Source organism: uncultured Neptuniibacter sp., assembly GCF_947498015.1.
Classification (GTDB): domain Bacteria; phylum Pseudomonadota; class Gammaproteobacteria; order Pseudomonadales; family Balneatricaceae; genus Neptuniibacter.
Genome location: NZ_CANMIR010000001.1, coordinates 1 through 56,409, shown reverse-complemented (window position 1 = coordinate 56,409; position 56,409 = coordinate 1). Strand labels below are relative to the sequence as shown.

The following is a 56,409-nucleotide window of genomic DNA, read 5'->3' as shown; positions in this document are numbered from 1 at the left end:
TGGCGTCAGCCAGGAGGAGTGAAGGCGTATTGAAAATAAGGGCATGGATTAATTTATCTAAACATAAGCAATATAAGATTGATGTTTATTCATTTATATCTAATATGCCGGCTTCATCTTATATGAGAGTGGACACCCCCATATGTTTCAACGTCAGTTTAACCCCTGGTGGATTGTCGCCGCAGCATTCATCATATTGGGCTGCAATATGGGAGTGCGTCTGACGACAGGACTGCTGTTACCTGATATCAGTCAGGATCTCTCGATCCCAACCTCAGAACTTGCTTTTGGTTTTGGTGTGCAGAACCTCTTGTGGGGAGCTGTATCCCCACTGGCCGGTATGATGGCTGAGCGTTATGGAACCGCTAAGATTTTGTTAATGGGGGCGGGCCTTTTTATTGGTGGAATGATCTGGGCTGCTCTGACTGAGAGTGCAATGGGTTTTTTCATCGCCAATGCGGTTCTGATCGGTGTGGGTATCGGGGCGACGACCTTTCCCATTGTGCTGGGCGCGGTTGGAAAACGCTTTCCGGCGAAAAGTCGTACGCTTGCGCTTGGAGTTACCAGTGCAGGTGGATCTTTAGGCCAGTTTATCTATGCTTTTGCTTTGGGACAGAGCCGCTCCTCCCTGAACTGGTCAGAGATCTTCATCCTATTTGGTGTCTCTCTCTTCGCCATTGTGATTGCGTGTTGGTTTATGCGAGATCATCGGCAGGAGACAACGCATCCGTTACCAGAAAAACTATTTAACTGGAACGCGGTGGTAACAGCGTTTAAAAACCGTGATTATCAACTTCTGAATATCGGATTTTTTGTCTGTGGATTTCATATCTCCATGATGACCGTCCATATGGCGGGTGTTGTTAGCTATTGCGGCCTTCCACCTGAGATGGCTGCAAACTCGCTGGCAGTGATCGGTCTGGCTAATGTTGTTGGAGTTATTCTGGTTGGCTGGGCGGGGGATCGCTGGCATAAACCCTGGCTATTATTGTTGATCTACTGGCTCCGAGCCTGTTTGTTGATGATGCTTGTTTTTGTGCCGATCAATTCACAACTTTTTTACCTTTTCTCAGTCATTATGGGCGTTCTCTGGCTCTCAACGGTGCCTTTAACCAGTGGAGCGGTTGCGCAGATTTTTGGAACTCAGAATCTGGCGTCTCTGTTTGGGTTTGTAATGTTCAGCCATCAGATTGGTGCTTTTGTTGGCAGCTGGTGGGGTGGGATTGTGTTTGACCAGTTTGGCAGCTACGAGCTGGCCCTCATCGTGAGTGCCGGACTTGGCGTGGTTGCTGCGGCTGTTCATCTGCCAATCACACCATCCGCCATGCGACGTTACAGTGAGGTGTAAACTGAATTTTCATCTTGTCATCAACCTGAAATAGAGCAGGCGTTAAATACAGACTATCAAAAATAGTATTAATATCCTGCAGGCTCTTACTCTCTGAAAGCCTTTATGGATTAATCATGATGGCTGTCTATGAAAATCTCGCTGCTGACTAAACTAACATCTGTATCTCTCGTACTGATATTAATTGTACTGACAACTTCTATCATCTGGTCTCTGGATCGCCTCAACAGGGCGTATAAAACCAGTCAAACCTATTACACCTATGAAGCGCAAACGCGCAAAACCGTCGAAGAACCGATTAAAGAGTACCTTCTGACAGGGAATGCTTCGCTGCTGACAAAGATTCAGAAGGATGTTGATGCTTTGATTGATGAGACTCAACAGAACCACTTTTTGCCAGATGCCATTAAGCAGGTGGCGATCGATCAGATGGTGGCTGTGCGTGAGAATGCTTTAGTGAGCCTGAGAGAGGCGGGAAAACTGCCTGATCCAGCTGCGTTGCTGATCAATAACGAACGTGAGCTGTTTTCTGATCTTCAATCACTCATCAGTTATGTGGGGGATGCAACAGAAGCTGATGCAACGCTTAAACAGAGTTATCTCATTGGCGTTTCAAGCCTGCAGAGTGATCTTGTATCTCTAAGCTACCTTCGACAGCAGCACGCAGATAGCACACTGCAGCAGCGCGCAAAAGCGTATTTGGACGGGATGCAGACAGCAGCCGATCAGTTAAGCTCATTACAGCCTTTAGGTGTTTATAGTGAGCTGGAAGAGGAGGATGGTCTCGCAGAGCTGATGGGCTGGGATCAGACGAAGCAGAATGCACGTGTAGATAGGGGCGTGGAGCTCCTGGAAAATATCCGGTCATTGGCAAGTCGCTATCCAAAAGAGCTTAAAAATGTTTCAAAGTTCTCTCAGGAAAAAGAGCAGGGAGAGCTGGCTGCGTATGCACAGATCGAACAGCTGGAAGCTTCGCTTTCTCAACTTGAGCAAGTCTTAGAGGATAACTACCAATCGATCTTATCTGATGTCTATCTGCTATTAGCGATCTGTGTTTTCTTGATCATTGTGACCGCTGCAATTATGTCGATGATTAAATATCGTCTTGCACAGATCCTGCAACGGGCAAGTGGTTATTTGAGTCGACTATCTGAAGGCGATTTGAAGCTTCGGATGGAGTTACCCAGTAAGATCAGCGAAGTATCCACGCTGCGTATGGCTATCAATAATCTGAAAGCCTATTTTTCAGACCTGCTGGCAAATATTCAAAGTGAAACACGAGTTCTGCATGAGCTGGAGAACAATATGAATACCAGTGCCACCAATCTAAGCCAGATCATCCAAAAGCAGCAGGAGAGTACGCGTAATACATCCGCTCAGATGGAGCAACTGAAATGTTCCTTTGACGAGGTCGCACAACGAGCAGGCAAAACCAGCGAATATACGGCCCATGCCAGAAGCCTGACAGCGAAGGGAAGCGGCTTGATGAAAGACACTAGTAGGAATGTGAGTTCCCTGTCGGAAGTTGTCGCGGGGGCAAATGATGCGTTGTTGTCTCTGAAACGTGATACAGAATCGATTCAACAGGCACTGTTTGTGATCGAAGAGTTTTCAGAGCAAACTAACTTGTTAGCACTCAATGCCTCTATTGAAGCAGCCCGTGCAGGGGAGATGGGTAGAGGTTTTGCCGTGGTGGCTGATGAGGTTCGAAACCTGGCTGGCAATACTTCTCGTGCCGCAAGTGATATCAAAAAATTGACGAATCAACTCGATCAAACAACCGGGGCGGTGGTTGAGCGAACACAGTTATTAATGGCGCGGACCGTGAAAACAGTAGAGATTACTCAGGATGCCGAAAATGCCATTGTTGAGATTGAGGAAGCGATCAGCAGTGTCAATGATATGAGCACACAGATTGCCACTGCGACAGAGCAACAGTCCTACTTGGCAAATGATATTGTAACCGTGATGGCAAAAAATATGGATCTGGCTAATAACAGTCTCAGTGAAGCGGAAAATAATAAACACTATGCGAGTAATCTGGTTGCGATTAGTGGAAACCTGAACCGCATGATTGTCCAGTTTGAGTGAGGTTAGGCTCACATATCTGGTTGTGAATTGTACGGACAAGGCCCGTCTTGCCATAATCTTTTGTGGTAATAAGATATCCGCTTCCTTTTACATGCTTCTGAACTACACTAAGGCAGGAATGCAGTAGGAATCAGGTCCCTATGAACCCAGTTGGTCGTTTTCTTGCAAATTTAAAAGTACGCCGTAAGTTACTACTCGGCTTTGGTCTACCGGCTTTTCTTAGTCTTATCACCTTCATCATCATCTATGACAATACTAAGGCGATGGATAAGGCTAGCTATTGGGTTGAGCATACCCATCATGCCATCGCATTAGGTTATGAGCTGGAAACGTTAATCCTGGATCTGGAATCGAGTAAACGCGGTTACCTTATTACCGGAAATGAAGAACTGCTCAAACCTGCCAGAGTCAGTATCCGAAATTGGCTTTCAAAACACTCTGCACTCAAGGAACATGTGAGTGATAACCCCGTACAGCTTGCCCGGCTGGACAAAATTGCAAAAATCTATAGTCAGTGGACATTAGAGACTTACACGCCTGCGATTGAATTACGGCGCCGGGTCAATCAGGGGGATGCTCCTGAACAGGCTATCAGGCAGTTTATGCGTGAGGCGGGGAGCGAAGAGCTTATTGGGCAGCTTAAAGCGGATCTCTTAGAGTTTGTCGCACATGAGCAGGCGTTAGTGGTTACAAGAACCGAAAGCTCTCACCATTCTGCAGAAAAGACTACCCAAACAATTATATTGGGCGGTTTTGTCGTGTTGTGTGTTTCGGTTCTCTTAGCCTTTTTAATATCCCGAAATGTCGTTGAGAGGATGACACAGTTACTAAATGCGACAAGAAAAATGTCCAGTGGGCAAATGAATGCCTTAGTATCCGAACCCTACCTGACCAAAGATGAATTAGGTGAGGTAAGCATCTCTTTCAACGAGATGGCTACCAAACTGGAACAGCAACGCCTCCTAGCGGAAGAGCACAGTATTAAGCTGCAAATGGCTATTGAGCAAGCTGAACAGGCCGCCAAAGCTAAAGGTGATTTCCTCTCGACAATGAGTCACGAGATCAGAACACCGATGAATGGTGTTTTGGGTATGACAAATCTACTTTTGGATACCCGTTTAGATGATAAACAGCTTCAGTTCACCAATATCGCAAAAGAGAGTGCTGAATCCCTGCTCGGTATCATCAATGACATCCTCGATTTTTCAAAAATTGAAGCGGGTAAAGTTCAGCTGGAAGAGACCGATTTCAATCTTGGCCTGATGCTGGAGGATGTGGCTTCTTCACTTTCGGTCAGTGCTGAAAATCGGTCCATACAGTTGGTCTGCCCAGCAAGCCCAATAGAAGATATCTGGTTAAACGCGGATTCAAGCCGAATTCGTCAGATCTTCACCAATCTGATCAGCAATGCCATTAAGTTTACAGAAGAGGGTCATGTCGCTGTCTATGTTTCAGTCGCAAAAGAGGGTACAGCGCGAGTTCAGTTGAGATGTGAGGTACAAGACACCGGTATTGGGATTGAAGCAGACAAGTTGGATGAACTTTTTAAAACATTTACTCAGGCGGATAGTTCAACAACCCGGAAGTATGGTGGTACAGGGCTCGGTCTCTCTATCTGTAAAAAGCTGGTTGAGATGATGGGAGGGGAGATAGGGGTTGAGAGTCAGATCGGTGAGGGATCCACCTTCTGGTTTACGCTGGAGCTGGCAAAAGCGGATGGTACAAACATTGCTCCGTTTGACCTCAATGGTTTAAAAAATAAACGCATTTTGGTTGTAGATGACAATCATATCAACCGGGAGCTGTTGGCGCAGATTCTTACTAATTGGGGAATCGATCACCGCCTGGCTGCAGATGGAGTTGAAGCCCTTAAGGAGATGGAGGGTGCCTATAATGGTGCGAGATCGTTTGATATCTGCCTGCTGGATTACCATATGCCTGGATTAGATGGTCTGGAACTGGCTGAACAGATTCAAACAAATAAGAAACATAAAGGGGTGGATATTGTATTGTTGTCGTCAGTCTCGCACGTGTTAGATGTCGATGAGACTAAGGCGTTAGGCATTAAAGCAAACATGACAAAACCGATCCGACAATCTGAGTTATTAAGCAACCTGCTCAGAATCAGCCAGAGTGATTTTGTAGCCCCGCAGGCCCATGATTTGAATCAGGGGGCGATCGTTAAAGATGCCCAATTCCACGCCTCAATTCTGATTGTTGATGATCTGGCAACAAACCAGATTGTTATCAAATCGATGCTGGAGAATTATGGAATCACTGTGGACAGGGCTAATAATGGGCTGGAAGCGTTGCATCAGATGGAGAGTATTGGTGGTTATGATCTGATCTTTATGGATTGCCAGATGCCGGTGTTGGACGGTTATGAAGCGACTAAGCAGATTCGAGCGTCTGATAAATCAGCTGTGAATACACAGATCCCGATTGTTGCTATGACGGCGAATATCAAATCGGGTGAGCGAGAGCACTGTTTACAGGTCGGTATGGATGATTATATATCCAAACCAATACTCCCAGAAGAGCTCTATGAGATGCTTGAAAAGTGGTTGCCACCTGAGGCAAAAGTGGTAAATGAGCCTGGCCAATCATCAGCGTCAGATACTTCGGTGGAATCGGAAGAGTTGGAGGAGCCAAAGCATCAAAGCTTGCACTATCCCCCTAGCAACCCAGAATCGGTAGAGAGTACCCAATATGAGCTGTTTGATTTTGCGGCCTTATCAAAAAGATTATTGCATAACAGCGGCGCTATCTGCGAAACGCTGGAGGCTTTTCAGCGAGAGTTAGACCAGCAACATGCACTTCTTGAGTCGGCAGTAGACGATTCAGATTGCGGTAAAGTCGCGCTACGTGCTCATGCGATTAAAGGTGCTGCAGCCAACATCTGCAGTCTGCCGGTTTCAACCACCGCATTTGAACTGGAGCAGGCAGGAAAAGAGGGTGATGCAGCCCTGATCACACAGCTTTACCCGAAATTGAATCGTGAAATCATCGCCCTTAAACAGTGTGTGAAACAGCAGATGAGTTCGACACCTTCTTGATGAGGGTTACTGAATAAGATAGCGGTGATTGCAGCATCTATCTCTCTGTGGCTATGTGAACTTTATCATGATCTGGTGCTCTCAAAAGAGGTTCTAAACCTGCCATTACCTGCAATTTGGAGCTCATATGTACAGATCGATACTGATAAGCTCTCTTGTCTTTTTATCCTGTAGTTCAATAGCTGCAGAACAGCTTATTGAAGGTCCTGCAGAGGTTGCGCAGTTAAGAGAGATCAGTAATCAACTGAATAACGTATCTGATTTAGTTATGACGTGCATGGATCAGGGCTCATCTCATCGGGAGTGTCTGTGCGAAAACGGGGATGAGATAGAGAGTTTTAATCTGGCAGTTAAGGCTATGAACCGTTCTGGCAGTAGATGGCAGGGTCTTGATCTGGTCCGGTATCGCTCTGATGAGGGAGTGTGGGTGACCCTCAGTCTGGCAGGCCTTCGTCGCCAGGCGGGACAACCACTTAACTGTCCTTAAATTTCAATGGGGGTGTGTCGTGCGTATTATTGATGCACGTAGATCCGATGCGCAGCAACTTGCTGAGTTGATCAATTTGGCAGGAGAGGGTATTCCCCTGTACCTCTGGCAGGGAATGGCACCTCCGGGTCAGTCTGCGCTTTCATTCGGGACCGAACGGGCTGCGCGTGATGAGGGTGGTTTTAGTTATAAAAATGCGCGGGTGTGTCTTGTTGAGGACACTCTGGCGGGGATGATCATTGCATACGGCCAACCCGATCCCTACGACCTTTCAGATCTTGAAAATTATCCAGATATTGTTCAGCCATTAGTTCATTTGGAGGCTAAGGCTCCGGGAAGCTGGTATATCAATGCGGTGGCAACATTCAGTGCGTACCGCAACCAAGGGGTTGCATGCCGGCTCATCGAAGAAGCAGAAAAGCAGGCCATCGAGTCAGGGTATTCTCATGCAAGTCTTATCGTTGCTTCAGAAAACAGAGGAGCACGGAGGCTCTATCTGAAATTAGGCTACGAGGTCGAGGCGTCCTTACCTGTTATTACCTACCCGGGAGCGTTACATGGTGGTGATTGGGAATTAATGATAAAACAGATCAAAAGGGCCGCTAATCGATAGCATTTTATGTTGCTGAAACTTCTACTGCTGTTTTTACCTCTGGGACTGACACTGCCCCTTCTGTATTTAATCGGTGAGGGTGTGTTGGATTTCGGTGCGGGTGAGAAAGACCTGCTCTGGGGATTTCTCTGGGGAATCAGTTCGATCATCTTTCTGTTGATTGGCGTGGTGTTGTGGCGAAGAGAGACGCAATTGAGCCGATGGTTCCTACGCTCCTGGATCTATACCCTGTTGCTTCTGCTGATATTATGGTTAGGGTTGCTTGGTTATTCCGTCATCTCAGCGTAATGGTACCCGCTTCATCAGGCACAAAAGGCGTTTCAATGAGATGGATTTCCTATTTGACCGGACTGGTTCTGTTAGCACTTATATCACTGGGTGTGACACTGTTGCTGGTGCCTCTATGGCGTTGGTTTGAGGGTCTGACAGGGATCGAATCAATCGGGCATTCCGGCCCTTCAACCTGGTGCTATCTGATGAGTTATTCGTTGATACTGATCGCCGTATGGCTTGTGAAGCGGATCCGTCGTTAGCACTGCACCTTTGGGCCTTCAAATGACCTTTGTGGGGCAGTGCCGGTTTCCTTTTAAGCTTGTAATGCTTGCTCGACCCAGAGTAAACGATCCTGACCGAAAAACAGCTCTCCATCCACAATAAAAGTAGGCGCACCAAATACACCTTGTTCGACTGCTTCCTGTGTGGCGTCGATCAGGGCTTTTTTGATCTCGGGTTGAGAGGTTGCATGGAGCAGATCGTCTGGGTCTATATCCGCGAGGGTAAGAATCTCACAGAAGGTGTTCTGATCTGACAGATCTTTTCCCTCTGTCCAGGCAGCAGTAAACATTGCCCGGTTGTAAACCTCAATTTGGTTGGTCGATTTCGCCCAGATAGCGCCGCGCATCGCTTGAATCGTATTAAAGATAAAGTGTGGGTTCAGCTGATAAGGGACCGCATAGTGTTTTGCGAAGCGGGAAAAGTCATCCTGTAACCAGCGCCATTTGGCGGGGTTTGTAATCGGACTGGTGTTGTCTGTTGCCTTAAACACACCTCCCAGTAGCATCGGCTTGTAGTTTATAGTGGCTCCTTCACGTTCACACAAAGGAATAAGTTGTGTCCATGCGAGATAGGATGCCGGGCTGATGAAATCATAATAGAAATCGACCGTTTTACTCATATTCGTCTCCACGTTACTTTAGATAGTTGGATTACCAGGGTTCTGCGTAGGGGCGTATATCCTGTTCAAAGGTCCAGCTTGACCTGGGTTGTTTATGGATCTGCCAATAGACTTCGGCCAGAGCATCAGGATTAATAATGCCGTCCTGGCCTTTGCTCTGGTAAAGATCCGGAAATAGGTTTGCGGTTGATCTATTCTCAATCAGACCATCAACAATGATATGTGCCACGTGAATCCCTTCGGGACCGAGTTCCCGTGCCATACTCTGGGCCAACGCTCTCAGTGCATGTTTGCCACCGGAAAATGCACAAAATCCGGAACCACCTCTCAGACTGGCAGAGGCACCGGTAAAGAGAATGCTTCCCTGATGGCGGGGTAGCATCTTCTTGGCTATCTCACGGCCAAACAGAAAACCAGCAAAGGCGCACATCTCCCAAACTTTCCGATAAACCCTGGATGAGGTCTCAGTCAAACTGAATTGGACATTTCCGCCTACGTTAAAGATGGCGACGCCGATGGGTCCGAACTCAGACTCAGTCTTTTCAATCAGAGAGATAACCTGTTCTTCATCGCGTGCATCGGAGTGGATTCCTGTTGCCGAGTGACCGAGCGCTTCAATCTCATGGATCAGAGACTCCAGATCTCCACGTCTTCTCGATGCCACCACATGATAGCCTTCACGGGCAAAGCGCTTGGCGATTGCGGAGCCCAGATGGTCACCGGCCCCCACAATTAAGGCGACAGGCTTGGATGATGCATAGTCCATAGTGCTCCTCCGTTTGGTATTAGAGATGACCCTGTTCAGCAGATTCAGTCTATGGCAATCTTAAGAATAAATTAAATCGATTATATTAATTAAAATAATAAGCAAAGGTTATGATATGGAGTTGCAACAACTTCGCCTGTTTATCGCTGCGGCTGAATCAGAGAGTTTTACGCGTGGTGCGGAGAGGGCGTTTGTCTCACAACCCGCACTCTCTGCATCGATCTCCAAACTTGAGGCGGAGCTGGGTACTCAGCTCTTCATCAGGAATAAGCGTAATGTTGTGCTCACGCCGGCAGGGAGAAAGCTGATTAAGCGGGCCCGGTTGATCGTTAGCGAGTGTGCTCAGGCGAAAGGGGAGCTGAAACAACACGAAACTCAGCGCTCTCTGCGACTTGGTGTGATCAACACACTCTCTATTACCCGGGTTGCAACCCTGATTGAACAGTATCGACGTGAACAACCGGGTTTAAAGCTCGAAGTAGTTGATGCCACGGCTGCTGATCTGGCATTGCTTGAGCGAGAGGGGCGGATTGATCTGGCTTTGACTCTGATTCCTGAGCGCTCTAAGCAGGGGGAGCCACTGACCAGTATGGAACTGTTCACCGAACCCTATGTGGTGATATTGCCTAAGAATCATCATCTCAGTCACTCACCGGCCATCAGTGTTAAAGAGTTACATGATGAACCCTTTATCGCGCGTTCCCATTGCGAGCACCGAAGAATAGTTCAGGATCTGCTGAAACAACATGATGTGAAACTGGATCTGACCTACATCACAAATCAGGATGATCGCGCATTGGCACTTGTCGAAGCTGAGGTCGGAATCGCAATAGTACCGGAACACTATAGCTCCTCACGTCTGGTTCAGCGCCCGTTGGCTGAGGGTGCGTTCCATAGAACGATCGGTTTTCGGTGGGCAATAAATGGTGCTAATCAGGAGGAGGTTGAGGCATTTACCAAATTTGCCAAGGCTGCACCCTGGTAGATGATGGTAAGCGCCTAGTTGGTCAGAGGAGGATGATCTTCGGCGGTTTTAACACAGTTACGGCCTGCACTTTTGGCCTGATATAGAGCAATGTCAGCGGCATTTAGCAGGTCACCCACAGAGCTCATGTGAGGATTAAACTCAGCAACTCCAAAGCTGGCAGTGATATTAATGGTTTCATTGTCGGTTTCTATATCCAGTGACTGTGTTGCTTTCCTTAGCTTTTCAGCGAACAGCTCTGCTTGTTCCAGCGTGGTTTCCGGCAGAATCAGAGCGAACTCTTCGCCTCCGTAGCGTGCGGCGATATCGGTGTGGCGAATCGTACTTTTCAGGAGTTGACCTAGTTGTTTGATCGCCTGGTCACCGGCATAGTGCCCTAAGCTGTCGTTGATCTTCTTGAAGTAATCGATATCGATTACCAGAGCGCAGATATGATCAGTTGAGCGGTTGTGGAATTCCAGCAATTTTTCACATTTACTGAAGAGTGAACGACGGTTATCAAGGCCAGTCATCATATCGGTATGGGCCAGTTTCTCAGCGCGGACACGCGCCTGCTCCAGTCGTTTGTGTTGCTCGACCTGATGGGTCAGGTCTATAAAGGTCGCTAACATAGCCGGTTCACCGTGGTAACGGATCTGTTTAGCCTGCAGGGCAAGGTGGAAGAGAGCGCCCTCCTTTATAAATTCAAAGCGATGATCCTGGATTGGCTCTCCTTTGGATAGAGAATCCTGTACCCATGCCGTGAGCTTAAACGTTGCAAAAAAATTGCTATTAAATCCGGTATGCTGACGCATCTGAATGTCGAATAGCTGATCAGCGGCAGGATTGAAAAACATATAATCCCCGTCACTGAGATTAATCACCATGATGGGCAGGGGAGATGCGTTGAAGATAAAGCGTAGATTTTCCTCACTGGTTTTATAGCGTTCGCGTAAACGCCGGTCTTCAGTCACATCAATGCCGCTGCAAGCTAATCCTGTAATCTCACCCTGCTGGTTATGCAGGGGCTCTACAGCAAGATCAAAGTATTCACAATTTTCATCATCGATCTTAGTCGGCATTTCGACCCGTTCACCAACACCGGTCCTCAGAACCCGACGTTTGATCACCCCCATCCGGTCAGCGAGATCTTTATCGAGAATATCCCAGTCCGTTTTACCGAGAACATCTTCCTGAACGAAGCCCATATGGCCGTTGTAAAGCCAGGTGTATTTTAGCGCCCTATCGTGATGACACAGTGCCATCGGACTGAGCCGGAGAGCATCCAGAAAGTTCTGCTCTGAACGCTCGGCACGTTCGCAGCGGGATTTTAAAGACTCAATTTCAGCTTTCAGTGACGCAATGATCTCGGAACTATCCATGATTCTCAGTACTGCGTTGTGATGATTAAAGGGGCGTTTGAATAGAATCAAACGACCGTATGATTTAAACGAGGTTCAAGAATATAGCGGGTAAGAGGAACCTAAGTAAAGCTGTTCGTTTTTTTCCAGTCATGTGGGGGGGTAAATGTAAACCTACTCAACGGGTATGGCAGTCTCGTACTTAACCTCACGCAGTATAAAGTTAGACTTCACCTGATTGACACCAGGCAGGGAGAAGATCTTCTCATTAAGAAATTTATCGTAGGCGGCCATGTTTTGGATGATAACCCTGAGCATATAGTCTGCATCCCCGGTGACTGCGTAACATTGCAGGACTTCGGGGTACTCTTTCACGATCGCCTGAAACTCGGTTGCATGATCCTGCTGATGACGGATCAGTGTGACCATAATGATGACACAGAGATCAAACCCCAACGCTTCCGGATTGATTAATGTTGTGTGTTTTTGCAAAACACCACGTTCATCCAGTGATTTCACCCGCCGCCAACATGCCGCTGTGGAGAGTCCTACCAGATCAGCCAGCTGTTGGTTTGAGATGCGACCATCCTGCTGAAGGATGGTTAGGATCTGTCGGTCATAACGATCGAGTGCTTCTGACATGTATTCACTTTTTATCTTTTAAATGAAAGGATATTTCTTAAATTAAAGAAATGAGTAAATAATATTTACTAAATATGCAAATTCAGTGGTCAATTTGCAAGCACCTTTCTCAAAAAAGCTCATAAACTGTTGCTCCATAACTTAGAGCAATTGATCTGGATCAATGCGCGGGTAAGCGACAGCTGATCGACAAACAGGTACTTCGGTGCCGTCACAATTGCCTTCATAACAATAAAAATTAACATCTGAGGTGTATGGCATGGGCCATTATGATAAGCATTTAGAGCAAGTGCCTACGAACAGTTCTATACAGGATAATGCTGCTTTAAATAGCAGCGCCGCTGGCAGTACAACCCACTCTCCCGAAACCACGCTCGATAATTATCTGCTTCAGGACCGCTATACGCGTGAAACCGGTCGTGTATTTCTGACAGGTACTCAGGCATTAGTGCGTCTCCCTATGATGCAGCGCCAGTTGGATCGCAAAAATAACCTGAATACCGCAGGTTTTATCAGTGGCTACCGTGGTTCACCTCTGGGCGGCTATGATCAGGCGTTATGGCAGGCAAAGACACTACTTAAAGAGCATCAGATCGATTTTGTTCCAGCAGTTAACGAGGAGCTGGGTGCAACTCTGGTATTGGGTACGCAGCAGGTTGAGACTGCAGAAGATAAAAACGTCGATGGTGTCTTCGGCATCTGGTACGGCAAAGGCCCCGGTGTAGATCGTGCTGCCGATGCACTGAAACATGGTAATGCGTTTGGTAGCTCGCCAACCGGTGGTGTACTGGTGGTTGCTGGAGATGACCACGGTTGTGTTTCATCAAGTATGCCTCACCAGTCAGATGTCGTGTTTATGTCGTTCTTTATGCCGACGATCAATCCGGCGAATATCTCAGAGTATTTTGAGTTTGGCCTCTGGGGAATTGCGCTGTCTCGTTTCAGTGGAACCTGGGTTGGGTTTAAAGCGATCTCTGAGACCGTGGAAAGTGCAGCTTCCGTTGAGATCGATGAGCTGCCGGAATTTACGATTCCGTCTGATTTTACAGCGCCTGCTGATGGCTTACATTATCGCTGGCCTGATCTGCCAGGGCCGCAGATGGAAACTCGTATCGAGAAAAAGCTGGAAGCTGTAGCAGCTTTCGCCCGTGCCAATCGTTTAGATAAGTGCCTCTATAACCTGAAAGATGCCCGGATGGGTATTGTCACAACTGGTAAAGCGCATCTTGATCTGCTTGCTGCACTTGAGCTGCTTGGCTTGGATGAAGATAAACTCCGGGCTCTGGGGATCGATATCTACAAAGTGGGTCTGGTGTGGCCGCTGGAAAAAACGGGCGCGATGGACTTCATCCGTGGCAAGGAGGAGGTGCTCGTTATCGAAGAGAAGCGCGGCATCATCGAAAGCCAGATTAAAGAACATCTGTCCGCCCCGGATGAAACGATCAAAGTACGTGTTGTCGGCAAACATGATGAACAGGGTGAGCCTCTGGTTCCTTACGTTGGTGAGTTGAGCCCCAATATGTTGGCCAAAGTAGTGGCGGATCGTATCACCCAGCTATTGGGTGCTGAGTTCCGGGAACAGCTGGAGCAGATCGGTGTGCGCGGCAGTTCAGTATGCGACCCGCAGGGTGTGCGCCGTTTACCCTATTTTTGTTCCGGTTGTCCGCACAACACCTCCACTAAAGTGCCTGAAGGCAGTAAAGCGCAAGCCGGTATCGGTTGCCATGTAATGGCATCCTGGATGGACCGTAATACAGAATCACTGACTCAGATGGGTGGTGAGGGCGTTAACTGGGCATCTAAGTCTATCTATCTGAAAAATAAACATATTTTCCAGAATTTGGGTGAGGGTACCTACTTTCACTCAGGTTCATTGGCGATCCGTCAGGCGATCGCAGCTGAGACTAATATTACGTTCAAAATCCTCTTCAATGATGCCGTTGCGATGACCGGTGGTCAGCCGGTAGATGGAGTGATTACGGTTCCTGCAATCGCTAACCAGGTTTACTCTGAAGGTGCTAAGCGGGTTGCAATTCTCAGTGATGAAATTGAGAAATACAGCGATAAAAGTATCTTCCCGGCATCGGTTACTTTCCATGATCGAGATGAGATGGATCGGGTCCAGCGCGAACTTCGTGAGATCGAGGGTGTAACCGTTCTGATCTACGATCAAACCTGTGCGGCTGAGAAACGTCGCCGCCGTAAACGCGGTCAGTTCCCAGATCCTCAGAAACGTGCCTTTATCAACCACAATGTGTGTGAAGGCTGCGGTGATTGCTCAGAGCAATCAAACTGCCTCTCCATTGTTCCGCTGGAAACGGAGCAGGGGCGTAAACGCCGGGTGGATCAATCATCTTGTAATAAGGATTTCTCCTGCGTCAAAGGTTTCTGCCCAAGTTTTGTCACGATTGAAGGTGGCAAACTGCGTAAGGGCGCAGGTGTCGCTATCGGAGAAGCTTTCAATCAGAAGTTGTCAGCACTGCCACAACCGCAGCTGCCGGTCTTGAATAGTCACTACAACCTGCTGGTTGGCGGTGTGGGTGGTACCGGCATTGTGACCGTTGGGGCACTGATAACGATGGCGGCCCATCTGGAATCCAAGGGTGCTTCGGTGCTCGACTTCATGGGGTTTGCTCAGAAGGGCGGGACGGTATTGAGTTATGTTCGTCTGGCACCCAACCCGAATGATATTCATCAGGTGCGGATCGAGACCGCTCAGGCGGATGCGATGATCGCCTGCGACATGGTCGTAGCTACAACAGATAAGGCGCTGAGCGTGCTGCGTAAAGATCACAGTCGTGCTGTGTTGAATCTGGCAGAGATCGCGACAGCGGATAACGTTCTGTACCGCGATGCGGATATGGAGTCGACCCGTCGTGTTCGAATCCTGAATGAGGCGATGGGTGATGATCGTCTGGCCTCAATTGATGCAAACCGACTGGCTGAATCCCTGCTGGGCGATACGGTTTTCTCTAACGTCATGATGTTGGGTTATGCATGGCAGAACGGGCTGGTACCGGTATCACTGAGTTCACTACTGCGTGCGATTGAACTTAACGGTGTTGCGATTGAGAAGAATATCACTGCATTCAATTGGGGACGTATTGCGGCGGTTAATCCAGAATTTGTTGAGCATGCTGCCGGTGGGCATCAATCCGCTCCAGAGTTAACCCTGGCCGAGCAGATTGAACGCAATATTCAGTCACTGGTTAAGTATCAGGATCATGCCTATGCCGATCAGTACCGCAAGCTCATTGAACAGGTTGAAGCGGCTGAAGCACGAGTGGGTCAAGAGAGAGGGCTGACAGAAGCTGTTGCCACTCAGCTTCACCGCCTGATGGCCTACAAAGATGAGTATGAGGTCGCGCGCCTCTATACCGATTCCGATTTCCTACAGCAGGTTGATGACACATTTGAAGGGGATTACCGGATCAAATTCCATATGGCCCCTCCGCTGTTGGCCCGTGCGCTGGATGGTAGAGGTCGTCCCAAGAAGATGCAGTTTGGCCCCTGGATGCTGAAAGCTCTCGGCTTTGTTGCCGGATTCCGCAAACTTCGGGGAACGAAACTGGATCCATTTGGTTATCACGCTGACCGTAAGCTTGAACGCCATATCAGGGATCAGTACATCGCTCAGATCGAACAGATCAGTACTGCGCTTAATGCCAATAACTACGACACAGCGATCACTCTGGCTGAGGTGCCTGCAGAGGTACGAGGTTTTGGACCGGTCAAAGAGAAAGCGATCAAAGCGGCTCAGCTCAGAGCTGAACAGCTTATGAGCGATTTTAATCGCGATTGTCGGTAAACGTTTTCTCCCAACCGTCTCTGTATTTATTCAGGAAAAGTGATGTTTGAGTTATTAAACCCCGTTCCACAGGATCCGATTCTGGCGATGCTTGCCAGCTATCGTGAGGATACGCATCCACAGAAGATCGATCTGGGTATTGGCGTGTATAAAAATGATCAGGGTGATACACCGATCATGCAAGCGGTGCAACAGGCTGAAGCTCTGTTGCTAGAGAGTGAAACGACTAAGAGCTATACCGCGCCTGCAGGATCTCCGCTCTATAACCAGCGGGTTGCCAAACTGGTATTCGGTGAGAACCATCCGGTTCTGACTGAAGGCCGCGTGGTTTCGGCACAGACTCCGGGTGGTTGTGGTGCGCTTCGAATGGCAGCAGAGTTCCTTCGTGGTTGCAGCTCTGAAAGCAAAGTCTGGGTAAGCACTCCGACCTGGGCAAACCATATGCCGCTACTCGGTGGTGCAGGGCTCGAAATCTGCATGTATCCCTATTACGACCACAGTAACAAAAACATTCAGTTTGATGCGATGCTGGATGCCCTGTCTCAGGCTGATAAGGGTGATTTCGTCCTCTTGCACGGTTGTTGCCACAATCCAAGTGGTGCGGATCTGACACAGGATCAATGGCTGGCAGTGGCGGAGCTGATGGCAAGAAAAGGGCTGATCCCATTTGTCGATATGGCCTATCAGGGGTTGGGTTCAGGGCTGGATGAAGATGCATATGGTCTGCGCCTGCTTGCTGAACGCTTCCCTGAGATGATCGCAGCGACCTCCTGTTCCAAAAACTTTGGCTTATATCGTGAGCGTACCGGAACGCTGTTTATTGTTGCCGAAAGTGCTGCAACCGCTGCCAATGCAGGCAGCCAGCTGTTCAGTAAGATCCGTAGCCACTACTCAATGCCGCCGGCTCATGGTGCTGCCATTGTTGAAACCATATTAGGTGATGAAGCACTCAACCAAAGTTGGCAGAACGAATTAGCACAGATGCGCCAGCGCATTCAGGGGCTGCGCCACTCCCTGGTTCAGAAAATAGAAGCATCCGATATTGAGGGTGATTTCAGCTTTATTCAGCAGCAGTTTGGAATGTTCTCTTTCCTGGGAATTTCCCCGGAGCAGGTAGAGCAACTTCGGCAAGCACACAGTATCTATATGATCGATTCCAGCCGCATGAATGTCGCTGGGCTCAATGATCAATGCATGGATTATTTTGTAGCTGCATTGGGTGAGGTGTTGAACCGAACCTGACGCAAAACTCACAACCATAACAATACGCTCAATAAAAATAATTAAGAGTACAACACAATGAAGACAGTTCTATTCGACCATCCTGAGTTTGATGGTCACGTGAATCTCTATGCCCACTTTGATGAGAAAACCGGTCTGAAAGCGATCAGTGCTGTTCATCGCGCCTGGCATGGAAAACCCGCGGTAGGCGGCTGTCGCCTGCGTAACTACCGCAGCGCTGAAGAAGCGTTTACTGATGTTCTGCGTCTCTCTAAGGGGATGACTTACAAATCTGTGCTCTCCGGGCTCGATTATGGTGGTTCCAAATCGGTGATGATTGCTAATCCCGAAACCATGAACCGTCGTGAAACCTTTCTGGCCATGGGTGATTTTGTGGAGAGCCTGGGCGGTAAAATCTCAACGGGTGTCGATGTTGGCCTGAGTGCTGCTGATGTCGAAATTATGGGTGAGCGTACCTCCTACCTGGGTGGCCGTGGTGCACTGGCACCGGACCTGGTCACCGCTCATGGAGTTCTTACCTCCATTCTCGCAGCAGTTAAACACCGTCGCGGTAGTGATGATCTTCAGGGCCTTTCTGTCGCTGTTCAGGGGCTGGGGAAGGTCGGATTTAAGCTGGTTGAGCTACTTCTGGAGCGAGGTGCTCGCGTGATCGGAGCTGAAGTTAATCGCGAGGCGGTCGCTAAGGCGCGTGATCTTCACAACATCGAGATTGTTGATCCCTCCGTTATTCATGCTCAGGAGGTCGATATCTACAGCCCCTGTGCGCTTGGCATGGTGGTCAATGATATCAGTATTAACCAAATCTCCGCCGGCATCGTAGCCGGAGCCGCAAATAATCAGCTTACCCGCCCGGAACACGGCGTCGCACTGGCAGAGAAGGACATTCTCTATGTGCCGGACTACATCTCAAACTGTGGTGGTCTGCTGGCCGTTGCCAGTGATCTGGAAAAAAGTGATGAGAGTTGGGTCTGGAATAAGGTCAATGAGATCTCAGCAACTCTGCATGAAGTGTTTACGCTGGCTGATCGCGATGAGATTGCAACCAGTGATGCAGCCGATCAGATCGGTAAAGCGCGTATCGATGCTTTTGATCAGAAACATGAGCGCAATAACCCCATTCGACAAGCGCCTGCAGCCTAATCTGCAGCGAATTTAACCCGGCCAAATATGGCTCGAAAAAGGGCTCTGGAGCAATGCACGGCTCCTCAGCTCTAACTATAAAAATAAATGGAGTGCCAAAATGAAACTACGTAACTTCCTGGCAGCAGCTGTTACTGCTGCAACTTTTTCTATGACTACTTCTATGACTGTTCAGGCTGAGCCGGTACATGTTGCTGCAACTGCGATTGTGGAACATCCGGCACTGGATGCGGTTCGTGACGGCATGAAGAGTGTATTGAAAGAGCGAGGCTACAGTGAGAGTGATCTGAAATTTACCTATGAGAGTGCGCAGGGTAACCCCGCTATCGCGTCTCAGATTGCACGTAAGCTGGTGGGTGAAGCACCCGATGTGATTGTTGCGATCTCTACCCCCTCTGCGCAGAGTGCGGTGAGTGCTACGCAGGATATTCCGGTGGTTTTCTCAGCTGTGACTGACCCGTTAAGTGCCAAGCTGGTCAGTAATTTTGAAAAACCAGGCCGGAACGTAACGGGTTTATCTGATATGTCACCAGTACAGCAGCACCTTGAACTGATTCAGGAGTTCTTGCCTGAGTTGACGAAAGTGGGGGTGCCGTACAATCCGGGTGAGCCGAATGCAGTTGCGCTGGTTGAACTACTTAAGATTGAAGCGTTCAAGATGGGTATCGAAATTGTTGAAGCCCCGTCACCGAAATCATCGGATGTGATGATTGCGACCCAGAAGCTGATCGGTGAAGTCGATGCTATCTACTGCCCGACCGACAACACAATCCTGACTGCGCTCGAGTCCGTGGTCAAAGCGGGTATCGATGGGCGCCTGCCTGTATTTGCTGCAGAAACTAATGCGGTTGAACGTGGCGCTGTGGCTGCGCTGGGTTTTGATTATGAAAACATTGGCCGCCAGACCGGTGAAGTGGTTGTACGTATCCTGAAGGGTGAAAAAGCCGGTGATATCCCGGTGCGTGTGGCGGATGGTTCTGAACTGCATGTGAACCCGAAAATGGCAGCACGGATGGGTGTTGAGATCCCGGCTTCTGTTATGGAACGTGCAACTAAGGTTGTTCAGTAATCCTGGGCTGAGGTGACTCCTATGTCTTTATTCTCTTTTCTGGGTACGCTGGAGATCGGCCTGATATTTGGTCTGGTCGCCATCGGTGTATACCTGACATTTCGTGTGCTGGATTTTCCCGATCTGACTGTTGATGGCAGTTTCACAATGGGCGCTGCGATCGCGGCTGCTATGATCGTTTCCGGTATCAATCCCTATATTGCCACGGTCTGTGCTGTGATCGGCGGGGCAGCGGCTGGGATGGTAACAGCGTGGCTTAATCTACGTTTTAACATTCTCCACCTGCTCGCCAGTATCCTGACGATGACGGCGCTGTACACCATCAACCTGAGGATTATGGGTAAGCCCAATGTGGCGCTGATTATGGAGCCGACAGTACTCTCACCCTTTGAGGCGTTGGGTCTCTCTAATATGTACCTGAAGCTGATCTTTGTGGCTGTCGTTGTGGTGATGATCGGACTGGCGATCGCCTATTTCCTCAATACACAGTACGGCATGGGGATGCGTGCAACGGGTGCTAATCCTCGTATGGCACAGGCTAACGGTATCGTGATCAAGCAGAAGATCTATGCGGGTCTAGCGCTCTCAAATGGTCTTGTAGCACTGGCGGGGGCGCTGTTTGCACAGACCAACGGTTTTGCTGATTCGACTATGGGTATCGGGACAATCGTGGTCGGTTTGGCTGCGGTGATTGTCGGCGAAAGTCTGTTTGGCAGTCGCTCCATGCTGGTGATTATCTTCAGCTGCATCATCGGTTCGTTGCTCTACCGTCTGGCTGTCTCTGTAGCACTGAATGCAGATTTCCTCGGATTCACCACATCCGATCTGAACCTGATAACGGCTTTATTAGTTGGTCTGGCATTGATCGTGCCGCATATCCGCCGTGAACAGAAAGCGCGTAAAGCAGCGGCACTAGGGGGTGAAGCATGATCAGTTGTAAAGATATTAAGGTCACCTTCAACGCAGGTCTGGCCACTGAAAAGCGGGCACTGCGTGGTGTAGATCTGGAGATTCCACAGGGTGAGTTTGTGACTGTAATTGGCTCAAACGGTGCGGGCAAATCAACCCTGCTGAATACCATTGCAGGTGATATCTCAGCCTCTAGTGGTCGTTTGTTGTTTGATGCCTGGGATGTCACCAAAGTGTCTGCTGCGGGACGTACAGCCGATGTGGCTCGTGTTTTCCAGGATCCGCTTGCGGGTACCTGCGGCAATATGACAGTCGAAGAAAATATGGCACTGGCATACGGTCGAGGTAAACGGGGAGGGCTATTACCAGCGCTCAATGATGACCTGCGCGTGCTGTTCCGTGAGCAGCTTAAACGGCTCAACCTTGGGCTTGAGAACCGTCTCGATGCAGAGATGGGACTTTTGTCAGGTGGTCAGCGTCAGTCGGTCAGCCTGCTGATGTCGGCACTGCAACCAAGCAAGATCCTCCTGCTGGATGAACATACGGCGGCACTGGATCCCAAAACTGCAGCATTGGTGATGGACATTACAGATCAGATTGTTGAGGAGAAAAAACTCACGGTGATGATGGTGACCCACTCAATGCGACAGGCACTGGATCATGGTACGCGTACGATCATGATGCATGAAGGTAAGGTGATGTTCGATCTCAAGGGCAGTGAGCGTAGTAACTACGAAGTCAAAGATCTGCTTAACCTGTTTGCTAAAGCCAGAGGTGATGGTGAGGAACTTGACGATGACAAACTACTGCTGGGGGCGTAACCAGCAGGGTAACCCTATTCAGATATCCACCTCCCTGAACTCTCAGGTATCCCACACCTGACGCCACAGGTGAGGGGAGGTGTTTGTCTGATCTCTACGCGGTGTTAATTAACGCGTTTGATAAACAACAATAAAAAACAGAACAGGAACATAACATGACGCTTAAAAAGTTAAGTGCGGCGGTAATCGCGCTGACTGCAGTAACGACGACTCCGGTATGGGCTGCAGAAGGGGATGATAAATTCAACGTTGATCTGGGCTTCCGCACTTTCTATATGAACCGGGATTTTGATCAGGGTATTCCGGATACACATGCGGCGGGGCAGGCTTTCCGTCTGGATATCACTTCACCTATGTGGAATGACACTATCGGTTTTGGTTTGGGCGCGGTGCATGTGGCCGAGCTATTGGATGATAAAACTGTGAACTCCTCAGATGTTCTGGCTCCGGGTGGAAAGGGCTATACATCTCTGGAGCAGGCGTATATCCGTTTTAAACCGCTGGATAATCTTGAGATCAAAGCAGGGCGTATGGTACTGATGACCCCTTTGCTGAACGACCTGACCTCACGTATCTCTGCTCCCAGTACGCAAGGGGTCTATGCAAAATTAGGTCTGGGTAGTGGTGAACTCTACGCGATCTACTCTGATGAAGCTTCAATGAATAATGAAGAGGGTTTTGTTCCCTATGAAGCTAATGGTGAAGAGTATGAGATTGTCTCTCTGGGCGGAACCTATAAATTCGAAAATGGCCTGAATACCCATCTGCAGTACGCAGTCGCTGATGACTATCAGAAGCAGAGTTTCTTCAACCTCAACTACCCAACCCAACTCGGTGACTATGATCTGATGCTGGATCTTGCTCATATGCGGGGTGAAGACGATGGGGCTCTTTATGGCAGTGATTATGATAGCCATCTGACAGGTCTGACAGCACGACTTTCGAAAGGAAATCTGGCCTACACACTGGCTTATCAGACTGTGGGTGGCAACAACGCATATGATCAGCAGTGGGGAGGTGATGATAACACCCAGTTCTTCACATGGGGCGCCGTCCAGCTGCTGGATTTCAATGCTAAGGATGAACAGTCTCTGCAGGCACGTATCGATTACGATGTGGCCTCAATTCCGGGGCTTCACCTGATGGCTCGTCACACAGAAAGTTGGGATATCGATCATAGCGGTGGTGACGATGGTCAGCGTCATGAGACCAACTTTGATGCCAGCTATACCCTGCAGAGTGGTGCGGCTAAAGGGCTGAAAATGCGCTTGCGTGTTGCTCATGTCGATGGTGATGAAGCGGTAGTACCACGTATCAGTGATATTCGCTTTATCATCGATTACAAAACCAACCTTTTTTAAGGCTAGGGTTTAACCCAGCAACTTGCCGGTCCCCCTTCAACGGGCAGGTTGGTGATCTTTCAACATACCCCGAGATCTTATCTGCCGTTTGAACAGGCTCTTATCAACGTTCTGGCAGAGCAGGATTTCACCCTGGCATTTTGCTCCTTTCCTCTCGGCAAAATGTCTCCACTCGTGGTTAATTCTGTCGAAACCGCGTTGGGCGGAGAGTTTCTCCGCCCTTTTTTATCGCAATGCTCTGTCTGGGCGTGGTGAGAAGGGGGCTACTTATTGCAGCGAGCTATTTTTCTTAATCAATTTGAGTTACCGCTGCTGTCGAAACGCTTTACTACGGGTTGATCTGGCAGGTTTGATAAGGCCGTTACTATTACCTAATAGCGAGTAAGAGATGTTATTGCTGTGCGTTTTCTACAATCTCTTTTCTGCCATCTGGCCACGTTTTGACGACCTGACGTGTTTTCTTATCCTACCCAACAGTGGGGTGCCCCAGGTGGTGAGATCGAGACGCCGCTTCACTGAAAACCATATCGCAGTTTTCTGTTATTTTTTTTAATACCTCAAAATAGTTGATCATGTGAACACCCGGCTGAGTGGAGATAATCCACTATAGCTGGATATGATCGATGAAATCGACTATTAGATTTGGTAATAGCGTCCGATTTTAATGCCTGCCTTGACCTGCTTTAGGTTTCATTGGCGGAAAACAAGATCAGTTGATGAGTGTGAGAACAGATCTGAACATCATGTTTCCGGTTTATCTAATCTCACTCGATGTGAGAACGAGAAGAAGGGGCTGAATCTCATAAAGCATGAAAAATTCGGTTGGAACTCTCATATAGAATGAAACGACCTCAAAGGTCAGCACAGGCATGAAACAGAAGTTGGGCTGGACAATGTCTAGCAGTCTTCTAATGGCAGCTTCGTGACAAAAGCAGATCTCTAGCAAGAAGGTCCAAATGAGCGTCATGCTCAAATAACAAAAGAACTTTCAAAACACGAAGCTACTCGACTGGTTGCAGTGATGTTTCTGGTTTAAGTTCTACTTCATTTAGAATTTCCATCTGAACAAGAGCAGGCAGCTATCTATAGAGAGTTGTTTTCAACTTTTGGTGATCTGCCAGTCTATATGCGTGTCTTGGATATAGGTGGGGATAAACAGCTTCCTTATTTCCCCATAAATGATGAACAAAACCCTGCCCTTGGTTGGAGGGGGGTAAGGTTCTGTTTGGATAATACTGCGATATTTCGTAGTCAGCTTATTGCCATTTTACAAGCATCCGAGGGATATCAAGGCCTCCATATACTCGCTCCTATGGTATCTAGTCTGGAACAGATCAGAAGTTTCAAAAGTTTGATTGGTGAATCTATAGCTCTCCTTCAGGAGAAGGGACATGAAATAAAAAGACCCAAAGTCGGCTGTATGATTGAAGTGCCCGCAGTTATCTCACAAATACCTATATGGGCTCAGGAGCTGGACTTTATTTCAATTGGTTCCAACGACCTCTGCCAGTATCTGCTCTCTGTTGATAGAAATAACCCTCGTGTCGCGTCTCTATTTGATTCAACTCATCCTGCGATTCTGCATGAAATTAAACGCATAGTGCAGTTTGCAGAGAAAGCATCGCTTGATATCTGCTTATGTGGTGAGATGGCTTCTGATCCAAGGACAGTAGTTATTTTGATCGGTATGGGGATCAAGAAATTGAGCCTTGGTGCAGCACAATTACCGAGGATAAAAAAGCTTATCAGAGAACTTAATTACAATGATTGTTCAAAATTGGTTATACAGCTAAGCGAAATTCCTACGTCAGAAGAAATTAAAAGCGAGATTGATGCTTATCTTGATAAGGTGCTTGCTTGAAAAGTGCGCTCGACCTTTTGATTGGTACATCTCGCAACAACCACCGTGGTAATTAAGAATCCAGTGTGTTTAGTCTGCTGGTGGCACAGAACAGACTGAAGGGCAGGGAATTCCAAGCACTCCCTTAATGGCAGCTTCGTGCCAGTAACTGATATCAAAAATGCTTTAGAAATATGAACTCACATACTGGGAATGTACATAATGAAACACTAATTGGCTTAATTACCTCATACTTATTTCTATGTGGCAATTAGAGATATTTAGGTTCCGCTCCAAAAAAGAAGCAGTAATCCAGAACTGACAACCAAGGCTCCTAATATCCTTTGTTTCCAATGCTCGCGTTCCCGAAAAACAAATACAGATAGCACTACAGCGAGAATGATGCCTGCATTGGTAAAAGACACCACATGTGCGGCAGGTAGTTCGTTCATGGCTCTTACAACCAGTGCATAGGCCGTCCCGATAAAGCAGCCCCCCAAAACAATGTATTGTAGGGGTGGTCTTATCGGAGGAACCCAGTTACCCGTTGATCGCTTTTGTAAAAGGCTCAAAACGATAAATGAACAGGTATAACCGATAGTGATGAAACCTAATTGTTCTGCAAAACCAGGCAGGTAACTCACGGCGACTTTATCGCTCAGGGAATAGATGCTGGTACATACAGCGGCAGCAAGTGTCCAGGGCAAGGCTCTTTTGCTATCACCAATACCAGATGATGACGCAACAACCCACAATCCTGCGACGCTGACCAGAATCGCGATAAGTTCAATGCCGGAGAAATCGGTTCCAAAAAAAAGCAGTGACCAGATGGCAATAAGCAGCGGGGAGCTGCGCGCCAACGGGTAAACCAGAGAAACGGGGGCGTAGTGGTATGCGCGCCTGAGTGAAATAAAATACAGAGAGTTTGCAATTGCGGTGATGACTATTGCAAAGGTGAGTGACTGATGCCACAAGGCATTTTCGTAGAGTTGCCAGAGGCTATAAGGCCCCAAAATAAGGCAATGAGCTAACAAACCCCACCAGAGGTAGTTTGCTTTACTGTCCACATGACGAGCCAGCAGGTTCCAGGCAACGTGCATTATTACAGACAAACCAATTAACAGATAAGCATTATCCATCTGAAGGTCCCAGTTGCAGCGCCATACCATCATGACCTACGACAATATTGGGGGGCAGCTCCGCGGAGTTTTGTTGCAACCATATATCCAGATCATGGCCTATGTGTGTTAGCACCACCTTTTCAGGCTGAGTACAGGAGGCAATTTCAATCACTTCATTCAGATTGTTATGGCCACCTTTATTGCTGTTTGGTACATAACTGCAGTCAATAACCATCAGGTCCACATCTCTTGATCTTAAAAATTGTTCAGTGGCTAATGGCAGACCTTTGGTGTCGGTTAGATAAGCCATGGCATGGCCATCGCCCTGAAAAAAGTAGCCGTGCGTGTTTTTCGAATGATTCAGCGGCAGAGGCGTGATTTCCATGTCGCCAAGGCTGAAACTGGAGAATTCATTTTTAGGTATAAAGTCCAGAATGCCAGGGTGTTTGTACAGATCGGCACAACCCTCATCATCAGGTGGGCAATAAACCGGGATTTTATCGCCGATGCCCCAACGCAGATGAAACAAACCCTGCACATGATCCGGATGGAAATGGGTCAATAAAATAGCATCAAGCGTGCCGGATGGATAAGAATCCGAAAGATGAAGTTGTCCGGCATCCAGCAGAATGGTGCTATTTCCCATATCCAGTCGTGCACTGCAGGCTGTACGTCTTAAATCCTGGTTGTTTCGAGCAGAGAAACAGTAGTGACAATGACAGCCATAAAGCGGCATTCCTGCCGCGTTTCCTGTGCCAAGCAGGGTTAGGCGCATACCAATAGCTCCTTCTCCTGAATGACTGCCAACAGCTGATCACCCGCATCGGATAAAGCACCATCATTCATGATCTTAATCAGATCCGGGTGGCTGAGCTGCTTATCCAATGATTCGGCCTGAGCTAAACGTGCTTCAATTTGAGGTTGAGTTTCACGTCCTCTCGCCGTCAAACGTTCCCTTAACAGCGTGGAGGAGGTGGAGATCAACACCGGAATGAGGTTGGGATAGCGCTTTTCGGCTTCTGGTAGATATTTACGCGAACCATTAATGACTACGTTTAAACCCAATTCCAGCCACTGATCTATTTCAATGCCAATGCCATAGCGGTTTTGGTGGCTCTGCCAGCTCATAGCGAAGCAGCCTTGTTCATGGCGGCGTTCGAACTCATCCCGACTCAGGGCAACATGATTCTCGCCACCGGCATCCGCCGGGCGGGTGATATAGCGGTGGGTGAAAACCACAGGTGCCTTTTCTGACATAGTTTCCCGCGCATACTGAAGAAGGCTGTCTTTACCGACCCCAGATGCACCTATCACGTAAAACAGCTTAGCCATGATCGTAGCGAACTCTATAGGCTGAATGCCCGTTTACCCAGACATCGCTCACTTGCGGTAATCCGCCAGGTTCGCCAATAGCGATCAGATCAGCGCGTTTACCCACCGCAATAGAACCACGATCATGCAGTTTTGCAGCTTTGGCCGGATTGGAAGTCACTAAACGCACCGCTGCTGGCAGGTCCAGATCAGACAGTTCCGGAATACGCATCACCGCCACTATCAGGGAGGCGGGCGTGTAATCTGCACACAGGCAATCCGCCACGCCTTCGTGTATGGCTTCAATCGCTTTCATAGAACCGGACTGGCTTTTGCCACGCAGGATGTTCGGTGCGCCAAATATAGTGGACATGCCCGCTTCTTTTGCTGCTTTTGCCGCTTCCAGAGTAATTGGGAACTCAGAGATGTCGGCTCCAATACTGTGCATAGTTGTCACCCTTTCAGCCGAGTCGTCATCATGGCTGGCTACTGAGATACCTGCTGCATGTGCTGCCTGGGCAAGCTCCCGCATGCGGTCGTATGCACCGGAGGCCGCTTCAATTTTACGCTCTACAATAACATCCACTTCTTCAGCGGATTTTTTGTAAGTTCGGGTCAGATAATCACGGTATGCCGCCATATTCTTGAACTGCCCTTGTCCCGGTGTATGGTCCATCATCGAGATAAGGTGCATAGAGCGTTCAGACAGCAACTCTTTTAGGATGGGAACACCGGTTTCATCGGTAATCTCGTAGCGACAATGAACGCGGTTATCCACCAGACCGTGTGGGTGCCATTCATGCACGGCACGGGCAATTTCGGCTGCGAACTGGTTGTTACGTACGCCTAACTCTTCATTGGCAAATGAAAGGGAGTGGTAGACGGTCGTAATACCGGCACAGGCGTTACGCTTGTCTGCCTGAGCACAAGCAAAATCCAGCGGAAAATGCACACCGGGTCTGGGTTCAACCTCTTTTTCCAGTGCGTCGCAATGCAGGTCAATCATCCCCGGCATCAATAGGCGGCCAGCCAGATCAATCTCTTCGGCATCGGCAACGGATTCAGGATTGATTGCACTTATTTTTCCGTCTTCAATCAGCAGAGAGCCACCATTCAGGATCTCATCTTCCAGAATAATGCGGGCATTGGTTAGATATTTCTTGCTCATGCAATGTTCTCCAAAATTGATTCAGTCAGCACGGGTGGTTCTAAAGTAACGACCTGATCAGCCACACGCTCGACCAGTTCCATGTGATGAAATATGGCCAGAATGGCTGTGTTCTCGTGTTTCAGTGCTTCAATCATCTCAAGCACTCTGTTAGTGGTGACAGGATCTAAGCTGGCCGTCGGTTCATCCAGCAATAAAAGGCGAGGTTTTGCGATCAACCCGCGTGCCAAATTAACTCTTTGCTTTTCTCCGCCCGAGAATGTCGCGGGGGATATACCCCACAGACGCTCCGGAATATTCAAAGCATCCAGCGTCTGTCGTGCTTTTTCGATGGCCGCAGAGGGTTTTACACCTCTACTGATTAACGGTTGCGCGACAATATCCTCGGTTTTCTGACGCGGCAGGCAGTGTAAAAACTGCGTTACAAAGCTGATTTCGTTGCGTCTAAGGTCCAGAATCTGGTGTTCATCAGCCTTTGCCAGATCGAGTGTGTCACCTAAGCTGGTGGTAAAGAATATGGAACCTTCACTAGGTAGGTAACTGCGGTAAATGCCTTTTAATACGGAGGATTTACCGGAGCCCGTAGGGCCTACCAGAGCGGTCAAACAGCCACTCTCAACTGTAAGGTTCACATTGCTTGATGAAGGAATAACTTTCTGTTGTTCGTGAATAAAAAATTGTTTGGCAAAATCTTCTACACGAAGTACGGTTTTCGGATTCATCATCTGCTCCTTACAACGCCGACGCAACAAGACGCTGGGTGTAGGCGTGCTGAGGGTCTTCAAGAATTTGATCGGTTAATCCAGACTCTATGACACGGCCGTATTTCATCACCAGAGTACGGTCAGCGAGTAAACGAATGACCCCAAGATCATGGGTCACCACAATCATTGAGGTTTTTTCCTGCTGCTGGATCTCAAGAATCAGGTCAAGAATGGCGGCTTGTACAGACAGGTCCAACCCCGTTGTTACCTCATCCAGAAATAGGAGAGGAGGGTTGGTTGCCAGCGCTTTGGCAATCTGAACGCGCTGCTGCATACCGCCAGAAAAGTTTCTGGGTAGCTCATCCATACGTTGGGTCAGCACTTCGGTACGTGCGAGCAGTTCAATGGCTCGTTCGCGGATGTCGCCGTAGTGATCCAGCCCTGACATTAGCAAGCGTTCTGCGATATTGCCGCCTGCGGTAATATCAAAGTTCAGTCCCAGATGAGGGTTTTGATAAACCATGCCAAAGCGATGGTTGGATAAGCGGCGTTGCTGTGCCTTATTTAGATCAAACAAGGAATGTGTCTGGCCCTGATCATAAAATGTAGCGGAGCCAGAAGTGGGTTCCTGATCGAAGAACAGACATTTAACCGCAGTTGATTTACCCGAACCGGATTCGCCCATAATGCCCAGAATTTCCCCTTGATAGAGATCAAATGACATATCATGAGCCGCTACCACGCTGTTACAGTCCGGACAGATATTGGTTTCGTATTCAGGTCCGGTTTTTTCAATGCAGGATGGACAACCCGGACCATAGATTTTTGATAGCCTGCTGACTTCAAGTACCTTACGCATTAACCAACTCCTTAGAACTTTTCACATTTGTAACGGTGGTTTCTGGAAGGTAGTCAGCAGTGTCAGAACGGGGGAAGCCCATCTGCTCTTCACACCAGTCTGAGTCTGAACAGCGATAGATCTTATTTCCGGTTTCAGAGTCGATGTATTCATCCAGAAAACTGTCAGTACAGCCGCAACGTTCACAGGCCCGGCGCTGACCGTTTTCATCGTCAAAGTTTTCTACCCTGAACGGCATATCTTCAAACGCCAACGGGATTGCTTGGGTATAAGGTGGGACTGCATAGATCTTCTTTTCCCGACCCGCACCAAGTAGCGTAAGCGCTTTGGAATTGTGCAGTTTAGGCACATCCCAACGGGGTATCGGTGAAGGGTCTATCACATAGTGATTATTAATTCGTGTTGGATAGCGATGTGCGATAGTGATCTCTTTAAATTTGACGATATCTTCGTACAACTTGACCAGCAGGCGTGAATAATCTGCTTCACCGTGAAGCACTTTACGTTTCGCTTCAGACGATTCAACGATCACCAATGCATCTGGGTAAGGCACCTGCAGTACCAGCAGCTGATCTTCGCGCAGTGGTTTTTCCGGAATACGGTGACGGGATTGAATCAGGTCCGCTTCTTCAGTAAAGGAAGTGGTATCAATGCCGGGACAAGTCATCTGAATAAAGTCACGCAGATTTACCGCATTTACCGAGTCATCAGCGCCCTGATCGATGACTTTTAAGGTTTCACCTTTGCCGATCAGCGCCAGTGTCAGCTGCAAACCGCCGGTACCAAATCCGCGCCCCATCGGCATTTCGCGGCTAGAGTAGGGAACCTGATAACCTGGGATGGCAACTGCTTTTAACGCTGTACGACGAATCTCTTTCTTGGCGTGTTCATCGAGAAAGCCGAATTGTTGCTGGGAGCTCATTTGGCTTCCTCCTGAGCTTGTTTATCCTGTGTCGTACGCAGTCTGTCCATATCGGACTGGAATGTGACGTAATGGGGCATTTTGTAGTGGCTACAGAAGCCCATGGAGTCGATGCCATCTACGTGGAGTAATACAAATTCCGCATCTTCAGATGGGTGGGATGGACCGTGCTGCTCACCTTTCTGTAGGGCTCGATCCAAAATAGCCATGCTGATCGCTTTCACTTCGTTATGTCCGAAGCAGGCACCGTAACCAAGCGTAAACATGGGTTTGCCATCCTGCTCTTCGTACATAGCGACGACCTCGCATTCAGTCACTTGCACTTCGCCGACTTCCATCGGTTTACCTGTAATTGGATGAGGCAGCATGACTGGCACATACCCTACGCGAAGTTCAGCCACCGTTGGGTGGATATCACCGTAACCGCGCATGTTGGAATAGGCGATTGATAACAAACCTCCCTGCTCACCACGTGCCATGGTTGCAAGTGCAGCTGAACGTGGCAGTGGCAAAACCAGCGGTTCACGGGTGATATCAAAGGGCACCTGATCATGGCGTGATTGTTTTATAGGGGCGAGCAGATTTTCGTTTCGCAACACCTCAACCACTTTCGGGAAACTGTCTGGAATGGTGTCCAGATCCAGTTCATCCATCCATTGCTTACTTACCGCACGGAATGCTTCAGGCGACTCGTTTAATAGCTCCATTTTAAATAGACGCAGGTGATAGTCTGTGGCGGCCCCCAGCATCTGACCGCCTGGAATATCTTTAAACGCAGACGAAATACGTCTTGTAACCCGCATCTTAGATGTGTCCAACGCTTCTGTTTCTGCAATGCGAGGTACAGTAGAGCGGTGTGCACGTAGGATAAATGCGGCTTCAAGGGAATCCCCTTGCGCCTGCTTAATAGCCAGAGAAGCCAGTTCCGGGTGGTATAAACCGCCCTCAGAAATCACTCTGCTATGCAGTAAACGCAACTGATTTTCGATAGCTCCTGCTTGCAGAGGTTGTTCGTTTTCGGCCTGTTGAGTACGAAGAAAATCGAAAGCTGTTTTACTACCTTCGATAGCATCTCGCCCACCTTTAATGGCTACATAACCCATCAGATCACCTCCAATCGTGTTGTACGAGGCAGGGCAAGAATCATGTCCTGAGCTACCAGAATCATGTCGACCCCAAGAGGGAAGGCGTAAACCCAATCCTCCCGTCTGGTGAGCCAGTCATCACTAAGACCCGATATAGAAACTTCCTCAGAGGTCTCAATCCCCGGACCTTGTAATCGTATTTTTGAAGAACCTGATGTTAATGATTCAACTTGTAACAGCAGCGTTGCAGAATATTCAGGGCTGGAGAGCGTTCCCTGCTTAGGTTCAAAGTCTGGCGAGCTGCTGCCTTTACAGACAATGTAGTCAGCACAGTCTGGTTCAGCTTTAGTGGCTTGTAGCATCGGCCAGTCATCAATATTTAACAGTTTGTCCGGGTCGCTCAGTGATACTTCGCCATCCAGTAATGTTGCCAGAATGGCTGTCATAGCATCGGAATCACTCTGTGAAAACGTGATGTTCTGAATGCGGCCGGGGCGCGACATTGCTTCCAGAATGGATCTGTAATTTTGTTGCTGCACTTCAGGTTTCCAGATGGAGGCTAACTCAAGCATCATCGTCTCCGGCGTCATCTAACAATGAAAAATCCACCCGGGTACGTGCCAGAATAGCTTTGCGTTCCTTTTCGATAATCTGTTTACGTTCGGCACCCAGAGATACAAGCTGTGCAACAGATTCCCAACCCGGTAATTTCGCAGAGAGAACCGCATCACAAATGGCCAGTTGTTCAGCCTGTTCAATACGGTCATCCATGATCAGGGCTGCACCTTCTGCGGTTTTTCCATCCTGAGTGCTAATGGATAACCAGCAGGTGGATAGCGGAAATTCACCCAGATAAAATGGCTCTCCCAAGGCGCTGTCTCGCATTTTTAATAAGCCAAGGCCAGCCTGTGGCAGAGCTTTGGGTTTGATAATCCAGTCTGCTGGAAAGTTATCTATCACTGCCCTTAGTGCTTCATCAGGTACGAGGTTAAGTACGCTGATCCACTCTTCACGTTCTAATTCAGTCATTGTTGTAGATGTCTATATAAGCCCGGATGCAAAACAAACGGGGGAGTTAGGGTTACAACGTCTTATTTCTCAACTTCTGGGAAAAAATTTCGAGAATGATCACTGTGATAAAAATCACCAGTAAGATGGTGGATACATGACCATAATCGAACAGGTCCCAACGCCCCTTGAGCTCCATGCCTATACCGCCTGCTCCCACAATACCGAGCACTGTTGCGGTACGAATGTTGCGCTCGAAAATGTATTGAACGTAAGCGATCCAAGCCGGAAGCACATGAGGTAGCACTGCGTAACGCAGCACTTTCATTGAGTTGGCACCCGATGCAGCAAGGGCTGTTTGTGGGCCTGGTGGGGCGTTTTCAATTTCGTCGGCAAAAAACTTACCCAGTACACCGCTGGTGTGAATCGCCAATGCCAGAACACCAGCGATTGGGCCGAAGCCGTACATCAGTACCAAAAACAGGGCGACAATCAGTTCTGGCATAGCACGATGAAAACTTAAAATTCCACGTGCAAGGGTGTAAACCAGTTTATGAGGGGTGTAATTGCGGCTGGAAAGAATGCCAAGAGGTAAGGAAATCATGACAGAGATCAGCGTGCCCCAGAAACCCATCTCAATGGTTTCCCACATCTTGCTTAGTACACGGGTGAGGTAACCTATTGGTTCAATCAGAAACTCGGTTTCTTCTACAGTCCAGGAATCCGTTAAAGCGTCGTATTCACGGTTTTCCAGTACTTCGACATACGAGAACCAGGGTAGATTATCAGGATCATAATCTTCCAGGCGGTTCACATCTGTTTGCTGAGAAATCTGCAGTGGAAAAGCTTTGCCACCAAACCTAACCGCACCATCCAGTACCTGTGATTCACCAATTCCGAAAACAGACAATCCCGCTTTAACGGTTTCCATAAAGGCTTTATCCATCTCGGTGTTGTGAGCTGAGAAGGAAAGCAGGATCATCGCAACGAATGCAATTAAGATTTTTTTAGGGGTGATGGCCCGGTGAAGCTCCCACTGTTCCCAGGAACGGTTTGTCACGTTATTCATGCGGCCACCTGCTCTGCATTGTCAGCATTTGGCTGAGTAGGCTTCGCCAACTTATACAGTTCTTCCTGAGTGGCTTTATCCATCTGGTCCGGGCGACCGTCAAAAAAGACCTCTCCTGCACGTAACGCAATGATGCGATCGGCAAACTCAAGGGCATAATCCATCTGGTGTAATGTGCACAATACCGCTACATCATGATGTTGAGCTGCGGATTTCAAACTCTGCAAAACGCTTCTGCTCATTGCAGGATCAAGGCTGGCAACCGGTTCATCGGCAAGCACGACTTCAGGGCTGGACATAAATGCCCGGGCAATAGCGACACGCTGCTGTTGACCACCGGACAAGTTGGATGCTCGGCGGTAAAGATGCCTCTCTTCTAAGCCTACTTCATGAAGTAACTGGCAAGCTTTGCGCTGTTGTTCCTGCGGGAATATTTTGATCAGGCTGCTGAGAAAGCCAGCTTGTGGGAGAATTCCAGTCAGCACGTTATGCAGAACAGACAGGCGTGGGATCAGGTTCAGTTGCTGGTGGATCATTCCCACTTTGCGCTGAATCGCACTTCGGGTTTTACGGCTGAGATTTACGCCACCGATACTCAGATCTCCGCTGTCTGGTATGACAACGCCGTTGACCATATTCATCAGAGTGGTTTTTCCCGCACCTGACGGGCCAAGGAGAACACAAAATTCACCTTTTTCTACGCGTAAGCTGACGTTATTTACAGCACGTGTACCGTCATCAAATACGCGGGATACAGAGTTAAACTGAAGCATTCTAAATTCTCACAAGAGTTAATTCAGGGGGTTTTAATACCCCCTGTGTTGTTACTTGCAGGGTGCTATGAGCGATTAACGCTGACCGGCTTTGTCGATCATTTCTGCTTTAACTTCTTTCGTTACAGCAGACAGTTTGCTCAGTGCATCGAAGATTTTCTGAACGTCAAAATTCGTGTCGTAGCTGTCTACTTTTTTACCGCCATAACCACGAATTTTGGCTGGGTCTATCTTCGTGTGAATCTCACCGAAAGCTTTGCGCAGCTTAGCTTTCATCTCTGCAGGTAGGCCTTTGTTCATGGCCAGAGGAGGGTTTGGAATTGGCTGGGACTTAGCCAGAGGTTTGAAGTTTTCCGGATCAATAGCGCCTTTCTTAACCGCTTTACCAAAAGAGTTGTATGACGCAGCTGCTGCATCAACTTTACCTTCTGCAAGAGCAGCGATAGAAGCAGAGTGAGAGCCTGCAATGATTACTTTGGACAGATCTTTAACTGGATCTACGCCATCAGCGATCAGCATCGCAACAGGAAAATTGAAAGATGATGTAGAGTTCGGGCTACCAAACGCCATGCCTTTTCCTTTCAGGTCAGCAATGCTTTCGATACCGCTGTCTTTACGAACAAAAATACCGGAATGGTAAGATGCATTACCTTTCTTAACGTCAACGGCCAGCAGATCAACACCACATTTCTCATTAGCCTGACCAAAAGTAACAGCGCCGTACCAAGCGATATCTGCCTGATCGTTACACATACCCTCTACAACTGCTGCATAGCTTGCACCTGCACGAAGTTCGAAGTGAATGCCGTAGTTCTTAGTAATACCGTTAAAAACAGGCGCATAGTCCGCAGTAATATCGTTGGTGCCAGTATCTGCTGGAACCATCAATACACGTAGTGGGTTTTCTTTTGAACCATCTGGTAAATTTGCAGCGATAGTCGTGTTTGATAGAATTAGTGCGGAGATACCCGCAGTAATCAGTTTGCTAAATTTCATTACGTTTCCTCGACAGTTAGGTAATGCTTTAGGGTTGGATTGATAACTGTGCGGTATCGCCTCTAAAGCGCGTTACCACATATTCAATTGGCTTTTGGCTATCCATTTCCACGTTCAAACTTTTTACTCTCAATGCCGGCATATTGCGGGGCATTTGCAACTGCAGAGCATCGTCAGCCAGAGGGCTAACAGCACTGATCAGACTTTCTGTACGTTTGATTTTTACTGAGCATTTTGTTTCCAGAAATGCATGCAGGGAACTGCTTTGGTAGCTTTCGAAAACTTCCGGGACTTGTTCCAGAGGCAGGAAATGTGAACTGATGCAGAAAGGTTTGCTATCCACTTCTCGCAACGTTTCAAGAAAAATAACCTCTGTACCTTCTTCGATCTGAAGCTTTTCAGCGACTCCCCCCCTAGCGGGGATGATCTGTTTGCGTAAGACGCGACTTTGAGTTGTAACGCCCAGGCTCTCAAGGTTTTCGGTAAAACGAGTGTTGGCACCGATGACGTAATCAATAGAAGGCGCCAGAACAAAAGTGCCTTTACCATGCTGACGAATGACTAACCCATCCTCAACTAGCTCATCCACAGCGTGACGCAGAGTGTGACGGTTGACGTTGTAACGTTTTGCCAACTCAGCTTCAGTTGGAAGAATATCTCCAGCTTTGTAAAGGTTTTGAACTTCCTGACGCAGGGATTCGCTAATCTGTTTGTAAACAGGCAAAGAACCACTTCCACGATTAATCATTAGTGCAGACATCTAGACAACCTCAATTTAATGAGGGAACTTTAGGCTGGATTTATGACAGCTAGATTGCGGATAAGATTAAGCTTCTGTGAAACTTGTATTGCATTTCTGTTGCTTAGGTTCTGAACAGTTACGTTCAATAAGGGGTCTAGTGTTTTGGTCTGCTCTTGGCACAAAGCAGCCAATCGGCTGATTTTTCAGTTCCCATTTCATTTCAAATGAGAAATGACACGGTGGATCTGTTTTGTCCTATAGAGAGGATAGAAATACGCAAAATACTCGCCAAAACGTGGCTTTGCCATTACCATGCACTGCAAAATCATCTATAGAAGAACTACCCTATGCCACTTCCATCCTGCCCGAAATGCAATTCAGAGTTTGTTTATCAGGATCAGGAACTCCTGATCTGCCCAGAGTGTGCACATGAGTGGAACCCCTCTGAGGCTGACGCTGAAGAGGAGAGCCTGAAGGTCAAAGATGCCAACGGCACCCTGTTAGAAGCAGGTGATAAGGTTACCTTGGCAAAAGATCTTAAAGTGAAGGGTAGTTCCCTGGTACTGAAAATTGGTACCAAAGCGATGATCAGACGAATAGTTGAAGGGAAAGATCATGAGCTGGACTGTAAAGTTGATGGTGCCGGTGAGATGATGGTAACCGCCAAGTTTGTGAAAAAAGCCTGACAAACAGATCCTCTCAGCCCGGCTGAGGGCAATGAGGCTGGCAGTGCCAGCCTCTGGATATCACCTACCTTATCTCGATCACAACAGCCTCATTGCTCTTAAGCAAACTGTTATTGAAAATCCAGTAGCTCAACATCAAAGATCAGGGTGGACCCCGGCGTGATCACGCCTGCGGAACCGTTACCATATGCCAGGTCAGCAGGGATAAAAAAGCGGGTCTTTTCTCCGACTACCATCAGTTGTAATCCTTCGGTCCAACCTTTAATAACCTGATTAAGACCAAACTCTATCGGTTCACCTCGGTCTACTGAACTATCAAACACGGTGCCATCAAGCAGGGTGCCATGATAGTGCACTTTAACTTTAGAGGTGGCGTTAGGATGTTCTTCGCCGTGACCCTGCTCCAATACCAGATACTGTAGACCGGATTCTGTCGTTATGACCCCCTCTTTGTGCATGTTCTCGCTGAGAAAGTTCTCACCGCTTTGCAGGTTCAGTACAGCCTGTTTTTTTGCCGTTTGCTGGTTTTTAAACAGTAGAGCGATGATGCCAATAACCAGTAGCGCGAGGATGATCTTAACCATACGGGGTTCCTTAATGCTTTTTAGATGATTGGGTTATTAAAAACTATTTCCTATAAAACAGCTAGTTAGGAACGGGGTGAAAAATTAATTGAAAATATATTCAACTATTTTGCAATCAGACTGACTAAATATACGTCGTAATTATTGAGTGGCCGCTCATATGTGCCGCATGCAATGAAGCGTGTGGCATACCTAACTATCGCTTTATGCGGGGGAAAGAAAAATGAATAGCAAAACTCTGATTACAGCAACGTTTATCGGCTTAACAGCGGTCGCAACCACGGCTAATGCAGTGCCAGAAGCACCCAAAAACTGGGAGAAATGTGCTGGTATTGCAAAAGCCGGTATGAATGATTGTGGTGCGCTGGATGGTTCCCACGGTTGTGCAGGGCAGGCGAAGTCTGACGATTTGGCTACTGAGTGGGTGTATGTGCCTGAAGGGCAGTGTGCCAAAATTACCGGCGGTGTTGTCGCAAAAATAAAACCCGCCAAATAATCGCGGTAGTGACAATGACTGTTCGTGGTTGTCATGGCGCAGGCTTAGGCCTGCGCACACCTCACCTCAGGGATGTCATCAGAGACCAGCCTGATGTTCCCTGGTTTGAAGTCCATATCTGTAATTATTTGGGCGGCGGTTTAAGCCACGCACTCTTTGAGCAGATTCAGGAGCGCTACCCCTTGAGTTTTCATGGGGTAAATCTGAATCTGGCCGGGGTCGAGCCTTTTGATCCTGACTATCTGAAGCGCCTGAAGCAGAGGGTGGATCGATATAACCCTGTCATGGTATCGGAGCACGCCTGTTTCACCAGCCATCAGGGACATCTCTTTCATGATCTGCTGCCGGTGCCGTTTACTGAAGCAGCAGTGCTGCATCTGGCAGCACGTATCAGGCAGGTTCAGGATCTGTTAGGCCGTCAGATAATGATCGAAAATCTGTCACGCTACTTTGTCTATGAGGAGAGTGAACTGACCGAAGGGCAGTTCATGGCAGCAGTGTGCTCAGAGGCAGATTGTGGCTTGCTATTGGATCTGAATAACGCTTATGTCAATCAGCGTAATCTGGGTGAATCAGTCGAAGATCTGTTGAAAGAGCTTCCTCTTGATCGGGTAGGAGAGATTCATCTCGCCGGATTTGCTGAGCAGGATGGGGTATTGATCGATACACATGGCAGTGCAATCTGTAATGAGGTTTGGGATATTTTTGAGCAGTTTGTGCAGCTCAGGCCCAATATCCCAACCCTGATTGAGAGGGATAATAATCTACCTGACTTTAGCTCGCTTGAGCTAGAGCGATCAAAGGCCCAGCAGATACTGGATCAGGCCTCTCAAGATCAGCGGGCGGTGCTATGAAACAGACGAGCTATATAAAGAGTCTGAATCAGTTCGCAGAGAGGGTTCTGATTGGTGATCCCTGCGTAGCGCCCTACACCAATAACTATATTGGGGTACATGCCGCAGCGCTTGAAAACACATTTTTAATGGTCAAAGCGTTGCTAGATGAACCTGTTTTTGCCGCTTTAACCCGCGTTTATGCGCAGCATTATCCAGCCAGCTTGTGGGATCTGAATCGTTTTGGTGAACGGTTTTCGGAGTTTCTGCGGGCACAGGCGCAAGGACCTCGTGGTGATCAGGTGCAATGGAGATGGGTGGCATCGATCGCTGATCTGGAATATGCGATTGCACTGCAGTACTACGCTGATCTGGATCTTCAGGCGGGAGGAGATGTCATAAACGTTGCGGTGTGTGACCCAGAGGAGATGACAGAGGAGCGCTTGCTCTATCTAAATCAGCTCCATCCCTATCTTTCTGTATCAGTGGAGTGTGTTCATGCTCAGCAACTGGCCGTCTGGCGCCAGGGATTACAGGTGATCTTGGGTGCCCTGGACAGGGGAGAGATCTAATGGCTTGTGAACTGGATAATGCTCTGCTTAAGAGAGGATACCGGTCTGCCGTCTCCCTGAGGCCGAAGCCGCAACAGATGCGGTAAGAGGCTAAAGGTGTCGCTATGGGCGGAGAGGGGAGCTGCTATTTTCTCTGATCGATGGTGTCTGAGGGATATTTGACTAATTTTGTTATTCCAAACAAACGCGCTTCAATTTAAGGTATCACGCATATACGTGTTTGGAGTGATTATGAGTAGTGACAAAGGGAAGTTAATACACAGTTGTGAGATGCCTGTTCGTTGGGGGGATATGGATGCCTATGGACATGTTAACAATGCGATGTATCTGAGGTATCTGGAAGAAGCGCGAGTCCAGTTGATCGAGAAGATGAATGTAGTGATGGACCCTAACGGTCTGGCACCTGTGGTGATCAATGTTGGTTGCTCGTTCTTCAAACCGGTGGTATACCCCGATCAGCTTCGAATCGATTGCTACGTCAAAGACCCCGGACGCTCCAGCTTTATGACCACTTATGAGGTGTTCAGCGCATCTGACCCTGAAAATCCTGTCAGTGAGGGTTATGCTAAGGTCGTTTGGATCGATCACCGGACAGAAAAATCTGTTCCTTTACCTGATTCAGTCAGGGCGATGATTGAGTAATATAAACCGTGCGCCATCAGCGTGTGGCGCTGATCTTGCGAGTCGGGGTATAGCCAAATCCGTGGGGGGATGAACTTGCACGGCTACCCGGTTCAAGACTGACGATCGCCAGACTCAGGCAGAGATACTCATGTTGCCAGTGTTGGTAGTTTCGCTCCCACTCCTGTTTGAGTGTTTCGATACTTTTCTCATCGGCAAACAGATCTGCTTTCCGATCCTCTGCTGTAGAGAGTTCACCGCTAACCAGATCAGCAAAGGTCGGCATGTTGTTAGCGTACATATCGATGCTGAGCTTTTCTGAACAGTATTGCATCATCAGAGCACTCAAACGCTGGTGGCTGAGAGGGGCAGTAGAGAGTGATTCTACCATCTCAGTAATATCCGGCCGATAGCACTTAACCGTTCCATTCACAAACAGGACAGCAACCAGATGATTATCAATCCGGTAGAGGGTTCTGATTCTTCTCTGCATCCGCTGGGTATAGAGCGCATGGAGCCTTTCAGGTTGGTACTGTTTGAGCATCTCGAGATAAAACTTCTCCAACTGATACGGTGAGGAGGCTTTATCGATAAGGTCAAGCTGTTTCCTGATCGGTTCATCAATCAACACTTGAGTTAAAGCATCGTATTTTTCAACTGCTGGATCTAACGAAAACATGATGGTCCCCTGAAATACGAGAATAATAGATAAAGCAATCTCAGTGCCATCGGTTGTAACTTGTTGAATTTATGTACAGTAGTAGTGCGGCAGTTATCCTTATACAAAACAAAGTGGCAATGCATTGCCGCTCTGTCAGGCAGATGAAGGCCCTTCAACTTGCGCCAGCGGAGAATAGGTGTGGTTGTAGCCAAGGAGGTCAGCTAACGGCATAAAACGGAGATCCGTAATCTGGATGACTGTGGATACAAACCCCCTTCCAACTGACTATCCATACAGTTTATTTGAATAAGTTTGATTTTATGGCTCGTTTTACTGCTTAGAAGCGCTCGTTTTTATCCTTGCAATTCAGCCAAAACGATTAGATATTAATCACTTAGGGAATTCGCTGTGTGGAATAACGCGCACAGCCAGTCATCAAAGCGCGCATGCTCGTTTTTATCGGAGGAAAATGACGGTGCTGTCTAAAAACTATTTAGATTCAATATATTGCAGCATTTCATCCTTTTTCTCTTGGCAGAAAAACGCGCACGCTCGTTATTAAAATGTTATGCGTAAAAAGATCATCACATCGAGCTGATTATGGATAAAAAGAAATACCAAGGTTACATAAACAACTTCAGAAGAAGATTGGCGCAATATCTAAAGCCTGGCATTGGCTTACTATGCAATGTTTATCCTTCAGATGATGGCGGCGCAATTCTTGAGTTCGTTATTGGCGTTAATACCGAGAATGATGACCTTTATAAGGAAAGCAGTAAGACCTTAGGGGCAGCATTATCAAATATCGAACAAAGAGCATTTGGTGGAAATCTAGAAGGTTTTTCATTTGGTGGTACAAACACAATCCTTGAAAACGATCGAATAATTTACATTAAGGAAGCCAATCCTAATGAATGGAGTGATTCCGCAGCCGAGAGAGAAGTATCAGCACTAATATCTAATTCTCAGAGGGCCTCAAAATGAAAATAGGCCCAGTAGAAGGAACACCGGAAGAGGTAAACAACTTCTTTCAAAATAATGGACTCAACCCATTAGATTATTTTGAAAAGCCAGAATCTTCGTTACAAACCAGATGGCTTATCATTCCGGCACTGCTGTTTGTTGCTTCATTTGTACTGTTAGCACTTGTTGGAGATGACTACTCAAAAACAAAAGTTGTACTGTTTTTGTCCGGGTTTGCATCAAGTGTATGGCTAGCAGTTTGTGTACATATCCGTTTTAAAACAGCTTGGGGGGCCGGTGCAATTATCTTTGCTGGGTTGCTAATTATGCTTGTAGCACTTGGAGTGTTAGAGCCTAAACAGCTAACTGAGTACTATCAAAATGAAAAATCGCATAACAAGTAGCTCCACCGGACAAAATACTCGCTGCGCTCGCATTTTCCCGGTGAGCTAGGCGTTAATATCCGCTTTAGGTTCAAAAGCGGATTTATTCTGTCTGATTAAGTTTTATCTATTACGAAAAACGACAGTAGCTCGCTTAGTTTTAATGAGTGGTTATCCGGTTGATGGGTGAAATAAATTCACCTATCAACTGAAGATAGTTCGTTTGTGGTTAAGCGATATAGACTTTAGTATACAGCCTGAAATTTACAGGATATCACTAAGGAATATAGAGTATGCATAACCTAGGTACAGGCCCTTACATTGAAGAAGCACGTCAGTTACGTCGCGAGTTTACAGCTCAGATGATCCGTAATCTGTTCAAAACAGTGAAATCATTGTTGCAGGTTGAACTGCCGAAGTTTATTCCGGGACCACTGGCTCATCGTTAAGAGAGCCAGCCTTCCCGGCGGTGTAAGATAACCCTATCTCTTTTGAATCATCCCACCTCTTCAAGTTGCACTATCTGCCGGTCTCAGTGCCGGAAACCTGCCATCAGCGTCTGAAGTCTATGTGACAGCTCTGTTAACTGCTGACTTGCTTGCTGAATCTCGTGCGAAGCACTCTGAGTATCTTTAGCTTTTTCAGAGATAGAGATCACATTCTGGTTGATCGTATCCGCTACCACCGCTTGCTGCTCAGCTGCACTGGCTATCTGCAGGTTCATCTGTGAAATGGTGTTGGATTCCTGCGTGATTGAGCGTAGGGAGTTTCCTGAAAGCTCAGCCTGATGAGCACTTTTGTTCGCAGCGTCACGACTGTGTTCCATTGCATTGACTGCATTTTCGGCAGCGCTCTGCAGTTTAGTCACCACCTCTTGAATCTCTGTGGTTGCTGACTGGGTTCTGCTGGCCAGTTGACGCACCTCATCAGCAACTACCGCAAAGCCTCTGCCTGCATCGCCGGCGCGGGCGGCTTCAATGGCTGCATTCAGGGCAAGCAGATTGGTTTGCTCCGCTATATCGTTAATAACATTTAGAACTGTTCCGATGCTTTCACTGTCCTGAGCCAGCTGTTCCACCACGGTTGCTGCGCGTTCCAGCTCTCCGACTTGGGTGCCGATTGTCTCGATCGTGTTATTGACCTCTATATTGCCTTGAGCGGCAGAGCTATCGGCTGTACCTGCTGCTTTGGCGGCTTCCTGGGCGTGAGAAGCCACTTCATTGGCTGTTGCCGTCATCTCATTGATAGCCGCGGCGGCTTGTTCTGTTTCCGCTGACTGGAGTTCAATCGATTCTGCAGCACTCGTACTGATCAGCCGCATCTGCTCTGCTGAGTGGTTAAGTTCAGCGATGGAGCGGTTAACCCCAGTTACCGTTACCCTGATCTTGCTGACAAAGGCATTAAAACCTGATGCAAGGGTAACAAGCTCAGAAGCGCCTGATTCCTTAAGTGATACGCTAAGGTCGCCGTCGCCCTGACCGATCAGCTGTAGGTTCTCTGCAACATGGCGGATAGGGTAGACCACGGTGAAGATGATCACCCCCAGTGCCAGCAGGGCTACCAGAATTCCGGCACCGGCTGCGACAGCGATGAGCATTGATGAGGTTGTGACCAGTTCATCTACCTTGGAGACTTCTGCATTCACGAGTTCGCCACTTTGGGTTTCCATAATGGCCAATGTTTTGATCAGGTGATCTACGATCTGGCTGAGATTGTTTCGCTCTTCACGAAAGGTCATGTAATCAACGATCATCTGGCTGGCACGTTGATCGAAGCTGCCGTAATGTTTTTTCAGGGTGTCTGCAGATTTGCTCAGAGATGGGTCTGACATCGCCTGATAGGTTTGTTCGACGATCTGTGCCAGCAGTTCTCTGTCTGTTTTGATCTTCTTGAGCTGGGTGCTCATATCATTGGCAGAGAATAGATCCTGAAGAGAGGTGCTTGCCAGGATGATGTTCAACCGAACCAGATCTAGCTGGCTTTCGATCTGCTCCATTTGTGAGACATAGTTGACGTCATAAATGTTGTTGCTGATTAACTCCTGGATCTTATCCTGAGTGGCTGTCGTGTCATTCAACAGTGTCTGTATGTTCTGCTGCAGTTCAGACTTTTGCCCTTTTAGCTCTTCATGGCTGGAGAGAATAGAGAGTCGCGCACCGCGATACCGGCGGATAGCAGAATCGGTCTGTTTTAAGGTTTTTTCATCGATCAGACCTGTCTCTTTGATCGCTTTAAGGGCGGCTTTTGATTCCTTCTGATAGGCGCGCATCATCTTACGACTCTCCTGTTTTGAGATGTCGTTAGAGAGTATCCGCTCGGTCAGCAGCATTTCGCCCTGAAGGTTAATGGTGGTACGCATACCGCCGTCTGAAGTGGTGCGTGCATCGCCTGAGACAAAGAGCAGTGATTCTGAAACTTTGTTGACCCCGTATATCCCTGCTGCGCCACAGGCGACGAGTATGACAAGCATGGTGATGAAACCGATACCCACGCGGGCACCAATTGATATATTCATTAGATTTCCCCTAACACTAAGCCGTTATTATTATTTTTAATACTTACTTCTTAAGACGTAAGTTGAATAAATAATATATTAACCAATACCATAAATGATAGTGGCATTATCGGTCAGGGTGAGGGGTTAATTGGATCGCTGCATTCTCAGTCTGGCGGTCAGAATGATCGCTGCAGCGGTCATGATTCCTGCCATCAGGTAGCTATTAGAGAAGGAGTGACTCTGTTCGGCCAGGTACCCTGCGATGGTCGGTCCGGTAATCTGGCCGATACCAAAGAAAAAAGTAACGTAACCAAAAACTTTTCCAGCTTCGATCGGCGGGAGCAGGTCACTGACGGTCGCTGCGATAATGGCTGGAATACTGAAAGCGGTGAGACCAAACAAAACCATTGAGGCGAACAGGGAGAGTTGTCCCATCTCTGACGCCGCCAGCAGGTAGGAGCAGGTTTGCAGGGCAAAGACAGAAGCCAGACCGGCTTTACGTCCAAAGTGATCAGAAACCCAGCCAAAAAGAGCACCGGAGAAGATACTTAAGACACCGATAGCCATCCAGAGAAAGCCCGCTTTTGCCTGCGTGAACTGATATTGTTCAACCAGTGTCGTGACGATAAATGTTGCGTAGATCACGTAGGTGAAACCGAACATAAAATAGATTGAGCCGATATGCATAATCAATCTGCGCATATTAGCGGGAGCACGCTTTTCGGCGGCGCCGGGAGCGCCATCATTTTTCTCCTGATGGCCGAAGGCTTTTAATCCGAGTTCCTGTGGATTGTTCCGGATAAGTGCAGCGGTGATGAGTGCCGCAACGATGATCGCTATCCCAAATAATCCCCAGCCATAACGCCATCCATCTTGCAGCCAGTGTTGGTTTAACCAGGGGATCAGCAGGCCACTGGTAACAATACCCATTCCGTTACCAATGATCATGTAACCCGCAGCACGGCCTCTGTATTTTGGTGCAAACCAGTGAGCGACCAGACTCATCGCGGTAATGTTGGCCGCACCACTGCCGATGCCGGTGATAAAGTAGAGAGCGGTAATGATGAGATAGTGTTCACTCTGGCTGACAAACAGCATGCTGATACCAACCATCAGCAGGCCGGTGACGATCGATCTGCGTTCACCCAGGCGTTTGATCATCTGGCCGCAAATTAAGACGGCAAATAGATAGCCGATGAAATTTCCCGTGCTGATGAATCCCATCTGTGTGTAGCTAAGGGTCAGGTCATCACCCATAGAGGGAAGCAGCATGCCGAGTGCAAAGCGGCCCAGCCCTAAGCAGGAGAACAGGGTGAAAATGCCGGAAAGAATAATGATCCAGGCATAATGGATTTTGGAAATATTCATATAGGGCAGTCGGTCAACTAATTAGCATGTGAACTAAATATTTATTCTTCAGCGCTGCTAACCGCCTTAAGGTGATCGGATTTCAGGCAAAAAGATGGATCGAAGGATCATACAGGGAAGCGGGTGAGCGGGGAAATGTTTCTGTTAAGGGGTAGGGGAAAACGGGATCTGAATGGATCCCGTTTTAATGCGCTTATGCCTTGGAATCGACCATAAACGTAGCAGAACCAGTGGCTACCAGTTTATCGGCAACGGTAACATCGGTTTTGCATTTTACGCGACGGCGGCGTGTATCGATCTCTTCAACAGTAAGGGTCGCTTTCGCCGTATCTCCGATGAAGACTGGAGCGCGGAATTTGATCTGCTGATCGATGTAGATGGCACCGGGTCCCGGCAGCTTGGTTCCTGCTACGGTTGAGATCAGGGCAGCACTGAACATGCCATGGACGATACGCTTTTCAAACTGCGTTGTTTTTGCGTAATCATCATTGATATGCACGGGGTTTGTATCACCGGAAACGCCAGCAAAAAGGCAGACATCTGCATCAGTGATGGTTTTAGCAAAGCTGTCGCTCATGCCTACTTCAAGATCTTCAAGATAGTAGCCGTGTAGTTCCTGCATCGGGGGCACCTTAGTCATACTGATTGATCTGCGCATGATACGTAAACCGATATTACATAGCTATCTGATTCCCTGTTACGTAACAATTTGTAAGATTTTTTTATGCATCAATCTGGAGTTGATTTGGCGAGTAAAGCGCTTTGTTTTTACAGCTGAACTGTCAACTTGGCGCTATTTCCTGTATCTTACAGGGCTAATTTTTTCTAATGGATTTGAGACCCGTTTAACCATGATTATCAAGCCAAAAATTCGCGGTTTTATCTGTACTACGACTCACCCACAGGGGTGTGCGGCAAATGTTCGTGAACAAATCGAATACACTCAGAAAAAGGGTCCGATTGAGAACGGTCCTAAGCGTGTTCTGGTTGTAGGCGCATCTAGTGGTTACGGACTCTCATCCCGTATTGCGGCAGCTTTCGGTTCAGGTGCTGCTACGATCGGTGTTTTCTTTGAGAAGCCAGGTACAGAGCGTAAGCCAGGTACAGCGGGTTGGTATAATGCAGCAGCTTTTGATGCAGAAGCGAAAGCCGCAGGTCTGTACTCTAAAAGTCTGAATGGAGATGCGTTTTCTCATACAGCAAAAGAGAAAACGATCGAGCTGATTAAAGAGGAGATGGGTCAGGTTGATCTGGTGGTCTACTCACTGGCTTCACCGGTTCGTAAGATGCCGGATAGTGGTGAAGTGATTCGCTCCTGCCTTAAGCCGATCGGTGAGCCATACAAGTCTACCGCGATCGATACGAATAAAGATGTGATCATCGATGCTGAGATTGAGCCTGCTACTCAGGAAGAGATCGATGCAACGGTTACCGTAATGGGCGGTGAAGATTGGGAGCTGTGGATGAGCGCGTTGGGAGACGCGGACGTGCTGGCTGACGGATGTAAGTCTGTTGCGTACTCCTACATCGGATCTGATATTACATGGCCGATCTACTGGGATGGTGCTTTAGGTAAAGCTAAACAGGATCTTGATCGGGCAGCTAAAGCGATTGATACCAATCTGGGTGCCAAAGGTGGTCAGGCGAATATAGGTGTTCTTAAATCGGTTGTTACTCAGGCGAGTTCTGCTATTCCGGTTATGCCGCTTTATCTGGCTATGTGCTTTAAAGTCATGCGTGAGAAAGGTCTGCATGAAGGTTGTATGGAACAGGTTCAGCGCCTGTTTGCGACAGGCCTTTATGGTGATGCTGCGCAGATGGATGAGAGTAACCGTTTCCGCATGGATGACTGGGAGCTTAAAGAGGAGGTTCAGAATGCGTGCCGTGAGATCTGGCCGCAGGTAACCTCTGAAAACCTGTTCGATCTGACCGATTACCAGCTTTATAAAGATGAGTTTCTAAAGCTGTTTGGTTTCGGTGTTGAAGGCATCGATTATGATGCAGATGTTAATCCAGTAGCAGAGTTTGATGTTGCTGATATCTGATCCGATGAGATAGGTTGTTGAAACCGGAGTTTTTAAATGTAAAAACTCCGGTTTTTATTTGTAACTCTTTCTAACCGCACCATGCCATACCCCTCTTTCTCGATTTCCTGCCATTTATGATCAGTTCTAAGCGATTAACCCTCTGAGACGTAGGGCCTATCGGGCGTATAAGGGCACCTTTTAAAGCGGGTGAGCATTTTTCACTGGGCGACCCACCGGCTTTCTGGGAAAATGGCAGCTCATTCTATTCCTGAGTTAGCCAGCTTTATGATCCGTAAATCTCCAGATCTTTTCTCCTTTCCTAAATATTGGGCGGAATGTTACGCCCCTGCACCGTTTCTCCCTACGAGCAGGGAGGAGATGGATGCTTTGGGCTGGGACAGTTGTGATGTGATCATTGTGACCGGTGATGCCTATATCGATCATCCCAGTTTCGGGATGGCAGTCATTGGTCGTGTTTTGGAAGCTCAGGGATACCGGGTTGGAATCATCAGTCAGCCGGACTGGACTGATACCACTGACTTTATGGCGCTGGGGGAGCCGAACCTCTATTTTGGCGTGACCGCAGGTAATATGGATTCACTGATCAATCGTTATACCGCTGATAAGCGTATGCGACATGATGATGCCTATACAGCAGGTGGCATGGGTGGAAAGCGACCTGACAGGGCGGTCATCGTATATAGCCAGCGTTGTAAAGAAGCGTTCAGAGAAACACCGGTTGTTCTGGGGGGGATTGAGGCTAGCCTGCGACGTATTGCTCAATATGATTACTGGAGTGATAAGGTGCGTCGCTCCGTGCTGATGGATGCTACCGCTGATGTATTGCTTTACGGTAATGCTGAACGGGCAATTGTTGAGTTAACTCACCGATTGGCAGGCGGCGAAAAGATTGAGCAGATACAGGATCTGCGAGGTACTACGATCCTGAAGTCCTCACTTCCGGCAGATTATGTTGAAGTTGATTCAAGCCGTATTGACTGGCCGGGCTATATCGATCAGCTTCCGAATCCCTACGAGTATCACGATGTAGAGAGCTGTGATAAGAAGGATTCTTCAGCGACGGATGTGCAGCCGCTGAAAATTATTCCAGCCCCGCTTAAAGGCAAAGAGAAGCTACCGGAATCAACCTATATTCGATTGCCTTCATTTGAAAAGGTGTCTAAAGATCCGGCGCTTTATGCCCATGCTTCCAGAGTGTTGCATCAGGAATCAAACCCGCATAACGCCAGAGTGTTAGTGCAGAAGCATGGAAACCGGGAGTTGTGGGTGAATCCACCGCCGATACCTCTGTCGACAGAGGAGATGGACAAGGTCTTTGGGCTACCTTATCAGCGAATTCCTCATCCTCGATATGGGCAGGCCAAAATACCGGCATTCGATATGATTAAGTTTTCGATCAATATCATGCGAGGGTGTTTTGGGGGCTGTACCTTCTGCTCAATCACCGAGCATGAAGGGCGTATCATTCAGAGTCGGTCCCACGAATCTGTTATCAATGAGATAGAGGAGATTAGAGATAAAGTGCCTGGGTTTACAGGAGCTATCTCCGATCTGGGTGGGCCTACTTCGAATATGTATCATCTTAACTGCAATGATCCTGAGATTCAGGCATCTTGCAGGAAGTTGTCCTGCGTCTATCCGACGATCTGTAAGAATCTGGATACAGACCATAGCCCAACTACTGAGTTATATCGTAAGGCGCGCAAGGTCAAAGGGGTCCATACAGTATCGATCTCCTCTGGGTTGCGTTATGACCTGGCTGTTGAGGATCCGGAATATGTTCGGGAGCTAGTGACTTACCATGTAGGTGGGTATCTGAAAATCGCTCCTGAGCATAGTGAGGAGGGTACCCTCACCAAAATGATGAAACCGGGGATGGGTACTTATGACAGCTTCAAAAAAATGTTTGACCGTTTCTCCCGTGAAGCGGGCAAAAAACAGTACCTGATTCCCTACTTTATCGCTGCTCATCCAGGCTGTGAAGATGGCGATATGGTTAAGCTTGCGCAGTGGTTAAAGCGTAACGAGTTTAAGGTGGATCAGGTGCAAACCTTCTACCCTTCACCTATGTCTCTGGCGACAGCGATGTACCACTCAGATAAGAATCCGCTGAAAAAGGTGACATATAAGAGTGAGAAGCTATACACCCCGAAGAATACGGAGCAGCGTAAAATTCAAAAAGCGTTGCTACGCTATCATGATGCTGAAAACTGGCCACTGCTTCGAGAAAAACTACCCCAGTTGGGCTACGCTAATCTGATCGGGGAGGGAGAAAACTGTCTTGTCCCTGCGGAAGAGGGTGTGCAACCTAAAGGAAAAAAAGGAGCAAGAAGGCAGGAGAGTAGTGGTCGTGGTCAGCAGAGGAAAACCGCTGGGGCGCGTTCAAAAACATCCACTTCTCCAACATTTAAGAAGCCGGGCAAAAGTAAAGCTAAAAAACGTCAGCGCTCGTTAAAACCGAGATAGCTTAGCGTTTTTAGTCCGGTTTGGCCTTTGTTATGAGCGCACTATACTTATACCGTAAATTTGTCAGGTGGTGGTCATGTTGTATTTTGCGTATGGCTCAAATCTAAGTGTTCCGAGATTAAAGGCGCGTATACCCGGCGCTCAATTTATCGGAACCGGCTGTCTGGCGCAGCATCAGTTTCGCTATCATAAAAAGGGTAAGGATGGATCTGCTAAGGCCGATGCATTGTTCACCGGGCGTGATACTGACCAGATTATGGGTGTGATCTACCGGATCTCACCTCCAGACAGGCCTATCCTCTCAGCTATTGAGGATGAAGGTATTGGCTACGAGTCAAAATCTGTACTTATCTCAGGAGAGGATGGTGCTCAGGTAGAAGCATTTACCTATGTTGCATTGCATATCGACCGTAGTCTTCTCCCGTTTGACTGGTATCACCAGCACGTTCTGTTTGGTGCTAAGCGGGCAGGTTTTCATGAGGGGTATTTGGAGTTCCTATGCAGCCTACAATGTCAGATCGATCAGGATGATTCTAGAAGGGCTAAAGAGCAGTCTATCTATAACAGGAGGTAGATCTTTAGAATTCTTTATTTGCCCCCCTGAAGCGGAATCTGACTTGATTTAGAATCAATTATAAAATTTGCTGATGTCGGCCAAATCGATTGATAGAATAAGCGTAAGCAGAGCTTGTTGCTGTTTTAACTAACTCGTATTTCTGTTTGTTAAACAGAAAATTTATGGAGGGCTCACCATGACTGATACAGATAAAACCCATCCCAAATTTATTGAGGCCATGGAGAAGTTAACTGCAATGAGTGAGGAGGAGCGTTTATCCGAAGAGAATAAAGAACTCTTCGAACAGGCGATGAATTATGCGCCATTAGATATCCAGCCCAAACTGATCGCTATTCGTAAGAAATACGATGAACTACATTGAACTAATTCAGTTTCAAAACCTACAATGCCGCTTTTCAGCGGCATTGTCGTTTTAGACTAAATCATTAATTCCTCGAGTGATTCCTCTTCAAGAAACTCATCAGCGCTTATTGGGATAGGGATATTGTCTGTCTCATGCTCCTCATCATAGGCGAATCCAAAGCTGATACAGAATTCGTTAATATTATCGATGGACTGTTCATAACAGTGTTCAAGCGCGCCTGTAACCTCTTCATCATCTAATAAATTGAGATTGTCGAGTACTTCGCGTGTGACTGTGTAGCCTGCGGTGAAGCTTTCCAGCAACATATTGGAAAAGCGTTCAAGTAGAGTCTGTTCGCTTAATTGTGGGTGTTGCTCAGAAAATATGAGATATAACCCGGTTGCTGAAGCCGTAAGTTGATCAGCTATGCATACGGGTGATCGGTCGACGACCGGATCTAAACTTCCTTCTATGTTTAGATGACTGCATTCGATCATAAAAATTTCATTGAGTTGATCGATTGTTAGTTCGTGAAGCAGTTCTAATGCCTGGTGACTACTATCAGGTTCATTGTCCTGATCTGCCGGTATGAGTGCTGCTGCGGAAGTGTTTCGGTGTGTGGTTGTAGTAGTCATAATAGTCGAGCTTTTTTTAGGTGCAGCCATTACCTTATTAGCTTGTTGTTTGGAAAGTCGTCTATCCATAAATACCTCCACAATTTGAGGGGGCTCTCCATCACATTAAGTATTGAACAAATTAACGGTAGCTGACTGATTTTTATTCATCTGTATTTCGCCATGGTCTAAAAAAATTCAGCTAATGGCGTTCAATAGGCATGGAAATGTTGTTAAAACATGCTTCTTATAATTTTTTGAATAGCGTTGGCTATTGTATATACCGCAGGGTTTGGAAATAGGTGTAAAGATAGGTATGAAGCGTTTAATTATGTTGTTTATGGGGTTGTCGCTTGCTGGGTGTGGTTCTCTGGAGCCTTCTTCTTTGAAGCAGGTAGACACAAAACAGCGCACTGAAGGGGATATTGAGGCGTTTGTTCATTGGCCAGATCAGGTTAAAGAAACTTCAGGTTTGTCATATGGGGCGGGTCAGCTATGGACCATCAATGATAGCGGAGATGGGCCAATCTTATATGGCATCGATAAAAAGAATCAGGTGAGCAAAGTTGTCCATGTAGAGGGTGCTGAAAACATTGATTGGGAAGAGTTGGCTCAGGATGAGCATTACCTTTATATCGCGGATTGCGGTAACAATAGAGGAGATCGTGACCGTCTTCAGATATATAAAGTGTTGTGGTCGGAGCTCAGGCAGGTAGTAACTGGGGGTTCGGTCCCATCTGAAAAAATTGTATTTAGCTACGCAGACAAAGAGGGTGAGGTGAACAAGTATGCGCATAACTTTGACTGTGAAGCTTTAACAATCGTTAACGGTAAATTATGGCTTTTCACTAAAAATAGAGGTGATAAACAAACCAAGCTGTATCTGCTGGACACTAAGAGCGTCGAGCAGGAAATTTCACCTGTTGCATCCTATCCGGTTGAGGGATTAATAACCGCAGCAGATTATGATCACCAGCGGAAGCGCTTAGTCTTATTGGGGTATCAGAAAGGCGTTATTCTCGGGCAGTCATTTATCTGGACGATGCCGGTCAATGGATTGCCTGGTTGGGATCATGCTAAAAAAGTTGTTTTGAAACCTTTCGCGCAATGGGAAGCGATTTTGTGGGATCCCAAAGGTAAAGATGGGGAGCTTTTGCTGACAAGCGAGAAAAATCCTCTATTGGATGTTGGAATCGGTATCCTTCGGTTATCTGAGAATTAACCGATCAGGTATGGAGTCGTTAGCAGCCAATCCAGTATTCATCTATAATGGCGATCCTTTTTACGCTTTCTAATTATTAAGTTACGAATCATGTTGCAGATCTACAACACACTGACCAAAGAAAAAGCACCTTTCACACCTCTGGAAGAGGGGAAAATCAAAATGTACGTTTGTGGGGTGACGGTCTATGACCTTTGTCATATTGGTCACGCCCGTGTAATGGTCGCGTTTGATGTGATTACCCGTTTCCTCAGATCTCAGGGGTGGGATGTAGATTATGTACGTAACATCACCGATGTCGATGATAAAATTATTAAACGAGCAGCAGAGAATGGTGAGGAACCTCATCAGCTGACTGAGCGTATCATTGCAGCAATGCATGAAGATGAGGCCGCGTTATCCGTATTGCGTCCGGATCAGGAGCCGAGAGCGACAGCATTTATCGGCGATATTATCTCTCTTGTAGAAACCCTGATTGAGAAAGGTTTCGCTTATCCGGCGAGTAATGGGGATGTTTACTATCGGGTAGAGAAATTTGCTGAGTATGGAAAGTTAACCAATAAAAACGTTGATGAGCTGCGTTCAGGCGCGCGTGTAGAGGTTGATGAAGCCAAGGAAAGTCCGCTGGACTTTGTCCTGTGGAAGTCGGCGAAAGAGGGAGAGGTTAGCTGGGATTCTCCTTGGGGCGCCGGGCGTCCTGGTTGGCACATAGAGTGTTCAGCAATGTCTAAATGCTGCTTGGGTGATACCTTTGATATTCACGGTGGAGGCCCTGACCTGCCATTTCCGCATCATGAAAATGAGATCGCTCAATCTGAAGCAGCTAATGGCTGTACCTATGTGAACACCTGGATGCATGCAGGACCTGTTCGGGTGAACTCTGAGAAAATGTCAAAATCTCTGGGGAATTTCTTCACGATTCGTGATGTTTTGGATAAGTATAATGCTGAAGTTGTACGCTTTTTCCTTGCGCGCGTGCACTACCGTACCTACATAGATTACAGTGAAGATAGCCTTAAAGAAGCGCGGGTAATGTTAGAGCGTTTCTATCAGGCCCTGCGTGGTGTTGATGCTGTCGTAGGTGAGGTCGATAACGACTTTGATCAGCGATTCGTTGATGCGATGAATGATGACTTTAATACGCCGAAGGCGGTATCTGTCCTCTTTGAATTGGTTAATGAGTTGAATAAAGCCAGTCGTGAAGGCTCTGAGTCAGCAGGGCATCTGGCGGCTCAGTTGAAACGCCTGGGTGGTATTCTGGGACTTTTCCAGCAGGATGCAGATGCTTTTCTGAAGGGAGAGGATAAAGAGGGTGAATTGAGCAGTGCTGACATCGAGTTGCTAATCAGTCAGCGTGCTGAAGCGAAGAAGATGCGTGATTTCGCTGAATCAGACCGTATCCGCGATGAACTGGCTGAGCAGGGGATTATTCTCAAAGATAGCAGAGAGGGGACGACCTGGTTCAGGGAGTCTTAACCGCGATAAGATATTAAAAAAGGCGGCCTATAGGCCGCCTTTTTTAATGGATAATGCAGGCGTTAAGCTTCCTGTTTGTTGGCAGCTTCCAATGTGTTTTCCATTAGGGTAGCCACTGTCATCGGGCCAACACCACCAGGAACCGGTGTGATAAACCCGGCACGCTTTTCAGCTTCTTCAAAGCCAACGTCACCGACAAGGCGGCCATCTTCAAGACGGTTTATGCCTACATCAATTACGGTAGCGCCCTCTTTAATCCATTCGCCTTTTACCAGGCCAGGGATGCCTACACCGACTACGACGAGATCTGCACGTCTTACATGTTTTTCAAGATCGATAGTGAAGCGGTGGGTAGTAGTTACTGTACAACCAGCAAGGAGCAGCTCCAGAGTCATAGGGCGGCCAACAATATTAGATGCACCTACAACAACCGCCTCCATACCATGAAGATCCTGGCCAGTAGATTCCAGCAGCGTCATAACGCCTTTCGGAGTGCAGGGGCGAAGCACAGGCATCCGTTGAGCTAGACGACCTAAATTGAAAGCGTGGAAACCATCAACATCTTTCTCAGGAAGAATTCTTTCTAGAATCTCATTACCATCAAGATGATCAGGAAGCGGTAGCTGAACCAGAATGCCGTTAACTGAACTGTCACTGTTCAGCTCATCGACCAGGTCTAAAAGTTCCTGTTGTGTGGTTTCTGCAGGTAGGTCAAACGAGCGTGATTCGAATCCTACTTCACTGCAGGCATTCTTTTTATTCCGTACGTAAACCTGAGAGGCTGGATCTAAACCTACCAGTATAACTGCCAGGCAGGGGGCTTTTTTTCCGTCATTCACTCGTTGCTGTACACCTTCAGCAACACGACGGCGAACATCTGCGGCTATCTGCTTGCCGTCAATAATCTGCGCGCTCATATTAAAGGGAGATTCCTTTAGTAAAATTAACTGGTGTGAATTCTCTCATGGTTGGGGTAGAGCGCCAAGCGCCTTTTAATAATTAGGTTATTACGCCGTAAAAATGAGTTGAAAGGTGACATTGCTGAAGGATTAAGCAGGAAACAATTAATGGGATCAATAAGATAGAGGTTGATAGGGTATTTGCGCGTAAAATATTCAGTGCTGAATACTCCTTGATCAATCTAACTCTTTTATTTTAAAAGATAAAAAAAAGTGTTGACGCTGAAAAAAGGGGTGTATATTATGCGCACCTCCTTAAGGCGAGGCACTAAAAACGGCTATCTGTTTAAGTGATTCTGGCTTCAAGGTCTGACAAGTGAGTCGGGCGCCTATAGCTCAACTGGATAGAGCAACGCCCTTCTAAGGCGTAGGTTCCAGGTTCGAGTCCTGGTGGGCGTGCCATTTGTCAGAATTGAGAATTATGGTGGGTATAGCTCAGTTGGTAGAGCTCCGGATTGTGATTCCGGCGGTCGTGGGTTCGAGCCCCATTATCCACCCCATTTCTCAATTAAGATGCGGACGTGGTGGAATTGGTAGACACGCCAGATTTAGGTTCTGGTGCAGCAATGTGTGAGAGTTCGAGTCTCTCC

At 47.7% G+C, this 56,409-nt stretch carries 54 protein-coding genes, 2 tRNA genes and 1 pseudogene; 32 read left to right on the top strand and 25 right to left on the bottom strand.

Annotation, left to right across the window (positions count from 1 at the left end):
• Nucleotides 1-142 precede the first annotated feature (142 nt).
• The 7 genes from Q0882_RS00285 (at nt 143) to Q0882_RS00255 (ending at nt 8,128) form a co-directional block, all read left to right on the top strand.
• Complete coding sequence (locus Q0882_RS00285) at nt 143-1,348, top strand: MFS transporter (RefSeq protein ID WP_299176461.1); 1,206 nt, start codon at nt 143-145, stop codon at nt 1,346-1,348.
• 129 nt (nt 1,349-1,477) lie between these two features.
• Nucleotides 1,478-3,439, top strand: coding sequence for a methyl-accepting chemotaxis protein (locus Q0882_RS00280; RefSeq protein ID WP_299176458.1), 1,962 nt, complete (start codon nt 1,478-1,480; stop codon nt 3,437-3,439).
• 140 nt (nt 3,440-3,579) lie between these two features.
• Complete coding sequence (locus Q0882_RS00275) at nt 3,580-6,495, top strand: response regulator (RefSeq protein ID WP_299176456.1); 2,916 nt, start codon at nt 3,580-3,582, stop codon at nt 6,493-6,495.
• Nucleotides 6,496-6,622: 127 nt separating this feature from the next.
• On the top strand, nt 6,623-6,982 hold the full coding sequence (locus tag Q0882_RS00270) for a hypothetical protein (protein WP_299176453.1): 360 nt from the start codon (nt 6,623-6,625) through the stop codon (nt 6,980-6,982).
• Nucleotides 6,983-7,001: 19 nt separating this feature from the next.
• Nucleotides 7,002-7,595, top strand: coding sequence for a GNAT family N-acetyltransferase (locus Q0882_RS00265; protein WP_299176450.1), 594 nt, complete (start codon nt 7,002-7,004; stop codon nt 7,593-7,595).
• A gap of 6 nt (nt 7,596-7,601) precedes the next feature.
• Nucleotides 7,602-7,883 carry a hypothetical protein gene (locus Q0882_RS00260; protein WP_299176447.1) on the top strand — a complete coding sequence of 94 codons (282 nt, stop codon included), beginning with the start codon at nt 7,602-7,604 and terminating at the stop codon, nt 7,881-7,883.
• Between the two features lie 35 nt (nt 7,884-7,918).
• Nucleotides 7,919-8,128 carry a hypothetical protein gene (locus tag Q0882_RS00255; protein WP_299176444.1) on the top strand — a complete coding sequence of 70 codons (210 nt, stop codon included), beginning with the start codon at nt 7,919-7,921 and terminating at the stop codon, nt 8,126-8,128.
• A gap of 53 nt (nt 8,129-8,181) precedes the next feature.
• Here the strand turns inward: Q0882_RS00255 and Q0882_RS00250 are convergent, their stop codons facing one another.
• Nucleotides 8,182-8,769: a 2-hydroxychromene-2-carboxylate isomerase gene (locus tag Q0882_RS00250; protein ID WP_299176441.1), complete on the bottom strand. Its 588-nt coding sequence runs from the start codon at nt 8,767-8,769 to the stop codon at nt 8,182-8,184.
• A 31-nt stretch (nt 8,770-8,800) separates the two neighbouring features.
• Nucleotides 8,801-9,535, bottom strand: a complete 735-nt coding sequence (locus Q0882_RS00245) for an SDR family oxidoreductase (RefSeq protein WP_299176438.1) — start codon at nt 9,533-9,535, stop codon at nt 8,801-8,803.
• Nucleotides 9,536-9,650: 115 nt separating this feature from the next.
• Between Q0882_RS00245 and Q0882_RS00240 the strand changes: the two genes are divergently transcribed.
• A complete protein-coding gene (locus Q0882_RS00240; RefSeq protein ID WP_299176435.1) occupies nt 9,651-10,520 on the top strand; it encodes a LysR family transcriptional regulator in 870 nt (289 codons plus the stop codon).
• Nucleotides 10,521-10,534: 14 nt separating this feature from the next.
• Here the strand turns inward: Q0882_RS00240 and Q0882_RS00235 are convergent, their stop codons facing one another.
• Nucleotides 10,535-11,881, bottom strand: coding sequence for a sensor domain-containing diguanylate cyclase (locus tag Q0882_RS00235; protein ID WP_299176432.1), 1,347 nt, complete (start codon nt 11,879-11,881; stop codon nt 10,535-10,537).
• A 153-nt stretch (nt 11,882-12,034) separates the two neighbouring features.
• Entirely contained in the window at nt 12,035-12,502 is a 468-nt protein-coding gene (locus Q0882_RS00230; protein WP_299176429.1) for an Lrp/AsnC family transcriptional regulator, read from the bottom strand.
• A 259-nt stretch (nt 12,503-12,761) separates the two neighbouring features.
• Between Q0882_RS00230 and Q0882_RS00225 the strand changes: the two genes are divergently transcribed.
• From Q0882_RS00225 to Q0882_RS00190, 8 genes and pseudogenes are all read left to right on the top strand, one after another.
• The gene (locus Q0882_RS00225) at nt 12,762-16,310 is read left to right on the top strand and encodes an indolepyruvate ferredoxin oxidoreductase family protein (RefSeq protein ID WP_299176426.1); all 3,549 of its coding nucleotides are present in this window, start codon (nt 12,762-12,764) and stop codon (nt 16,308-16,310) included.
• Nucleotides 16,311-16,352: 42 nt separating this feature from the next.
• Nucleotides 16,353-17,552 (top strand): amino acid aminotransferase, encoded by a 1,200-nt coding sequence (locus Q0882_RS00220; RefSeq protein WP_299176423.1) that lies wholly within the window; start codon nt 16,353-16,355, stop codon nt 17,550-17,552.
• A 57-nt stretch (nt 17,553-17,609) separates the two neighbouring features.
• Complete coding sequence (locus tag Q0882_RS00215; protein ID WP_299176420.1) at nt 17,610-18,692, top strand: Glu/Leu/Phe/Val dehydrogenase family protein; 1,083 nt, start codon at nt 17,610-17,612, stop codon at nt 18,690-18,692.
• 100 nt (nt 18,693-18,792) lie between these two features.
• Nucleotides 18,793-19,761, top strand: a complete 969-nt coding sequence (locus Q0882_RS00210; protein WP_299176418.1) for an ABC transporter substrate-binding protein — start codon at nt 18,793-18,795, stop codon at nt 19,759-19,761.
• A gap of 21 nt (nt 19,762-19,782) precedes the next feature.
• Entirely contained in the window at nt 19,783-20,691 is a 909-nt protein-coding gene (locus Q0882_RS00205; protein ID WP_299176415.1) for an ABC transporter permease, read from the top strand.
• Nucleotides 20,688-21,491: an ABC transporter ATP-binding protein gene (locus Q0882_RS00200; RefSeq protein ID WP_299176413.1), complete on the top strand. Its 804-nt coding sequence runs from the start codon at nt 20,688-20,690 to the stop codon at nt 21,489-21,491. Before Q0882_RS00205 ends, Q0882_RS00200 begins: the two co-directional genes overlap by 4 nt.
• A gap of 155 nt (nt 21,492-21,646) precedes the next feature.
• Nucleotides 21,647-22,852: an OprD family outer membrane porin gene (locus Q0882_RS00195; RefSeq protein ID WP_299176410.1), complete on the top strand. Its 1,206-nt coding sequence runs from the start codon at nt 21,647-21,649 to the stop codon at nt 22,850-22,852.
• Between the two features lie 1,063 nt (nt 22,853-23,915).
• Nucleotides 23,916-24,713: pseudogene (locus Q0882_RS00190) on the top strand (putative PEP-binding protein); the annotation flags it as partial.
• Between the two features lie 260 nt (nt 24,714-24,973).
• Here Q0882_RS00190 and Q0882_RS00185 read toward each other — a convergent pair.
• From Q0882_RS00185 to phnF, 14 genes are all read right to left on the bottom strand, one after another.
• Entirely contained in the window at nt 24,974-25,831 is an 858-nt protein-coding gene (locus Q0882_RS00185) for an EamA family transporter (RefSeq protein ID WP_299176407.1), read from the bottom strand.
• The gene (gene phnP / locus Q0882_RS00180; RefSeq protein WP_299176404.1) at nt 25,824-26,588 is read right to left on the bottom strand and encodes a phosphonate metabolism protein PhnP; all 765 of its coding nucleotides are present in this window, start codon (nt 26,586-26,588) and stop codon (nt 25,824-25,826) included. The genes Q0882_RS00185 and phnP overlap by 8 nt, the downstream gene beginning before the upstream one ends.
• Entirely contained in the window at nt 26,579-27,145 is a 567-nt protein-coding gene (phnN, locus tag Q0882_RS00175; protein ID WP_299176401.1) for a phosphonate metabolism protein/1,5-bisphosphokinase (PRPP-forming) PhnN, read from the bottom strand. Before phnN ends, phnP begins: the two co-directional genes overlap by 10 nt.
• On the bottom strand, nt 27,138-28,292 hold the full coding sequence (locus Q0882_RS00170) for an alpha-D-ribose 1-methylphosphonate 5-triphosphate diphosphatase (protein WP_299176398.1): 1,155 nt from the start codon (nt 28,290-28,292) through the stop codon (nt 27,138-27,140). Before Q0882_RS00170 ends, phnN begins: the two co-directional genes overlap by 8 nt.
• Nucleotides 28,289-29,017: a phosphonate C-P lyase system protein PhnL gene (phnL, locus tag Q0882_RS00165; RefSeq protein WP_299176395.1), complete on the bottom strand. Its 729-nt coding sequence runs from the start codon at nt 29,015-29,017 to the stop codon at nt 28,289-28,291. The genes Q0882_RS00170 and phnL overlap by 4 nt, the downstream gene beginning before the upstream one ends.
• 7 nt (nt 29,018-29,024) lie before the next feature.
• Nucleotides 29,025-29,855 carry an ATP-binding cassette domain-containing protein gene (locus Q0882_RS00160; RefSeq protein WP_299176392.1) on the bottom strand — a complete coding sequence of 277 codons (831 nt, stop codon included), beginning with the start codon at nt 29,853-29,855 and terminating at the stop codon, nt 29,025-29,027.
• On the bottom strand, nt 29,848-30,777 hold the full coding sequence (locus tag Q0882_RS00155; RefSeq protein ID WP_299176390.1) for an alpha-D-ribose 1-methylphosphonate 5-phosphate C-P-lyase PhnJ: 930 nt from the start codon (nt 30,775-30,777) through the stop codon (nt 29,848-29,850). Before Q0882_RS00155 ends, Q0882_RS00160 begins: the two co-directional genes overlap by 8 nt.
• Nucleotides 30,774-31,880: a carbon-phosphorus lyase complex subunit PhnI gene (locus Q0882_RS00150; protein ID WP_299176387.1), complete on the bottom strand. Its 1,107-nt coding sequence runs from the start codon at nt 31,878-31,880 to the stop codon at nt 30,774-30,776. The genes Q0882_RS00155 and Q0882_RS00150 overlap by 4 nt, the downstream gene beginning before the upstream one ends.
• The gene (gene phnH / locus Q0882_RS00145; RefSeq protein ID WP_299176384.1) at nt 31,880-32,437 is read right to left on the bottom strand and encodes a phosphonate C-P lyase system protein PhnH; all 558 of its coding nucleotides are present in this window, start codon (nt 32,435-32,437) and stop codon (nt 31,880-31,882) included. Before phnH ends, Q0882_RS00150 begins: the two co-directional genes overlap by 1 nt.
• Nucleotides 32,427-32,891, bottom strand: a complete 465-nt coding sequence (gene phnG / locus Q0882_RS00140; RefSeq protein WP_299176381.1) for a phosphonate C-P lyase system protein PhnG — start codon at nt 32,889-32,891, stop codon at nt 32,427-32,429. Before phnG ends, phnH begins: the two co-directional genes overlap by 11 nt.
• A 52-nt stretch (nt 32,892-32,943) precedes the next feature.
• On the bottom strand, nt 32,944-33,939 hold the full coding sequence (phnE, locus tag Q0882_RS00135) for a phosphonate ABC transporter, permease protein PhnE (RefSeq protein ID WP_299176378.1): 996 nt from the start codon (nt 33,937-33,939) through the stop codon (nt 32,944-32,946).
• A complete protein-coding gene (phnC, locus tag Q0882_RS00130; protein WP_299176376.1) occupies nt 33,936-34,712 on the bottom strand; it encodes a phosphonate ABC transporter ATP-binding protein in 777 nt (258 codons plus the stop codon). Before phnC ends, phnE begins: the two co-directional genes overlap by 4 nt.
• Nucleotides 34,713-34,787: 75 nt before the next feature.
• Nucleotides 34,788-35,708 (bottom strand): phosphate/phosphite/phosphonate ABC transporter substrate-binding protein, encoded by a 921-nt coding sequence (locus Q0882_RS00125; protein ID WP_299176373.1) that lies wholly within the window; start codon nt 35,706-35,708, stop codon nt 34,788-34,790.
• A gap of 28 nt (nt 35,709-35,736) precedes the next feature.
• Nucleotides 35,737-36,468 (bottom strand): phosphonate metabolism transcriptional regulator PhnF, encoded by a 732-nt coding sequence (gene phnF / locus Q0882_RS00120; protein WP_299176371.1) that lies wholly within the window; start codon nt 36,466-36,468, stop codon nt 35,737-35,739.
• Nucleotides 36,469-36,797: 329 nt separating this feature from the next.
• Here phnF and Q0882_RS00115 point away from each other — a divergent pair, with 329 nt between their 5' ends.
• Nucleotides 36,798-37,136 (top strand): zinc ribbon domain-containing protein YjdM, encoded by a 339-nt coding sequence (locus tag Q0882_RS00115; protein WP_299176368.1) that lies wholly within the window; start codon nt 36,798-36,800, stop codon nt 37,134-37,136.
• A 110-nt stretch (nt 37,137-37,246) separates the two neighbouring features.
• Here Q0882_RS00115 and Q0882_RS00110 read toward each other — a convergent pair whose 3' ends face one another.
• Entirely contained in the window at nt 37,247-37,720 is a 474-nt protein-coding gene (locus Q0882_RS00110; protein ID WP_299176365.1) for an FKBP-type peptidyl-prolyl cis-trans isomerase, read from the bottom strand.
• Nucleotides 37,721-37,943: 223 nt separating this feature from the next.
• Between Q0882_RS00110 and Q0882_RS00105 the strand changes: the two genes are divergently transcribed.
• The 4 genes from Q0882_RS00105 (at nt 37,944) to Q0882_RS00090 (ending at nt 40,263) form a co-directional block, all read left to right on the top strand.
• Complete coding sequence (locus Q0882_RS00105; protein WP_299176362.1) at nt 37,944-38,216, top strand: DUF2282 domain-containing protein; 273 nt, start codon at nt 37,944-37,946, stop codon at nt 38,214-38,216.
• A 14-nt stretch (nt 38,217-38,230) separates the two neighbouring features.
• A complete protein-coding gene (locus Q0882_RS00100) occupies nt 38,231-39,070 on the top strand; it encodes a DUF692 domain-containing protein (RefSeq protein WP_299176361.1) in 840 nt (279 codons plus the stop codon).
• On the top strand, nt 39,067-39,621 hold the full coding sequence (locus tag Q0882_RS00095) for a putative DNA-binding domain-containing protein (RefSeq protein ID WP_299176359.1): 555 nt from the start codon (nt 39,067-39,069) through the stop codon (nt 39,619-39,621). Before Q0882_RS00100 ends, Q0882_RS00095 begins: the two co-directional genes overlap by 4 nt.
• A gap of 231 nt (nt 39,622-39,852) precedes the next feature.
• Nucleotides 39,853-40,263 carry a thioesterase family protein gene (locus Q0882_RS00090; protein WP_299176357.1) on the top strand — a complete coding sequence of 137 codons (411 nt, stop codon included), beginning with the start codon at nt 39,853-39,855 and terminating at the stop codon, nt 40,261-40,263.
• 16 nt (nt 40,264-40,279) lie between these two features.
• On the opposite strand, the gene Q0882_RS00085 is transcribed toward Q0882_RS00090, so the two are convergent.
• On the bottom strand, nt 40,280-40,921 hold the full coding sequence (locus tag Q0882_RS00085; RefSeq protein ID WP_299176354.1) for a hypothetical protein: 642 nt from the start codon (nt 40,919-40,921) through the stop codon (nt 40,280-40,282).
• Between the two features lie 582 nt (nt 40,922-41,503).
• Between Q0882_RS00085 and Q0882_RS00080 the strand changes: the two genes are divergently transcribed.
• From Q0882_RS00080 to Q0882_RS00070, 3 genes are all read left to right on the top strand, one after another.
• Nucleotides 41,504-41,887: a hypothetical protein gene (locus Q0882_RS00080; RefSeq protein ID WP_299176352.1), complete on the top strand. Its 384-nt coding sequence runs from the start codon at nt 41,504-41,506 to the stop codon at nt 41,885-41,887.
• Entirely contained in the window at nt 41,884-42,270 is a 387-nt protein-coding gene (locus Q0882_RS00075; RefSeq protein WP_299176350.1) for a hypothetical protein, read from the top strand. Before Q0882_RS00080 ends, Q0882_RS00075 begins: the two co-directional genes overlap by 4 nt.
• A gap of 272 nt (nt 42,271-42,542) precedes the next feature.
• Nucleotides 42,543-42,698 (top strand): RSP_7527 family protein, encoded by a 156-nt coding sequence (locus Q0882_RS00070; protein WP_299176348.1) that lies wholly within the window; start codon nt 42,543-42,545, stop codon nt 42,696-42,698.
• An 83-nt stretch (nt 42,699-42,781) separates the two neighbouring features.
• On the opposite strand, the gene Q0882_RS00065 is transcribed toward Q0882_RS00070, so the two are convergent.
• The 3 genes from Q0882_RS00065 to Q0882_RS00055 all read right to left on the bottom strand — a co-directional run bounded on the left by Q0882_RS00065 (nt 42,782) and on the right by Q0882_RS00055 (nt 46,736).
• Nucleotides 42,782-44,764 carry a methyl-accepting chemotaxis protein gene (locus tag Q0882_RS00065; RefSeq protein ID WP_299176347.1) on the bottom strand — a complete coding sequence of 661 codons (1,983 nt, stop codon included), beginning with the start codon at nt 44,762-44,764 and terminating at the stop codon, nt 42,782-42,784.
• Nucleotides 44,765-44,890: 126 nt separating this feature from the next.
• Nucleotides 44,891-46,114 carry an MFS transporter gene (locus Q0882_RS00060; protein WP_299176346.1) on the bottom strand — a complete coding sequence of 408 codons (1,224 nt, stop codon included), beginning with the start codon at nt 46,112-46,114 and terminating at the stop codon, nt 44,891-44,893.
• A gap of 193 nt (nt 46,115-46,307) precedes the next feature.
• Complete coding sequence (locus Q0882_RS00055; RefSeq protein ID WP_299176343.1) at nt 46,308-46,736, bottom strand: MaoC family dehydratase; 429 nt, start codon at nt 46,734-46,736, stop codon at nt 46,308-46,310.
• Between the two features lie 229 nt (nt 46,737-46,965).
• Between Q0882_RS00055 and fabV the strand changes: the two genes are divergently transcribed.
• The 4 genes from fabV to Q0882_RS00035 all read left to right on the top strand — a co-directional run bounded on the left by fabV (nt 46,966) and on the right by Q0882_RS00035 (nt 51,566).
• The gene (fabV, locus tag Q0882_RS00050; protein ID WP_299176340.1) at nt 46,966-48,159 is read left to right on the top strand and encodes an enoyl-ACP reductase FabV; all 1,194 of its coding nucleotides are present in this window, start codon (nt 46,966-46,968) and stop codon (nt 48,157-48,159) included.
• A gap of 267 nt (nt 48,160-48,426) precedes the next feature.
• A complete protein-coding gene (locus tag Q0882_RS00045; RefSeq protein ID WP_299177401.1) occupies nt 48,427-50,628 on the top strand; it encodes a YgiQ family radical SAM protein in 2,202 nt (733 codons plus the stop codon).
• A 76-nt stretch (nt 50,629-50,704) separates the two neighbouring features.
• Nucleotides 50,705-51,202 carry a gamma-glutamylcyclotransferase family protein gene (locus tag Q0882_RS00040; protein WP_299176337.1) on the top strand — a complete coding sequence of 166 codons (498 nt, stop codon included), beginning with the start codon at nt 50,705-50,707 and terminating at the stop codon, nt 51,200-51,202.
• A 178-nt stretch (nt 51,203-51,380) separates the two neighbouring features.
• Nucleotides 51,381-51,566 (top strand): hypothetical protein, encoded by a 186-nt coding sequence (locus tag Q0882_RS00035; RefSeq protein ID WP_299176334.1) that lies wholly within the window; start codon nt 51,381-51,383, stop codon nt 51,564-51,566.
• 56 nt (nt 51,567-51,622) lie between these two features.
• Here the strand turns inward: Q0882_RS00035 and Q0882_RS00030 are convergent, their stop codons facing one another.
• Nucleotides 51,623-52,252 (bottom strand): hypothetical protein, encoded by a 630-nt coding sequence (locus tag Q0882_RS00030; protein WP_299176331.1) that lies wholly within the window; start codon nt 52,250-52,252, stop codon nt 51,623-51,625.
• Nucleotides 52,253-52,478: 226 nt separating this feature from the next.
• On the opposite strand from Q0882_RS00030, the gene Q0882_RS00025 reads away from it, so the two are divergent.
• Both Q0882_RS00025 and cysS read left to right on the top strand, forming a co-directional pair.
• The gene (locus Q0882_RS00025) at nt 52,479-53,384 is read left to right on the top strand and encodes a hypothetical protein (RefSeq protein WP_299176328.1); all 906 of its coding nucleotides are present in this window, start codon (nt 52,479-52,481) and stop codon (nt 53,382-53,384) included.
• Between the two features lie 90 nt (nt 53,385-53,474).
• Nucleotides 53,475-54,860 (top strand): cysteine--tRNA ligase, encoded by a 1,386-nt coding sequence (cysS, locus tag Q0882_RS00020; RefSeq protein ID WP_299176325.1) that lies wholly within the window; start codon nt 53,475-53,477, stop codon nt 54,858-54,860.
• A 62-nt stretch (nt 54,861-54,922) separates the two neighbouring features.
• Here cysS and folD read toward each other — a convergent pair whose 3' ends face one another.
• Complete coding sequence (gene folD / locus Q0882_RS00015) at nt 54,923-55,777, bottom strand: bifunctional methylenetetrahydrofolate dehydrogenase/methenyltetrahydrofolate cyclohydrolase FolD (RefSeq protein WP_299176322.1); 855 nt, start codon at nt 55,775-55,777, stop codon at nt 54,923-54,925.
• Nucleotides 55,778-56,144: 367 nt separating this feature from the next.
• On the opposite strand from folD, the gene Q0882_RS00010 reads away from it, so the two are divergent.
• Together Q0882_RS00010 and Q0882_RS00005 are read left to right on the top strand one after the other, a co-directional pair.
• A tRNA-Arg gene (locus tag Q0882_RS00010) sits at nt 56,145-56,221 on the top strand.
• A gap of 22 nt (nt 56,222-56,243) precedes the next feature.
• Nucleotides 56,244-56,319: transfer RNA gene (locus tag Q0882_RS00005), tRNA-His, on the top strand.
• Nucleotides 56,320-56,409 lie beyond the last annotated feature (90 nt).

What these genes read in the sequence shown, in the direction of transcription:
- Q0882_RS00285 (WP_299176461.1), top strand. Translation starts at nt 143, where the DNA reads ATGTTTCAACGTCAGTTTAACCCCTGGTGGATTGTCGCCGCAGCATTC.
- Q0882_RS00280 (WP_299176458.1), top strand. Translation starts at nt 1,478, where the DNA reads ATGAAAATCTCGCTGCTGACTAAACTAACATCTGTATCTCTCGTACTG.
- Q0882_RS00275 (WP_299176456.1), top strand. Translation starts at nt 3,580, where the DNA reads ATGAACCCAGTTGGTCGTTTTCTTGCAAATTTAAAAGTACGCCGTAAG.
- Q0882_RS00270 (WP_299176453.1), top strand. Translation starts at nt 6,623, where the DNA reads ATGTACAGATCGATACTGATAAGCTCTCTTGTCTTTTTATCCTGTAGT.
- Q0882_RS00260 (WP_299176447.1), top strand. Translation starts at nt 7,602, where the DNA reads ATGTTGCTGAAACTTCTACTGCTGTTTTTACCTCTGGGACTGACACTG.
- Q0882_RS00255 (WP_299176444.1), top strand. Translation starts at nt 7,919, where the DNA reads ATGAGATGGATTTCCTATTTGACCGGACTGGTTCTGTTAGCACTTATA.
- Q0882_RS00250 (WP_299176441.1), bottom strand. Translation starts at nt 8,769, where the DNA reads ATGAGTAAAACGGTCGATTTCTATTATGATTTCATCAGCCCGGCATCC.
- Q0882_RS00245 (WP_299176438.1), bottom strand. Translation starts at nt 9,535, where the DNA reads ATGGACTATGCATCATCCAAGCCTGTCGCCTTAATTGTGGGGGCCGGT.
- Q0882_RS00240 (WP_299176435.1), top strand. Translation starts at nt 9,651, where the DNA reads ATGGAGTTGCAACAACTTCGCCTGTTTATCGCTGCGGCTGAATCAGAG.
- Q0882_RS00235 (WP_299176432.1), bottom strand. Translation starts at nt 11,881, where the DNA reads ATGGATAGTTCCGAGATCATTGCGTCACTGAAAGCTGAAATTGAGTCT.
- Q0882_RS00230 (WP_299176429.1), bottom strand. Translation starts at nt 12,502, where the DNA reads ATGTCAGAAGCACTCGATCGTTATGACCGACAGATCCTAACCATCCTT.
- Q0882_RS00225 (WP_299176426.1), top strand. Translation starts at nt 12,762, where the DNA reads ATGGGCCATTATGATAAGCATTTAGAGCAAGTGCCTACGAACAGTTCT.
- Q0882_RS00220 (WP_299176423.1), top strand. Translation starts at nt 16,353, where the DNA reads ATGTTTGAGTTATTAAACCCCGTTCCACAGGATCCGATTCTGGCGATG.
- Q0882_RS00215 (WP_299176420.1), top strand. Translation starts at nt 17,610, where the DNA reads ATGAAGACAGTTCTATTCGACCATCCTGAGTTTGATGGTCACGTGAAT.
- Q0882_RS00210 (WP_299176418.1), top strand. Translation starts at nt 18,793, where the DNA reads ATGAAACTACGTAACTTCCTGGCAGCAGCTGTTACTGCTGCAACTTTT.
- Q0882_RS00205 (WP_299176415.1), top strand. Translation starts at nt 19,783, where the DNA reads ATGTCTTTATTCTCTTTTCTGGGTACGCTGGAGATCGGCCTGATATTT.
- Q0882_RS00200 (WP_299176413.1), top strand. Translation starts at nt 20,688, where the DNA reads ATGATCAGTTGTAAAGATATTAAGGTCACCTTCAACGCAGGTCTGGCC.
- Q0882_RS00195 (WP_299176410.1), top strand. Translation starts at nt 21,647, where the DNA reads ATGACGCTTAAAAAGTTAAGTGCGGCGGTAATCGCGCTGACTGCAGTA.
- Q0882_RS00185 (WP_299176407.1), bottom strand. Translation starts at nt 25,831, where the DNA reads ATGGATAATGCTTATCTGTTAATTGGTTTGTCTGTAATAATGCACGTT.
- phnP (WP_299176404.1), bottom strand. Translation starts at nt 26,588, where the DNA reads ATGCGCCTAACCCTGCTTGGCACAGGAAACGCGGCAGGAATGCCGCTT.
- phnN (WP_299176401.1), bottom strand. Translation starts at nt 27,145, where the DNA reads ATGGCTAAGCTGTTTTACGTGATAGGTGCATCTGGGGTCGGTAAAGAC.
- Q0882_RS00170 (WP_299176398.1), bottom strand. Translation starts at nt 28,292, where the DNA reads ATGAGCAAGAAATATCTAACCAATGCCCGCATTATTCTGGAAGATGAG.
- phnL (WP_299176395.1), bottom strand. Translation starts at nt 29,017, where the DNA reads ATGATGAATCCGAAAACCGTACTTCGTGTAGAAGATTTTGCCAAACAA.
- Q0882_RS00160 (WP_299176392.1), bottom strand. Translation starts at nt 29,855, where the DNA reads ATGCGTAAGGTACTTGAAGTCAGCAGGCTATCAAAAATCTATGGTCCG.
- Q0882_RS00155 (WP_299176390.1), bottom strand. Translation starts at nt 30,777, where the DNA reads ATGAGCTCCCAGCAACAATTCGGCTTTCTCGATGAACACGCCAAGAAA.
- Q0882_RS00150 (WP_299176387.1), bottom strand. Translation starts at nt 31,880, where the DNA reads ATGGGTTATGTAGCCATTAAAGGTGGGCGAGATGCTATCGAAGGTAGT.
- phnH (WP_299176384.1), bottom strand. Translation starts at nt 32,437, where the DNA reads ATGATGCTTGAGTTAGCCTCCATCTGGAAACCTGAAGTGCAGCAACAA.
- phnG (WP_299176381.1), bottom strand. Translation starts at nt 32,891, where the DNA reads ATGACTGAATTAGAACGTGAAGAGTGGATCAGCGTACTTAACCTCGTA.
- phnE (WP_299176378.1), bottom strand. Translation starts at nt 33,939, where the DNA reads ATGAATAACGTGACAAACCGTTCCTGGGAACAGTGGGAGCTTCACCGG.
- phnC (WP_299176376.1), bottom strand. Translation starts at nt 34,712, where the DNA reads ATGCTTCAGTTTAACTCTGTATCCCGCGTATTTGATGACGGTACACGT.
- Q0882_RS00125 (WP_299176373.1), bottom strand. Translation starts at nt 35,708, where the DNA reads ATGAAATTTAGCAAACTGATTACTGCGGGTATCTCCGCACTAATTCTA.
- phnF (WP_299176371.1), bottom strand. Translation starts at nt 36,468, where the DNA reads ATGTCTGCACTAATGATTAATCGTGGAAGTGGTTCTTTGCCTGTTTAC.
- Q0882_RS00115 (WP_299176368.1), top strand. Translation starts at nt 36,798, where the DNA reads ATGCCACTTCCATCCTGCCCGAAATGCAATTCAGAGTTTGTTTATCAG.
- Q0882_RS00110 (WP_299176365.1), bottom strand. Translation starts at nt 37,720, where the DNA reads ATGGTTAAGATCATCCTCGCGCTACTGGTTATTGGCATCATCGCTCTA.
- Q0882_RS00105 (WP_299176362.1), top strand. Translation starts at nt 37,944, where the DNA reads ATGAATAGCAAAACTCTGATTACAGCAACGTTTATCGGCTTAACAGCG.
- Q0882_RS00100 (WP_299176361.1), top strand. Translation starts at nt 38,231, where the DNA reads ATGACTGTTCGTGGTTGTCATGGCGCAGGCTTAGGCCTGCGCACACCT.
- Q0882_RS00095 (WP_299176359.1), top strand. Translation starts at nt 39,067, where the DNA reads ATGAAACAGACGAGCTATATAAAGAGTCTGAATCAGTTCGCAGAGAGG.
- Q0882_RS00090 (WP_299176357.1), top strand. Translation starts at nt 39,853, where the DNA reads ATGAGTAGTGACAAAGGGAAGTTAATACACAGTTGTGAGATGCCTGTT.
- Q0882_RS00085 (WP_299176354.1), bottom strand. Translation starts at nt 40,921, where the DNA reads ATGTTTTCGTTAGATCCAGCAGTTGAAAAATACGATGCTTTAACTCAA.
- Q0882_RS00080 (WP_299176352.1), top strand. Translation starts at nt 41,504, where the DNA reads ATGGATAAAAAGAAATACCAAGGTTACATAAACAACTTCAGAAGAAGA.
- Q0882_RS00075 (WP_299176350.1), top strand. Translation starts at nt 41,884, where the DNA reads ATGAAAATAGGCCCAGTAGAAGGAACACCGGAAGAGGTAAACAACTTC.
- Q0882_RS00070 (WP_299176348.1), top strand. Translation starts at nt 42,543, where the DNA reads ATGCATAACCTAGGTACAGGCCCTTACATTGAAGAAGCACGTCAGTTA.
- Q0882_RS00065 (WP_299176347.1), bottom strand. Translation starts at nt 44,764, where the DNA reads ATGAATATATCAATTGGTGCCCGCGTGGGTATCGGTTTCATCACCATG.
- Q0882_RS00060 (WP_299176346.1), bottom strand. Translation starts at nt 46,114, where the DNA reads ATGAATATTTCCAAAATCCATTATGCCTGGATCATTATTCTTTCCGGC.
- Q0882_RS00055 (WP_299176343.1), bottom strand. Translation starts at nt 46,736, where the DNA reads ATGCAGGAACTACACGGCTACTATCTTGAAGATCTTGAAGTAGGCATG.
- fabV (WP_299176340.1), top strand. Translation starts at nt 46,966, where the DNA reads ATGATTATCAAGCCAAAAATTCGCGGTTTTATCTGTACTACGACTCAC.
- Q0882_RS00045 (WP_299177401.1), top strand. Translation starts at nt 48,427, where the DNA reads ATGATCCGTAAATCTCCAGATCTTTTCTCCTTTCCTAAATATTGGGCG.
- Q0882_RS00040 (WP_299176337.1), top strand. Translation starts at nt 50,705, where the DNA reads ATGTTGTATTTTGCGTATGGCTCAAATCTAAGTGTTCCGAGATTAAAG.
- Q0882_RS00035 (WP_299176334.1), top strand. Translation starts at nt 51,381, where the DNA reads ATGACTGATACAGATAAAACCCATCCCAAATTTATTGAGGCCATGGAG.
- Q0882_RS00030 (WP_299176331.1), bottom strand. Translation starts at nt 52,252, where the DNA reads ATGGATAGACGACTTTCCAAACAACAAGCTAATAAGGTAATGGCTGCA.
- Q0882_RS00025 (WP_299176328.1), top strand. Translation starts at nt 52,479, where the DNA reads ATGAAGCGTTTAATTATGTTGTTTATGGGGTTGTCGCTTGCTGGGTGT.
- cysS (WP_299176325.1), top strand. Translation starts at nt 53,475, where the DNA reads ATGTTGCAGATCTACAACACACTGACCAAAGAAAAAGCACCTTTCACA.
- folD (WP_299176322.1), bottom strand. Translation starts at nt 55,777, where the DNA reads ATGAGCGCGCAGATTATTGACGGCAAGCAGATAGCCGCAGATGTTCGC.